58 protein-coding genes and 1 rRNA gene (2 of these 59 cut by a window edge) are annotated in these 57058 nt (G+C 42.7%); 41 read left to right on the top strand and 18 right to left on the bottom strand.

What is annotated here, in order from left to right; genetic code table 11:
• On the top strand, positions 1–886 hold the 3' portion of the coding sequence (gene envZ, locus E5N72_RS01240; protein ID WP_135922885.1) for a two-component system sensor histidine kinase EnvZ. 410 nt of this gene lie to the left of the window's left edge; only the last 886 of its 1296 coding nucleotides appear in the window; the start codon falls outside the window, past its left edge; it ends in the stop codon at positions 884–886.
• Positions 887–1029: 143 nt separating this feature from the next.
• Here envZ and E5N72_RS01235 read toward each other — a convergent pair whose 3' ends face one another.
• Complete coding sequence (locus E5N72_RS01235) at positions 1030–3072, bottom strand: glycoside hydrolase family 97 protein (RefSeq protein WP_135922884.1); 2043 nt, start codon at positions 3070–3072, stop codon at positions 1030–1032.
• A 159-nt stretch (positions 3073–3231) separates the two neighbouring features.
• Between E5N72_RS01235 and E5N72_RS01230 the strand changes: the two genes are divergently transcribed.
• The 3 genes from E5N72_RS01230 to E5N72_RS01220 all read left to right on the top strand — a co-directional run bounded on the left by E5N72_RS01230 (position 3232) and on the right by E5N72_RS01220 (position 6741).
• On the top strand, positions 3232–3849 hold the full coding sequence (locus E5N72_RS01230) for a methylamine utilization protein (RefSeq protein WP_135922883.1): 618 nt from the start codon (positions 3232–3234) through the stop codon (positions 3847–3849).
• Positions 3836–5065, top strand: coding sequence for a hypothetical protein (locus E5N72_RS01225; RefSeq protein ID WP_135922882.1), 1230 nt, complete (start codon positions 3836–3838; stop codon positions 5063–5065). The genes E5N72_RS01230 and E5N72_RS01225 overlap by 14 nt, the downstream gene beginning before the upstream one ends.
• Before the next feature lie 74 nt (positions 5066–5139).
• Entirely contained in the window at positions 5140–6741 is a 1602-nt protein-coding gene (locus E5N72_RS01220) for a methyl-accepting chemotaxis protein (protein ID WP_135922881.1), read from the top strand.
• 51 nt (positions 6742–6792) lie between these two features.
• Here E5N72_RS01220 and speE read toward each other — a convergent pair whose 3' ends face one another.
• Complete coding sequence (speE, locus tag E5N72_RS01215) at positions 6793–7656, bottom strand: polyamine aminopropyltransferase (protein ID WP_135922880.1); 864 nt, start codon at positions 7654–7656, stop codon at positions 6793–6795.
• A 198-nt stretch (positions 7657–7854) separates the two neighbouring features.
• Here speE and speA point away from each other — a divergent pair, with 198 nt between their 5' ends.
• The 4 genes from speA to E5N72_RS01195 are packed head-to-tail and all read left to right on the top strand — an operon-like array spanning position 7855 to position 12835.
• Positions 7855–9735 (top strand): biosynthetic arginine decarboxylase, encoded by a 1881-nt coding sequence (gene speA / locus E5N72_RS01210; protein WP_135922879.1) that lies wholly within the window; start codon positions 7855–7857, stop codon positions 9733–9735.
• A gap of 21 nt (positions 9736–9756) precedes the next feature.
• The gene (locus E5N72_RS01205) at positions 9757–10635 is read left to right on the top strand and encodes an acyltransferase (RefSeq protein ID WP_135922878.1); all 879 of its coding nucleotides are present in this window, start codon (positions 9757–9759) and stop codon (positions 10633–10635) included.
• Positions 10636–10664: 29 nt separating this feature from the next.
• Complete coding sequence (locus tag E5N72_RS01200; RefSeq protein ID WP_135922877.1) at positions 10665–11588, top strand: acetyltransferase; 924 nt, start codon at positions 10665–10667, stop codon at positions 11586–11588.
• On the top strand, positions 11585–12835 hold the full coding sequence (locus E5N72_RS01195) for a mechanosensitive ion channel domain-containing protein (RefSeq protein ID WP_135922876.1): 1251 nt from the start codon (positions 11585–11587) through the stop codon (positions 12833–12835). The genes E5N72_RS01200 and E5N72_RS01195 overlap by 4 nt, the downstream gene beginning before the upstream one ends.
• Here the strand turns inward: E5N72_RS01195 and chrA are convergent.
• Positions 12832–13968, bottom strand: a complete 1137-nt coding sequence (gene chrA / locus E5N72_RS01190; RefSeq protein ID WP_135922875.1) for a chromate efflux transporter — start codon at positions 13966–13968, stop codon at positions 12832–12834. The genes E5N72_RS01195 and chrA overlap by 4 nt on opposite strands.
• A 123-nt stretch (positions 13969–14091) precedes the next feature.
• Between chrA and E5N72_RS01185 the strand changes: the two genes are divergently transcribed.
• Both E5N72_RS01185 and E5N72_RS01180 read left to right on the top strand, forming a co-directional pair.
• On the top strand, positions 14092–14871 hold the full coding sequence (locus E5N72_RS01185) for a transporter substrate-binding domain-containing protein (protein ID WP_135922874.1): 780 nt from the start codon (positions 14092–14094) through the stop codon (positions 14869–14871).
• Positions 14872–14950: 79 nt separating this feature from the next.
• Complete coding sequence (locus E5N72_RS01180; RefSeq protein WP_135922873.1) at positions 14951–15583, top strand: OmpA family protein; 633 nt, start codon at positions 14951–14953, stop codon at positions 15581–15583.
• A gap of 79 nt (positions 15584–15662) precedes the next feature.
• On the opposite strand, the gene E5N72_RS01175 is transcribed toward E5N72_RS01180, so the two are convergent.
• The gene (locus E5N72_RS01175) at positions 15663–17435 is read right to left on the bottom strand and encodes an ABC transporter transmembrane domain-containing protein (RefSeq protein ID WP_135922872.1); all 1773 of its coding nucleotides are present in this window, start codon (positions 17433–17435) and stop codon (positions 15663–15665) included.
• Positions 17436–17512: 77 nt separating this feature from the next.
• Here E5N72_RS01175 and E5N72_RS01170 point away from each other — a divergent pair, with 77 nt between their 5' ends.
• The 6 genes from E5N72_RS01170 (at position 17513) to E5N72_RS01145 (ending at position 26779) form a co-directional block, all read left to right on the top strand.
• Entirely contained in the window at positions 17513–17917 is a 405-nt protein-coding gene (locus tag E5N72_RS01170; protein ID WP_135922871.1) for a DUF3224 domain-containing protein, read from the top strand.
• A 1-nt stretch (position 17918) separates the two neighbouring features.
• Entirely contained in the window at positions 17919–18098 is a 180-nt protein-coding gene (locus E5N72_RS01165; protein ID WP_135922870.1) for a DUF4177 domain-containing protein, read from the top strand.
• Positions 18098–18715 carry a LysE family translocator gene (locus E5N72_RS01160; protein ID WP_135922869.1) on the top strand — a complete coding sequence of 206 codons (618 nt, stop codon included), beginning with the start codon at positions 18098–18100 and terminating at the stop codon, positions 18713–18715. Before E5N72_RS01165 ends, E5N72_RS01160 begins: the two co-directional genes overlap by 1 nt.
• 188 nt (positions 18716–18903) lie before the next feature.
• Entirely contained in the window at positions 18904–21798 is a 2895-nt protein-coding gene (locus tag E5N72_RS01155; protein ID WP_135922868.1) for a TonB-dependent receptor, read from the top strand.
• Positions 21799–21820: 22 nt separating this feature from the next.
• Positions 21821–26137: an alpha-1,6-glucosidase domain-containing protein gene (locus E5N72_RS01150; RefSeq protein WP_135922867.1), complete on the top strand. Its 4317-nt coding sequence runs from the start codon at positions 21821–21823 to the stop codon at positions 26135–26137.
• 99 nt (positions 26138–26236) lie between these two features.
• The gene (locus tag E5N72_RS01145; RefSeq protein WP_135926199.1) at positions 26237–26779 is read left to right on the top strand and encodes a PH domain-containing protein; all 543 of its coding nucleotides are present in this window, start codon (positions 26237–26239) and stop codon (positions 26777–26779) included.
• On the opposite strand, the gene E5N72_RS01140 is transcribed toward E5N72_RS01145, so the two are convergent.
• From E5N72_RS01140 to E5N72_RS01130, 3 genes are all read right to left on the bottom strand, one after another.
• Entirely contained in the window at positions 26776–28566 is a 1791-nt protein-coding gene (locus tag E5N72_RS01140) for an alkaline phosphatase D family protein (protein ID WP_135922866.1), read from the bottom strand. The two genes, E5N72_RS01145 and E5N72_RS01140, sit on opposite strands and share 4 nt — an antisense overlap.
• A gap of 62 nt (positions 28567–28628) precedes the next feature.
• Complete coding sequence (locus tag E5N72_RS01135; RefSeq protein WP_063702368.1) at positions 28629–28973, bottom strand: rhodanese-like domain-containing protein; 345 nt, start codon at positions 28971–28973, stop codon at positions 28629–28631.
• A gap of 1 nt (position 28974) precedes the next feature.
• Entirely contained in the window at positions 28975–29163 is a 189-nt protein-coding gene (locus tag E5N72_RS01130) for a DUF2892 domain-containing protein (RefSeq protein WP_054562832.1), read from the bottom strand.
• 133 nt (positions 29164–29296) lie between these two features.
• Here E5N72_RS01130 and E5N72_RS01125 point away from each other — a divergent pair, with 133 nt between their 5' ends.
• From E5N72_RS01125 to E5N72_RS01115, 3 genes are read left to right on the top strand one after another with little or no spacing between them, the layout of a single operon-like run.
• Positions 29297–29602: a metalloregulator ArsR/SmtB family transcription factor gene (locus tag E5N72_RS01125; protein ID WP_054554407.1), complete on the top strand. Its 306-nt coding sequence runs from the start codon at positions 29297–29299 to the stop codon at positions 29600–29602.
• A gap of 3 nt (positions 29603–29605) precedes the next feature.
• Positions 29606–32893: an efflux RND transporter permease subunit gene (locus tag E5N72_RS01120; RefSeq protein ID WP_135922865.1), complete on the top strand. Its 3288-nt coding sequence runs from the start codon at positions 29606–29608 to the stop codon at positions 32891–32893.
• Positions 32883–33944: an efflux RND transporter periplasmic adaptor subunit gene (locus E5N72_RS01115; RefSeq protein WP_135922864.1), complete on the top strand. Its 1062-nt coding sequence runs from the start codon at positions 32883–32885 to the stop codon at positions 33942–33944. The genes E5N72_RS01120 and E5N72_RS01115 overlap by 11 nt, the downstream gene beginning before the upstream one ends.
• Here E5N72_RS01115 and E5N72_RS01110 read toward each other — a convergent pair.
• From E5N72_RS01110 to E5N72_RS01100, 3 genes are read right to left on the bottom strand one after another with little or no spacing between them, the layout of a single operon-like run.
• The gene (locus E5N72_RS01110) at positions 33937–34614 is read right to left on the bottom strand and encodes a nitroreductase family protein (protein ID WP_054554404.1); all 678 of its coding nucleotides are present in this window, start codon (positions 34612–34614) and stop codon (positions 33937–33939) included. The genes E5N72_RS01115 and E5N72_RS01110 overlap by 8 nt on opposite strands.
• Before the next feature lie 29 nt (positions 34615–34643).
• On the bottom strand, positions 34644–35018 hold the full coding sequence (locus tag E5N72_RS01105; protein ID WP_135922863.1) for a DUF5329 domain-containing protein: 375 nt from the start codon (positions 35016–35018) through the stop codon (positions 34644–34646).
• Entirely contained in the window at positions 35015–35869 is an 855-nt protein-coding gene (locus tag E5N72_RS01100; RefSeq protein ID WP_135922862.1) for an endonuclease/exonuclease/phosphatase family protein, read from the bottom strand. Before E5N72_RS01100 ends, E5N72_RS01105 begins: the two co-directional genes overlap by 4 nt.
• Positions 35870–36044: 175 nt before the next feature.
• On the opposite strand from E5N72_RS01100, the gene E5N72_RS01095 reads away from it, so the two are divergent.
• Together E5N72_RS01095 and E5N72_RS01090 are read left to right on the top strand one after the other, a co-directional pair.
• Positions 36045–36359, top strand: coding sequence for a Bor family protein (locus E5N72_RS01095; RefSeq protein ID WP_135922861.1), 315 nt, complete (start codon positions 36045–36047; stop codon positions 36357–36359).
• Entirely contained in the window at positions 36356–36679 is a 324-nt protein-coding gene (locus tag E5N72_RS01090; RefSeq protein WP_135922860.1) for a hypothetical protein, read from the top strand. Before E5N72_RS01095 ends, E5N72_RS01090 begins: the two co-directional genes overlap by 4 nt.
• Here the strand turns inward: E5N72_RS01090 and E5N72_RS01085 are convergent, their stop codons facing one another.
• From E5N72_RS01085 to E5N72_RS01070, 4 genes are read right to left on the bottom strand one after another with little or no spacing between them, the layout of a single operon-like run.
• On the bottom strand, positions 36680–37918 hold the full coding sequence (locus tag E5N72_RS01085; protein ID WP_063530017.1) for an ABC transporter permease: 1239 nt from the start codon (positions 37916–37918) through the stop codon (positions 36680–36682). It lies immediately after the preceding gene.
• Positions 37911–38618 carry an ABC transporter ATP-binding protein gene (locus tag E5N72_RS01080; protein WP_135922859.1) on the bottom strand — a complete coding sequence of 236 codons (708 nt, stop codon included), beginning with the start codon at positions 38616–38618 and terminating at the stop codon, positions 37911–37913. Before E5N72_RS01080 ends, E5N72_RS01085 begins: the two co-directional genes overlap by 8 nt.
• Positions 38618–39784 carry an efflux RND transporter periplasmic adaptor subunit gene (locus E5N72_RS01075; RefSeq protein ID WP_135922858.1) on the bottom strand — a complete coding sequence of 389 codons (1167 nt, stop codon included), beginning with the start codon at positions 39782–39784 and terminating at the stop codon, positions 38618–38620. Before E5N72_RS01075 ends, E5N72_RS01080 begins: the two co-directional genes overlap by 1 nt.
• Positions 39785–39832: 48 nt before the next feature.
• Positions 39833–40543, bottom strand: coding sequence for a YIP1 family protein (locus E5N72_RS01070; RefSeq protein ID WP_135922857.1), 711 nt, complete (start codon positions 40541–40543; stop codon positions 39833–39835).
• A 166-nt stretch (positions 40544–40709) separates the two neighbouring features.
• Between E5N72_RS01070 and E5N72_RS01065 the strand changes: the two genes are divergently transcribed.
• Entirely contained in the window at positions 40710–41606 is an 897-nt protein-coding gene (locus E5N72_RS01065) for an aldo/keto reductase (protein WP_135922856.1), read from the top strand.
• Between the two features lie 63 nt (positions 41607–41669).
• Here the strand turns inward: E5N72_RS01065 and E5N72_RS01060 are convergent, their stop codons facing one another.
• The 4 genes from E5N72_RS01060 to E5N72_RS01045 all read right to left on the bottom strand — a co-directional run bounded on the left by E5N72_RS01060 (position 41670) and on the right by E5N72_RS01045 (position 44585).
• Positions 41670–42347, bottom strand: a complete 678-nt coding sequence (locus E5N72_RS01060; protein ID WP_135922855.1) for a TorF family putative porin — start codon at positions 42345–42347, stop codon at positions 41670–41672.
• Between the two features lie 286 nt (positions 42348–42633).
• A complete protein-coding gene (locus E5N72_RS01055; protein WP_135922854.1) occupies positions 42634–43800 on the bottom strand; it encodes a hypothetical protein in 1167 nt (388 codons plus the stop codon).
• Between the two features lie 150 nt (positions 43801–43950).
• On the bottom strand, positions 43951–44151 hold the full coding sequence (locus E5N72_RS01050) for a helix-turn-helix transcriptional regulator (RefSeq protein ID WP_135922853.1): 201 nt from the start codon (positions 44149–44151) through the stop codon (positions 43951–43953).
• 8 nt (positions 44152–44159) lie between these two features.
• On the bottom strand, positions 44160–44585 hold the full coding sequence (locus E5N72_RS01045) for a hypothetical protein (protein WP_135922852.1): 426 nt from the start codon (positions 44583–44585) through the stop codon (positions 44160–44162).
• Positions 44586–44823: 238 nt separating this feature from the next.
• Here E5N72_RS01045 and E5N72_RS01040 point away from each other — a divergent pair, with 238 nt between their 5' ends.
• From E5N72_RS01040 to E5N72_RS00950, 19 genes are all read left to right on the top strand, one after another.
• A complete protein-coding gene (locus tag E5N72_RS01040; protein ID WP_135922851.1) occupies positions 44824–46767 on the top strand; it encodes an AsmA family protein in 1944 nt (647 codons plus the stop codon).
• 275 nt (positions 46768–47042) lie between these two features.
• Positions 47043–47411 carry a 50S ribosomal protein L14 gene (gene rplN, locus E5N72_RS01035; RefSeq protein ID WP_010378257.1) on the top strand — a complete coding sequence of 123 codons (369 nt, stop codon included), beginning with the start codon at positions 47043–47045 and terminating at the stop codon, positions 47409–47411.
• Positions 47412–47421: 10 nt separating this feature from the next.
• Positions 47422–47736 carry a 50S ribosomal protein L24 gene (rplX, locus tag E5N72_RS01030; protein ID WP_054554391.1) on the top strand — a complete coding sequence of 105 codons (315 nt, stop codon included), beginning with the start codon at positions 47422–47424 and terminating at the stop codon, positions 47734–47736.
• Positions 47737–47752: 16 nt separating this feature from the next.
• A complete protein-coding gene (rplE, locus tag E5N72_RS01025; RefSeq protein ID WP_058586187.1) occupies positions 47753–48292 on the top strand; it encodes a 50S ribosomal protein L5 in 540 nt (179 codons plus the stop codon).
• 10 nt (positions 48293–48302) lie between these two features.
• Positions 48303–48608 (top strand): 30S ribosomal protein S14, encoded by a 306-nt coding sequence (gene rpsN, locus E5N72_RS01020; protein WP_135922850.1) that lies wholly within the window; start codon positions 48303–48305, stop codon positions 48606–48608.
• 21 nt (positions 48609–48629) lie between these two features.
• On the top strand, positions 48630–49022 hold the full coding sequence (gene rpsH / locus E5N72_RS01015) for a 30S ribosomal protein S8 (RefSeq protein ID WP_063702326.1): 393 nt from the start codon (positions 48630–48632) through the stop codon (positions 49020–49022).
• A gap of 13 nt (positions 49023–49035) precedes the next feature.
• The gene (gene rplF, locus E5N72_RS01010; protein WP_054554387.1) at positions 49036–49569 is read left to right on the top strand and encodes a 50S ribosomal protein L6; all 534 of its coding nucleotides are present in this window, start codon (positions 49036–49038) and stop codon (positions 49567–49569) included.
• Positions 49570–49578: 9 nt separating this feature from the next.
• Positions 49579–49929, top strand: coding sequence for a 50S ribosomal protein L18 (rplR, locus tag E5N72_RS01005; RefSeq protein WP_036974021.1), 351 nt, complete (start codon positions 49579–49581; stop codon positions 49927–49929).
• A 9-nt stretch (positions 49930–49938) separates the two neighbouring features.
• Positions 49939–50445 (top strand): 30S ribosomal protein S5, encoded by a 507-nt coding sequence (rpsE, locus tag E5N72_RS01000; RefSeq protein ID WP_036974018.1) that lies wholly within the window; start codon positions 49939–49941, stop codon positions 50443–50445.
• Positions 50446–50448: 3 nt separating this feature from the next.
• Positions 50449–50631 (top strand): 50S ribosomal protein L30, encoded by a 183-nt coding sequence (gene rpmD / locus E5N72_RS00995; RefSeq protein WP_016710201.1) that lies wholly within the window; start codon positions 50449–50451, stop codon positions 50629–50631.
• Positions 50632–50635: 4 nt separating this feature from the next.
• Positions 50636–51070, top strand: a complete 435-nt coding sequence (gene rplO, locus E5N72_RS00990) for a 50S ribosomal protein L15 (RefSeq protein ID WP_135922849.1) — start codon at positions 50636–50638, stop codon at positions 51068–51070.
• A 10-nt stretch (positions 51071–51080) separates the two neighbouring features.
• Complete coding sequence (secY, locus tag E5N72_RS00985) at positions 51081–52409, top strand: preprotein translocase subunit SecY (protein WP_036974013.1); 1329 nt, start codon at positions 51081–51083, stop codon at positions 52407–52409.
• Between the two features lie 22 nt (positions 52410–52431).
• A complete protein-coding gene (rpmJ, locus tag E5N72_RS00980) occupies positions 52432–52545 on the top strand; it encodes a 50S ribosomal protein L36 (protein WP_002959476.1) in 114 nt (37 codons plus the stop codon).
• Positions 52546–52673: 128 nt separating this feature from the next.
• Entirely contained in the window at positions 52674–53030 is a 357-nt protein-coding gene (gene rpsM / locus E5N72_RS00975; RefSeq protein ID WP_036974011.1) for a 30S ribosomal protein S13, read from the top strand.
• A 13-nt stretch (positions 53031–53043) separates the two neighbouring features.
• Positions 53044–53430, top strand: coding sequence for a 30S ribosomal protein S11 (gene rpsK / locus E5N72_RS00970; RefSeq protein ID WP_036974009.1), 387 nt, complete (start codon positions 53044–53046; stop codon positions 53428–53430).
• A gap of 21 nt (positions 53431–53451) precedes the next feature.
• Entirely contained in the window at positions 53452–54072 is a 621-nt protein-coding gene (gene rpsD / locus E5N72_RS00965) for a 30S ribosomal protein S4 (RefSeq protein ID WP_135922848.1), read from the top strand.
• A 24-nt stretch (positions 54073–54096) separates the two neighbouring features.
• On the top strand, positions 54097–55083 hold the full coding sequence (gene rpoA, locus E5N72_RS00960; protein WP_004589198.1) for a DNA-directed RNA polymerase subunit alpha: 987 nt from the start codon (positions 54097–54099) through the stop codon (positions 55081–55083).
• Positions 55084–55122: 39 nt separating this feature from the next.
• Positions 55123–55524 (top strand): 50S ribosomal protein L17, encoded by a 402-nt coding sequence (gene rplQ / locus E5N72_RS00955; RefSeq protein WP_004589197.1) that lies wholly within the window; start codon positions 55123–55125, stop codon positions 55522–55524.
• A 790-nt stretch (positions 55525–56314) separates the two neighbouring features.
• A 16S ribosomal RNA gene (locus E5N72_RS00950) occupies positions 56315–57058 on the top strand (it continues 797 nt past the right edge of the window).

The following is a 57058-nucleotide window of genomic DNA, read 5'->3' as shown; positions in this document are numbered from 1 at the left end:
TGTGCCGCTCACCGGATTGCAAGAAAACAACCTAAAGTTCTTAACCTTTTATTTATCGAGTATTGGCTTTTTAAGTGTACTCGGTGGTTGGTTGTTTGCCCGTCATCTAAATAGACCTTTAAAAGCACTGCAACAAGCCGCCGTTAAAGTAGGGGTAGGTGACTTTTCTACCAAACTAGAAGAGCAGGGCTCTACAGAAGTGATTGAAGTAACCCGAGCGTTTAACCAAATGTCGCGAGGTATTGCTGCCCTTGAGAATGATCGCCGATTATTAATGGCAGGTGTTTCACATGACCTACGTACCCCGCTTACGCGGATTCGTTTAGCGACTGAAATGATGTCGGACGATGAAGATTATCTGCGTGAAGGGATCATTCATGATATTGAAGATATGAACGCTATTATCGATCAATTCATTGAATATTTACGCCATCACAAACGCGAAGAACTCGAACTTGAAGACTTAAATGCGATTGTTTCAGAAGTCGTTGAAGCTGAGCAAAAGCATCATCGCACTATTACCTTTAAAGAAAACCCTAGCTTAGGCGAAGTGCCAGTAAGCACTGTGGCAATAAAACGTGTTGTAACCAATATGATTGAAAATGCAATTCGCTATTCAGACGGTGATATTGAAGTTGAAACCCGCGTGAGCAGTAATAAAAAGTTTGCCATGGTGGTGGTGAATGATCACGGCCCGGGGATCCCTGAAAGCGAACTTGAAACTGTATTTGAACCGTTTAAACAAGGTGATGCCGCTCGTGGGAGCGAAGGCAGTGGCTTAGGTCTTGCGATAATTAAACGTATTGTCGATATGCATGGCGGCCGAGTACAGCTGCTTAATCGCCCTGAAGGTGGCCTCAGTGCACAGATTTATTTACCGTTTTAAAAGCCTTAAGCTATAAGTTTAAAGCAGCCCGAAATGGCTGCTTTTTTGTTAACAAAAAAAGCGCGGCATCAAATGCCGCGCTTTTAATAATGTTCAGCAACTAGCAACTAGCAACTAGCAACTAGCAACTAGCAACTAGCAACTTACATTGCTATAAATCGAATCGCTGTGCCGCCACTGGTGGCAAGCTTTAACGTTAGCTTATCATCAGCAGTTACAATGCGTTTTTCTACTTTTAAGTCGTAAGGGTTATTAACCCACTCAGCTTTGTCACCGTCGCGGTAGATTTGCGCTTCAAACTTTTTACCTTTATCTAAGAAGTCTAACTTCACTTCTAAAGTGCGGGCTTTTTCGTCAGTAACTGCGCCTAAATACCAGTCATTACCTGAGTATTGATCGCGCTTGCGTTCTTTACGTGCAAACACAACGTAATCGCCAACTTCGCCTTGTAGTGCAATACTTTGTTGCCAATCAGTTGGTACGTCTTGAATAAACTGGAACGCATCTGGTTTTGCTAAGTAATTACGTGGTAAATCTGCCGCCATTTGAATTGGGCTGTACATTACAACATATAGCGCTAATTGCTTCGCTAGAGTTGTTTGCGGGCGGTTGGTATCGGCACCTAAACCGTTAAAGCTCATATCAAAAATACCCGGCGTGAAGTCCATAGGGCCTGCAAGCATACGTGTGAAAGCAAGCATTGGAATATGCTCAGGTGGATTTGGTGGCGTACCCCATGCGTTAAACTCTTGGCCACGGGCACCTTCACGAGCAATCCAGTTCGGGTATGTACGACGTAAGCCGGTATCTTTTATTGGCTCATGCGTATTGATACTAATCTTATGCTTAGCAGCAAGTTTCACGTTGTGAAGGTATTCGTTCACCATGAACTGACCGTCGTGCCACTCTTTGCGGACAATGCCGTTCTCATCGACGCGTTTGATGTTACCACCGTCGGCTACGTAACCTGTTTTAACTTGGCTTACATTTGATTTTTCGTATAGCGCAAATGCATCTTCCATTTGGTTACGATAATTTGTTACGTTACCTGAGGTTTCGTGATGACCAATTAGTTGTACGCCTTTTTCTTTGCCGTAACGTGCCAGCTCTTCAATATCAAAATCATCATAAGGTTGAGTAAAGCTAAATACATCACCGTTATAAAACCAGTCGCCATCCCAGCCAATATTCCAGCCTTCGACTAGTACGCCATCAAAGCCATATTTAGCCGCGAAATCCATGTAATATTTGGTATTCTCAGTGGTTGCACCATGAATTTTACCGCTACCCCAGGTATTTTCATTGATGTGCATACCCCACCAAATACCTACGTATTTACCCGGTTTTACCCAAGAAACATCGCCCAGTTTATTTGGTTCGTTCAGGTTTAAGATGATATCTGAGTTGATTAAATCAACGGCTTCATCACCAATTTGAATTGTACGCCAAGGGGTATTAAATGCACCGTGCTTTTTAACCGCTACGCCGTCTGACCAAGGTGTTAAATCGGCTTGGAAAGTACCATCACGACGTTGGTTTAAAACCATGCCGGCATAATCAACAAGGGCTGCTTCGTGAATACTGATATGTACACCATTTTTATTTTTTAAAGTAAATGGTGTGTGCACAAGTGCCGCTTTATGTAATGGGGTGGTGTTATACACGTACTCATAACGGTTCCAACCGCGGGCGGGGATCCACCATGCCGTTGCATCTGATGAGTCTGTAATTGCAAACTCAGTAAGCTCTTTGGTGATTTCTACATCATCAAAACCAGCTTGCTTTGGTAATTCGTATCGAAAGCCGACACCATCATTAAAAGCGCGAAAACGTACTGTAAATGTGCCACCTTGTGGTTGTGGCTTTTTAAAAGTAACAGCAACTTCGTTATGGTTATCAACCACTGTTTGGCGTTCACCCCAAGGTTGTTCCCAGCTGCTTTTTACAGAGTCAGTGGTTTGGCTGCTAATTTTGTAACCTTCGCTCATTGCCGGTTGTTCTTTAAAAACAAGACCTAACGCTGAGTTAGCAATGACTTGTTTACCAGCAAAACTGATTTCGTAGCTAGGTGTGTGTTGTTCATCAGAAATGGTTACTTTGATCTGCCCATCAGGTGAACTGACGGTTGTGGTTTGTGCTAGGCAAGTACCTGAAAAGGCTGCTAACATTAAGGCAGTTAATCGCATTGTTGTTCCTTGGCGGCTTATGGTTATGGATTGTTGTCACGTATTCACATACATGCTTCAAGCATAAAGTGACTTGCCAGTTAATACGAGAGATCTGCATACGTATTCAACAAAGTGAGTGCTGTGATATCAGGCCCTATACTGAAAAAGGTTTAAAAAATGATAAGAATAACCCTGTTGCTACTACTATTGTTTAGCCAAGCTTTATTGGCGCAGCAAATACAAATAGTGGATAAGCAGAATCAACCGGTCAAAAATGCGGTTGTTTGGTTAAAAGGTTCTCAGCAGCTAACTTTGCCTGATACTCATTACACTATGAGTCAGCAGGAGCGTGCGTTTGTTCCTCATGTCTTGGTTGTACCAAAAGGAGCGAATGTTGAATTTCCGAACCTTGATTCAATCATGCATCATGTTTACTCGTTTTCTAAAACGAAGCAATTTGAGCTAAAGCTTTACCATGATAAACCAGAACAACCGATTAACTTTGCGCAAACGGGCGTTGTAGAACTTGGCTGTAATATTCATGACTGGATGTTGGGCTATATTGTTGTGGTTGATGGCACTGTATTTGGGCAAACAGACAAACAGGGTATTGTAAATTTACCACTACCTGAAGGGCCTCATATATTGGCGGTTTGGCATGATCGCTTTAACGATGTTAGTTCGCCAGAAACGATAGAAATTTCCACCTCTAATAGTCAATTTAGCTACAAATTAAAGCAAACTTTGTTACCAAAATTAGAATTAAACAACGATGAGTTTGATGATTATGAATAACTGGCAAGCCTTGGCATTGGTTAGTGTTTTGGGGTTACCTGCGCTGGCATTTGCTGAGCATGATGGCTTGGTAGCTGTGACGGCTGTGCGTGGCGACCAACTGTTGAGCTATCAGCGAGAAGGAATTGGTTTGTACCGTTATGACCAAGAGCATGATGGTTTAGTGATATCCCAAGCTATGCTTAGTAGTCGTTTTGAATTAAGCCGAGATTGGTCTGCGCATACAGTGCTTAACGCTCATCCTGATCCTGAACTAACCGTAGGTTTTAGTCAGGCCTATTTACAGTATCAGCCTCTCACAGCAAGTCGCTATAAATGGGCTGTTAAAGCGGGTGGCTTTTATCCAAAAATGTCACTAGAGAATCCGCAAAGTGGCTGGATATCACCCTATAACTATACTAACTCTGCGATTAATACGTGGATAGGGGAAGAGGTGCGCGCCTTTGGTCTTGAGGCCAGTATTAAACGCCCAGGTCGTCAGTTTAGAAGTAACCACAGTTTTGAAGGCTTTGCATCTGTTTTTAAAGGTAACGACCCTGCAGGAACGCTGCTGTCATGGCGAGGATTCGCTATGCATGATAGGCAAACCACGTTTAATGAACAAATCGACTTTGCTATTCCATATTCATTCGAATGGGCGCAGCTAGATAAGCAAGCTGACTATGTTGAGCCTTTCGAAGAAGTAGATGGTCGCTTTGGATATTATTTAGGTATGCATTGGGATTATCAAAAAAGGTCACAGTTTCGCGTTTATTATTATGACAATAACGGTGACCCCGGTGCTTTAAATACCCGTACAGGTCAGTATGCGTGGGATACACGTTTTTTAAGTGCGGCATGGTTGTATAAGTTCAATCAGCAAACACGCATTATTGTTCAGATGTTAGATGGCAAAACCGCAATGGGTAAATACCGTGGGATAGATAACGATTTTTACAGCCATTTTGTTTTATTAAGCCACAAGTTAGACCAGCACCGTCTTACAATTAGGTATGATTACTTTAAGGTAAGTGATCATGATGATTGGCAATTTGATCCTAACCAAAGTCGTGGAGAAGCTTTAACCGCAAGTTGGCGCTATCAACTGTCAAACAAGTGGCAAGTAGGTGCTGAATATTCAGTGCTGAGCAGTGACGCTCAAAATAGACCCGGTATGGGATTTAATGAGCATAACTCGCAGCAGCAATTGCAACTTTCAGCGGGTTGGCAATTTTAATTTCATACACTTTTATCGTTTTTCTACTACCATTCTAAAGAGTGGGTAGGTTAGATTTTGAATTAGGACAATGTATGAAGTTAAAAAGCATTCGCGTCAAAAGTTCGTTACCAATCGCGTTATTAGGTATTGCCATAATTCTCCTAATTGCGGGCTATACCTATTTAATTAATCTTCAAGAAGAAGCCATTGATGCACAGTCAGAACGTTTTTTAAAGGCTGTCTCTGTGGTTGTTAATGCTGACCGAGACTTGTATCAAGCCAAAGTGGCAGAGCTGCAACTTGTTACCCAATTGAAGGGTGATAAAGGCCAGCTTACTGACCATCAAGAGAATGCTGAACAAGTGAAAGATCGTTTTAAGCAATACTTATCTTATATGTCACCTTATGCTGAGATTGCAGGGCAATTCCGTAACTTTGATAGCGCGTTTGATGCTTGGTACAAAGCCTCAACAGCTTATATCAACAGCCCAGCTAACGCTTCGCAAAAACAAGCGGCTGAACAAACCTTCTCTGAACTACGTGATGTTTTAGATAAAGCGGGTGAAGTAGCTGAAAAAACGTCGCAAGACGAAACAGAAAGATTGATGGCTAAAATCATGGGCTTTAAAGTTATGCTTATGGTGATGATTGCAGTGGTTTTAGCTGTGGCGAGTTGGTTTAGTTATTTTGTACCACGTCAGCTTACAAAGCAGATCAACTTTGTCACTGAACGGATTAACGAAATTGCCTCAGGAGATGGTGACTTAACTGGCCGTATAAATGTTAAAACCCAAGATGAATTTGCCGAACTGGCAACTGCATTTAACCGCTTCTTAGATAATTTGCAGCAGCTTATTAAAGATATTTTAGAACAGGCAAAAGAGCTTAATACGCTTGGTAACGATCTAGGCAATTTCGCTAATCAAAACCATCAAGTAAATCAAAAGCTCAGTCAAGCATCTGAGTCTATTGTAAGTGCTGTACATGAAATGAGTGTGGCAAGCCGTGAAGTAGCCAATGTAGCGCAAAACTCATCCCATGAAGCCGATAACTCACAGCAGCTTGCTAAACAAGGTTTAACAGCCGTTGATAATTCGAGCCGTAAAATTACAGCGTTGTCAGAAAATATGGAACACGCCAGCCAGCGCTCAACGGAGTTGCAGCAAAGCTCAGACAATATTGCCAAGGTGCTTGAGGTTATTCGTGCGATTGCCGAGCAAACTAACTTACTTGCACTTAATGCGGCAATTGAGGCAGCTCGGGCAGGAGAACAAGGTCGCGGCTTCGCGGTAGTGGCCGATGAAGTGCGAACACTCGCTACGCGAACCCAAGAAAGTACCAATGACATTCAAACAATGGTTGAACAGTTTGCCGGTAGTGTTGAGCAGTCATTGCAAGCTATTAACTCGGGTAAACGTTTTGCTGACGAGGCAGTAGCATCTTTCGCGCAAACGAATGATATTTTAAATGCCATGCAAGACTCATCTGTAAAAGTTAATGATATGGCAATGCAAACGGCACAAGCCACCGAAGAGCAAACCGCTGTTGCTGATGAAATCAGTCAAAACTTATCTGACTTAAATGATCAAACTCAGCAAGGGGGCGGGCTGGCAAGTTCAACCCAAGAAGTGGCAACTAGGATGACTCAACTAACTAATGAACTCAATCATTTAGTGAATCGGTTTAAGGTTTAATACAATAAAAAAGGGCTCAATTGAGCCCTTTTTTACATCTAACTAAAACGCTTACTTTTTCTCAAAAGCACGTTTCATATAATTTGGTGTTGCTAATGCACCATGGTGAATACCTGCATTGTAGTATTCTGTGCTTTGCGCGAGTGTATTTGCATCGTCTTCACGAAAACCTGCAAACGCTTCTGATTTACGAGCAAGCGTCACTGACCATAAACCACTTGGGTAGATAGGTTGTGGGAAAGGTAGTGTTTGTAGGTCAACAAAGCCAACCTCTTTCATTGCGTCGCGCATTTCTACTAATAGTGGCATGTGCATAAGTGGTGATTCACTTTGCTGAATTAAGATGCCGCCAGGGCGAAGTGCAGTTAAACAGCTGGTATAGAAAGCATGGTTGAATAAACCTTCGCCTGGGCCAACTGGATCTGTACCATCGACAATCACCACATCGATTGATTCAGGCGCTGCTTCACGCATGTATTTAATGCCGTCGTCAAACATCACTGTAGCGCGAGGATCTTGGTTTGACTCACATAGCTCAGGGAAGTACTTAAGTGACATTTGCGTCACAACTTCGTCGATATCGATTTGTGTTACGCTTTCAACACCAGGGTGCTTTAATACTTCGCGTAAAGTACCGCAGTCACCACCACCAATAATCACAACGTTTTTAGGGTTTGGGTGTGCAAGCAATGCAGGATGACTGATCATTTCGTGATAAAAAAAGTTTTCACGGCTACTTACCATCGTACAACCATCAATAATCATCAGATTACCGAAGTCAGTTGTCTCGTACATTTCTACTTTTTGAAATGGTGATTGCTGTTCATCAAGCTTTTTAGTTATGCGTAGTGAAAAGGCGCTACCATCACGGTCACTAATTTCAGTAAACCAGTTGTTTTGATCTAAATTGGCCATCTTGCTTATACACTTTTGGTTAATGGTAAAAAAGGGGTGCAATTCTGCCAGTGCTTGGCCAATTGCTCAATCAAATTTTAATCAGTATAGCGAATATTTTTTATCACTTTGGCATAGAGTGCATTTTTTGTTAGCGTGGGCAGCTCGGGCGTATTAAAATGTGCGTTTATATTTATTGAAATTACAGAAGACATTGCCATGACTTGGGGTTTAGACAAAGCACGCGAAACATATAATGTTGCTCATTGGAGTGACGGCTATTTTGATATTAACGCACAAGGTGAGCTGGTTGCTTATCCTGATGGCGATCAAACAAAGTCAGCGATATCTTTGTCTGAGCTTACTGAACAATTTAAAAAGCAAGGTCTTACTTTGCCTGTATTAGTGCGCTTTACTGATATCTTGCAAAATCGTGTTGGCACCTTAACAAGTGCATTTACCAAGGCACGTCAAGCGCGGGACTATCAGGGCGAGTATACTTGTGTTTACCCTATAAAAGTAAACCAGCAACGCTCTGTTGTTAGCAAGTTACTTGCTCACCCAAGTGGTTTAGTTGGCCTTGAAGCTGGCTCAAAACCTGAGCTTATGGCGATTTTAGGCGTAGCCAAAGAACCAATTACTATTGTTTGTAATGGCTACAAAGACAGTGAGTTTTTACGCTTAGCCTGTATAGGTCAAGGTATGGGTCACAAGGTTCACATTGTTGTTGAGAAGCTCTCTGAACTAACTACTTTACTAGCGGAAATTGATGACTTAGGCATTGAGCCATCGATTGGTATTCGTATTCGCTTAAACTCGGTTGGTAAAGGTAAATGGCAAAATACCGGTGGTGAAAAAGGTAAGTTTGGTTTAACTGCAGGGCAAGTGCTGTCTGCTGTTGAGCTACTTAAGTCGCGTAATAAACTACATTTAATGCAATTAGTGCATTTTCATATTGGCTCTCAAATAGCCAATATCCGTGATATTCATCGTGCATTGCGTGAATGTGCTCGTCACTTTGCTGAGTTAACGCAGTTAGGTGTACCACTTAATACAGTGGATGTAGGTGGCGGTTTAGGTGTTGACTACGAAGGTTCTGGTTCTCGTAGTTCGTGTTCAATGAATTACAGTGTCGATGAATATGCGCGTAATGTCGTTAATGCGTTTGCTGAAGTGTGCCAACAACATGACCTTAAACACCCAGCCATTATTACTGAATCAGGCCGCGCGTTAACTGCGCATCACGCGGTATTAATTACTGATGTTATCGATGTTGAACGTGCACCTAACCATGCAAACCCAGCTGCGCCTGAGGCTGGCAGTGTATTAGTGCTCGATGAAATGTGGCAGTGTTTACAGCGGTTAACTCCGCGCATGGCACTAGAAATTTATCATGATGCAATGCACTTATTTAGTGAAGCACATGATCAATACGTTCACGGTTTGCTGACTATGATTGAGTGGGCGAAGTTAGAGCAGTTGTACTTCACTATCTTACACCGTGTTCGTGCTTCTCTCAGTGAAAATGCCCGTGCCCACCGTGAAGTGTTAGATGATTTAAACGAAAAACTGGCTGACAAGCTATTTGTTAATTTCTCATTATTCCAGTCACTGCCTGATGTTTGGGGTATTCAACAGTTATTTCCTGTAATGCCAGTTGAAAACTTACATAAGCCGTTAACGCAACGCGCTATTATTCAAGACATTACCTGTGATTCTGATGGTCAAATTCGTAACTATGTTGAAGGTACAGGTATTGAGAGCAGTTTACCTATTCCTGAGTACAAGCAAGGCCAGCAATACCACATCGCGATGTTCTTAGTGGGTGCTTATCAAGAAATTTTAGGTGATCTACATAACCTGTTCGGCGATACAGACTCTGTGCATGTAGAGTTAACAGATGCAGGCTATCAGCTAACCAACGCAATTAAAGGTGACAGCGTTAAGGACGTATTAAAGTTTGTTGATTATGATAGCGACATCCTTGCTGAAAACTTTGCAAAACGGGTTAACTCACTGGCAATTGATGAGCAATCTAAGGCACAATATTTATCAGAACTAAATGCAGGCCTTGCTGGCTACACGTATTTTGAAGATTAAGCGTTAAAGGAATAAGTAGTAATGTCCATGATCCGTTGTGTGTTCAGTTTTTTATTTTACACCCTTAATACACTTTTTTGGTTTGTGCCTATCTTTATTTGTGGTGTGATTAAACTCATACCAATCAAACCGTTACAAAAGCTCATGAGCTGGATAGCGAAGCAATGCGCCACTATGTGGGTGAGTTGTAACAGTATTAATCAAAATCTATTTGCTTCATATAAGCTGAACGTAACGGGTCTTGAGCAACTAAAAGCGAAAGACTGGTATTTAGTTATCGCTAATCATCAAAGCTGGGTAGATATTGTTGTGATGCAGCGTGTATTTAATCGTCGCATCCCATTTTTGAACTTTTTTTTGAAGAAAGAGCTAATATACGTACCTTTCTTAGGTCTTGCATGGTGGGCACTGGATTTTCCATTCATGACCCGCACTAGCAAATCACAATTAAAGAAAAACCCTAAATTGCGCGGTAAAGATTTAGAAACCACACGTAAAGCATGTGAAAAATTTAAAGAAATGCCGGTAAGTATCGTTAACTTTGTTGAAGGTACGCGTTTCACTGCTGATAAGCACGCGCGTCAGAATAGTCCATTTACGCATTTATTAAAGCCAAAAGCGGGCGGGGTTGCGTTTGTGATGCAAGCAATGGGTGAGCAAATTTCTAAAGTGGTGAATGTAACTATTCATTACCCAGACGGCATACCTAGCTTTGTGGACTTTGCTAGTGGGCGTGTAAAGCAGGTTGATGTGAAGATTGAAGTCATGGAAGTGAGCCCTAATTTAATTGGTGATTATACAGGCGACGCTGATTTTAGAGTAAACTTTCAAGCTGAGCTTAATCGTCTCTGGGATGAAAAAAATCAGCAACTAGCAGAGTTTAAAACACACGCGAAGTAGTTGCAGTTGACGTACTCGAGAGCACACATATGTTAAAGAAGTTTCTACCAAATTGGTTAACAGGCGTTCTAGTAAGCATTGTTTTGTTTGCCAACGTAATTATTTGGGGCACGCTTGTGTTGCTTTTTGGTGTGCTTAAATTACTACTGCCATTTAAAGTAGTTAGCGATATTCTGCACGGTGCTTATCGAGGTTGGTGTAAAGGTAACCGCTTAGCACTGTGGTTAGGTTGTGAGAATATCGATATTAATATTCAAGGCAGCGTTAGTAGGGATGGTTGGTACTTACTTATCTCTAATCATATGAGCTGGCTAGATATTGTCGTACTTAGTGCGATAGATGTTTTACCCGCACCAAAGTTTTTCTTAAAAGATGAATTAAAATATGTGCCCTTCATTGGCACTGGTGCATGGGCCATGGGCATGCCTTTTATGAAGCGGGTTAGTAAAGCGCAATTGGCAAAAAATCCAAAGTTAAAGGGCCTTGATGTTGAGCGTACCAAGCGCAGTTGCCGCGACTTTCGTAATCATCCAACAACTATTATCAACTTTGTTGAAGGCACACGCTTTACGTGCCAAAAACACAAAAAGCAAAATAGCCCATTTAGTTACCTTTTAAAGCCTAAAGCGGGCGGTATTGCCTTTGCTCTTGAGGTGTTAGGTGAGCAGTTTGATGCATTATTAAATACCTCGATTATTTATCAAGGCGAGGGTGATCACATTTGTCGTAACCTGATGCGTGGCCGCTTAAACGTGATTAAAGTGGATGTGCATTTACAAGCAATTAGCGCAGATATGATTGGCGATTATCAGCACGATCGTGCATTTAGAACGACTTTTCAACAGTATGTCAATAATTTATGGTTGCAAAAAGATGCGCAGCTACTAAGTTATCATCAGGCTAAAGAAGCGGATTACATTGCTAATATCAATAAAGAGGTTGAAGCGCCATGAAGCAAACTCACCTGCAAGAATTAGTGATGCCTTGGTTTGAATCAATGCCAGACGCGACACTTGTAAGTGCATTAACGGCGACAGCTATCGGCGTTGGCTCATTACTATTAATTTATATGTTTACCCGTCGTTTATTGTTGCCAGGCATTCAAAAGGTCGTTACTCGTCTGTCACCTGAGCGTATTGGTGCGCTTGCACCAATGCTCAATAAACTAAATCGCCGCTTTGCTGGTGCTTTGTGCTGTGTCCTTTATTTAGCAACTTTCGATTATGTTTATCCTGTTCATGATGTTGCTGCACTCGTTTTAAAAACAGTAGGTCAAGTTGCGCTCATTATTTATGGTGGCTTCATTTTAAGTAGTGTAGTGAGCATTGCCGGCGGTATTTATAATCAACTTGAATTTGCTCGAGACATTCCGATTCAAGGGTTAATCCAAGTTGTTAAACTGATCACTTTTATGGTTTGCGCCATTCTCATTGTGAGTATTTTGCTGGAGAAGTCGCCAACTTATATTCTCTCAGGCTTTGGTGCAATAGCGGCAGTGACCTTACTCGTATTTAAAGATACTATTTTGGGTTTTGTCGCCAGTATTCAAATTGCAGCTAACCGTTTAGTGACCTATGGTGATTGGATCCAAGTAGATAGCTATGGTGCTGACGGTGAGGTTATCGACCTTGGCTTAAACACGGTTAAAGTGCGTAACTGGGATAACACCATTACAACCATTCCAACCTACATGCTGGTTGCTGGGTCATTTAAAAACTGGCGTGGTATGCAAGAGTCTGGCGGTCGTCGTATCAAACGCTCTTTAAACATTGATATGAATAGTATTCGCTTAGTAGACGATGCGTTTCGTGAGCAAATAGACACAGCTATTCCACTGCATGACTATATTCGTGTTTCTAGCTTGCCAGATCCGGTAACCAACCTTGGCTTATTTCGTCGCTATGCAGAAGGTTACCTTAAGCAGCATGAAAAAATAAATCGTGATTTAACCCTGATGGTGCGTGAGCTACAGCCAATGAACCATGGTTTACCAATCGAATTCTATTGTTTTAGTGAAGACAAACGCTGGATTTCTTATGAGCACTTGCAAGCAGAGATAATGGATCATCTACTTGCGGTGTTGCCAATTTTCGCGCTTAGACCTTATCAGAGTGTTACAGGCCAGATAAGTGCAAGTGAGCCACAAACAGGGCTAAAGCCAAGTATTAAGGTTGCTAATCCTCCGCGCGAAAAAGCTTAAAACTGACCAATCAGTACGCTAAAAGCAATAAAGCCTAACAATAGCCACCAAATTGGTGGCTTTGCTATTCTTAGCCAAGTAAATGCGGCAACCACTAAGCCTACTTGCCACAGATTTTGCACTGCTGACTGCCAAATTGGTGAATAAAGGGCAGCGGCTAAAAAACCTACCACGGCGGCATTTAATGCTGCGATACTACCCGCAAAGCGAGGCTTATCAGCTAATTGTAACCAGCTTTTCATAAACGTTAACATTAATAAAAAGCCAGGTAAGAAGATTAGTAAAGTAGCAACAATCGCACCTATGAGTGGCGTATTTGGAGAAACCTGTGCGCCTAAGTATGTGGCTATGGTAAACATTGGCCCTGGTATGGCTTGCGCACTGGCATAAGCAGATAAAAACTGCTCGGTTTCAAGACTCGGCACACCCGCTTGTAAAATGGGTAACACAACGTGACCGCCGCCAAAGACCATGGCGCCAGTTTGATAGAATGGGGCAAACACAGAAAACCACTCACCTAAAGGTAAAAAGCTAACCAGTAACAAAACAGTAAATAAACCAAGCGGTAACCAAGCAATTTTGACTGATTTGTGTTGTTGATTCTCTGGTAGTTTAAGTTGAGGATAAAACCAACCTAAGGCTGCTGCTGCAATAAGTACTATAATTTGGCTCGATAACTGTGAAAACACAATCAGCGCAACCGTGCTCAGTACCGCGATAAGTTTGTGTAAGTGGTTTTTGCAAAAGCTCATTGCCATACTGTAAGTTGCATCGGCAACAATCACCACCGCAAAGAGTTTAAGCCCGGCTATCACCGCAAAGTAAATATCACCAAATTGGTGAGCACTAAGAGCCAAAAAGAACATAATTAAAAATGAGGGCAAGGTAAAGCCAATAAAAGCACATAGGCCACCTAATAAGCCTCCTTTTTCAACCCCCATTGCAAAGCTAACTTGGCTTGAACCGGGGCCTGGTAATGCTTGGCTTAGGCTAATAAGTTGCGCATAGCGCTCAGCGGTGAGCCATTTTAAGTTATCAACAAAATGACGTTTAAAGTAACCAAGATGTGCAGCTGGGCCGCCAAAGCTCATGCAGCCCAATAAAAAGAATTGTTTAAAGATAACAAATAACATTACTTTTGCCGTTACAGGATAGTTGTTTCTATTATGACAAAATTGTATGACATTTTTGTGGTTTTTATGACACTAGGCCGTCTACAATATAGAAAACGAGTGAACGTAGTTATGAGTATCACTATGAAGCAGTATTTTACAAGTTTGTTGTTACTACTGGCTAGCTCCTTTGCATTTGCAACTACTTTTGAAAAAGTTGTGGTGGCTGTTGATCATGCGCCGCCTTACGGCATGGTATCAGAGTCAGGCCAAGTTAGTGGGGCGATAGTCGATATCATGCGCGAAATGCAAATCAGCCTTCCAATGAAACTTGAATTTGTCGCTTGCCCGTTTTCGCGCTGCTTAAAAATGCTCGAGCAAAATGAGCTAGATGTGATGGGCGGGCTTATCCGCACAGAGGCTCGTGAGCAAAAAATGCATTTTTTAACCCCACCCTACATGATGTTGTCATCTTCTTTTGTTTTTTATGCAAAAGCTGATAGCGAGTTTGCAGTAAATAACTATCAAGATTTAGTTGGTAAACGCATTGCGGTAATGCGAGGAGCGGCCCATTTTTCTCGTTTCGATAAAGATAAAACACTCACCAAAGTTGAAGCCTTAAGTGAACACAATGCCTTTGAAATGTTACTGAAAAATAGAGTTGATTTGGTCATTGCTGTTGAGGAAACCGCGGATCATTCAGCAGCCATTTTGCAAAGGCCATCACAAAGTGTAAAAAAGATGTCGTATCGTTTTGATGATGTGATTTTTGGGCACTTAGCATTAAGTAAGCAATTTGCTGAGTCTGAGTTTGCTCAAAAGATTCAAACTCAACTGAACAACCTAGTTCTCGATGGTCGCCTAACAAAAATAGTGGCGGAATATAACTTACCGGCTGTTTCAGCTGCGGCTATTGATAATTAACTCTTTCTTCATAGTTTGTTCATTGTTGTTTAATTATAATGGATAATAATTCGAAATTAATATTGCCATGGAGAGACACATGACTATTAGTAAATCAGTTTTAACAGTGGGCGTTTTGGCCGTTTTATTAACGGGTTGTGAAACAACTAACACAGGTAAAGGTGCAGCAATCGGTGCAGCAACTGGCGCTGTATTAGGTAAAGCAACAGGCGACCATGACGATAAACGTATCTTCATAGGTGCTGCAATTGGTGCATTAGCAGGTGCAGCAGTTGGCGATTACATGGATAAACAAGAAGAAGCATTTCGCGATGAGCTAGCAGGCTCTGGTGTTGAAGTGGTTCGTGAAGGCGACAATATTCGGTTAGTAATGCCATCAAACATTACTTTTGCGACTGATCAATCTTATATCTCGTCGGGTTTTCACAGTACTCTTGATGCAATTGCGCAAGTGATGAACAAGTATGAAAAAACCTACTTAAGTGTTGAAGGTCATACCGACAGCACGGGTAAAGATAGCTACAACATGACGTTATCTCAGCAACGTGCGCAAAGTGTAAAAGATTATCTAGTTAATCATCAGATCATATCTGCACGCATCAGCACGCGAGGCTATGGTGAAACGCGCCCTGTAGCGAGCAACGATACAGCTAATGGTCGTGCTTTAAATCGCCGCGTAGAAATTCAGATCGTACCGAATACACAAGGTTAGATATTACATCTAGATTTGTGGTCAGGTTTGATATGCCCTTTCAAACCTGACATTTTCCTTCTTATATCGACTCGCTTAATTAATCTCGATTAAACTGTAATTCGCACAATTGTTTATACAGTGGGTTAGTCTCAAACAACTGTTGATGCGTACCCGTTGCAATAATTTCTCCTTTATCCATTACAACAATCACATCAGCATGTTTAACCGTTGCCAAACGATGAGCAATAATCAGGGTTGTTCTGTCTTTCATTAGATGCTCAAGGGCAGCTTGTACATGAAATTCACTTTGTGCGTCGAGTGCACTAGTTGCTTCATCAAGCAATAAAATTGCTGGGTCTTTTAAAATTGCTCGCGCCAGTACTATACGTTGTTTTTGCCCACCAGAGAGCCTGACACCTTGCTCCCCCAAAAAGCTGTGATAGCCATCAGGAAGTTGCTTAATAAACTCATCGGCATGAGCATATTTAGCCGCCGCATATACTTGCTCGTCAGTGGCGTTTGGGTTGCCATAACGTATGTTGTGCATTACGTCTGAGCTAAATAAAATTGGGTTTTGTGCCACCATCCCCATTTGCTGGCGTAAGCAATCAAGAGAGAGTGCTTTTATGTCTATGCCCGCCAGCGAAATACTCCCTGAACTTGGGTCGTAAAAACGTTGCAGTAATTCAAATAGTGTTGTTTTACCAGCGCCCGATGGGCCAACGATGGCAACAGTTTGCCCTTGTTTTACTTGTAAATTTAGCGCATTTAAAGCGGCTTTATCTGGCCTTGAAGGGTAATGAAAAGATACATCATTAAACTCGATAGCAGAGTGATTAAGCTTGTTTGTTTCAAGTTGTGCATCATGATTTTTATCTGGGCTTTTGATCATGCTTTCAACGGCAAGTAGCTCTAATAATCGCGCTGCTGCACCTGCGGCTCTTTGTAGCTCACCGTACACTTCGGCAACCGTTGCTACAGACATCGCCACCATAATCGCATAAAACACGAAAGCACCTAGCTCACCACCTGTCATGGTGCCAGCTAATACGTCGCTGCCGCCAACCCAAAGCATCACGCTAATAGCACTAAAGGTCAGGAAAATCACCGCGGCAATCAAAAACGAGCGCTGTTTGATGCGGCTTTTTGCTACTTGAAACGCCTTGTTAGTCTCTTCGTTAAATGCTGCTTTTTCACGCTCTTCATGACTATAACTTTGCACGACTTTTATATTTTGAATGATCTCGCCTGCGTAGGTGCTGATATCGGCAATGGCATCTTGGCTTGAGCTTGCGAGTTTTCGTACCTTTCGGCCAAAAATCATCATCGGCAGTAATACCACAGGCACACAAGCAACAACCACAAGGGTTAGCTTTAAGTTAGTGATAAGTAGCATAACCAAGCCACCGATGAGCATTAAGCTACTGCGTAATGCCATCGAAAAAGAGGAACCTATAATAGATTGCAACAAGGTGGTATCAGTGGTCAGACGCGACATCAGCTCGCCGCTGCGGTTTTCTTCAAAGTAGCTTGGGTGTAATGTAACGATGCGATCAAACACGGCTTTACGAATATCGTTACTGACTCGCTCGCCAATCCATGACATTAAATAAAAGCGACAAAAAGTACCTACCGCTAATAAGCTAATTAAACCAATCAGTACCATCACTGCTTGCTGTAGCTGAGCTTGTGAGCCTGCAATAAAACCATGATCAATAACAAATTTAACACCTTGTCCAAGAGATAAGTTGACTCCGGCGGTAAGCAACAAGGCGCCAAGCGCTGCAAACACTACCCATTTGTAGGGTTTTATAAAAGCTAAAATCGGTAATAAGCTGCTAAATGCGGCCTTTTCTTTATTGTTAGACATGCTAGATTCTTGTTGGTGAATAGGGTATAGATATGGTTATCAATGCTCTAAAAATCAACAGTTATTAAGGGATTAGTATGGAATCTACAACTATCAGCGGGCAATTCACTGTAAAATTAAACCCTATTGGCGGCTATGCAACAGGTAAGGATGGCGTTAATTTAGGACGCATGTCGATTGATAAACAGTTCTCAGGACCATTAGAGGCAACAAGCCAAGGCGAAATGCTCAGTGCCATGACTGCAACTCAAGGTAGCGCAGGTTATGTAGCGATTGAACAAGTTGTTGGTAGCTTAGAAGGTAAGCAAGGTAGTTTTGTACTACAACATTTTGGCACCATGGATAAGGGGACTGACCGATTGATTTTAGAAGTGGTGCCAGACTCCGGCGCAGGAGAGCTTGAAGGTCTTTCTGGTAAAATGGTAATTCGAATTGAATCGGGTATTCATCATTATGACTTTGAATACCAACTGATGGACTAACATGCAAAAAGTAGTTGAGTTTAAAAAGAAGCGCTTTTTCGGCGGCATCGATATTGAGGCATTAAATCAACGGGTGTTCGAGTTAGGCCAAGCTGGTTGGCAAGTGAAAACAATTACCACTGCCACTGGGTTTTATGGTCAGATAACATCCGTTTTATTACTAATTGAGAACAACGAATAATGACACTAACTGAGTGGTTGAGTTTAGTTTTAATTTGCGTGATGGGTGCGATGTCGCCAGGGCCGAGTTTAGCTGTAGTATTAAAACATAGCCTACATGGCGGCATGAAAAACGGCATGTTAGCGGCGTTAAGCCATGGTATTGGGGTTGGTTTTTATGCGTGTGCCTCGTTACTTGGCCTAGGCGCGCTGATGACTCAGTTACCAACGCTTTATCAAGTGCTGGTATATGGCGGTGCAGCATACCTGGCATATTTAGGTATTCGTATTTTGTTAGCTAAACCTAGCCCGCAAACACTGAATGTTGAGCAGGCTAAGCCAAGTCCTCGCAGCGCGTTGCAAGATGGCTTTGCCATTGCCTTTTTAAATCCAAAACTAGCAGTGTTCTTTTTGGCACTGTTTTCGCAATTTATTGATCCAGAGAGCCTGACTTTGCAGGTTGGCTTAATCATGTGTTTAACGGTATTTGTGCTTGATACAGGCTGGTATCTACTTGTTGCACTGTTAACTGAAATATCAAAAAAGCGTTTTGGTTTTACCAAAGCGAATCCGTGGTTTGAAAAATTGCTAGGGATAATCTTTATTGCCTTAGCTGTTCGCGTCGTTATTACCCTATAAAACCCTCTATATTGCGATTACATCACGAATAAAAAAAGGGTTGTGATCGCTGCTTTCCCCAGCAAGCTCCTATTGCATACGTATTCATCACACAATATTTACCTTTTGGTTACACTTTATTGGTTGTTTTTTGACAACAACAATAACCACAAATACAACACTTCCAACGACAACAGGGTGGGAATCCAATGGGGAAATTCAAGCTAAGTGCACTTATGCTGGCTTTAGTGGCAGCAAATAGTGCAATGGCGGCGACGGAAGAAGAACGCACATCAGCGAAGGAAATCGATCCTGAGCTAGAAGTAATCGAAGTGCGCGGCTTTAGTCGCAGCTTAATTCAATCATTAAATCAAAAACGTTTTAGTGACACTGTCTCTGAGCAGCTATCAGCCGATGATTTAGGCGCATTGCCTGATGTGTCTATGGCTGATGCATTAACACGTCTGCCGGGGATCTCAGCGGTACGCACTGGTGGCCAAGCTGCCGAAATCAACATTCGCGGTTTATCAGGTGGATTTGTTTTTTCGACATTAAACGGTCGTGAGCAAGTATCTACCAGTGGTAGCCGTAGTATTGAGTTTGACCAATATCCGTCTGAGTTAATCAGTTCGGCGGCGGTGTATAAGTCGCCAAAAGCCTCACTCATTGAAGGTGGCGTAGCGGGGACGGTAGAGCTACAAACAGCCAGCCCATTGGATAACGACCAGCAACACAAATTTACTGCGAATGTACGTGGCATGTATAACGACCGTGCTTCAGAGGTATTTGATGCCACCGAATACGGCGACCGTATTAGCTTTTCTTATCAAGGCAAATTTCTTGACGATACGTTAGGTGTGGCATTGGGTTACGCGCGACTATTCCAGCCAAGTGTGGCGACTCAGTTTATCGGTTTTGCTTATAACGGCAATAAAGATGTTGATGGACTGGCCAATGATACTGATGGTCCAGTAGATAACCCTGCTAATGAATACATTAGCGAGGGTTTTGAGCTTCAGCACTTAGGTGGTGAAGAAACCCGTAATGGTTATTTAACCTCAATTGAATGGGCACCAGCCGATAACTTTAAACTAAAAGGGGATGCGTTTTTATCGCGTTTTGATAGTGAGTCATTTGCCCGTGGTTTTCGGGTTAAGTTTGGTGGTCCGTCTGCGGTTTATGCTAACCCAGTACTTGACGGTAATGCGGTGATTGGTGGCGCGATTAACCGCACATCAAATAGCTTTACCCGTGTTGAAATCGTTAATGATGATAACCAAGACTTTGATGAAGTAGACAGCTACGGCATTAATGCCGATTGGCAAATTACTGAGCGTTTGAACGTCAATGCTGATGTGTCGCTATCACGTGCGAAGAGTAATTTCCGTAATGGTTTACTGTGGGCATTGGTAGCAGAAGATGCCACCGTATCGAACCCTGTGTTTGATACCAATGTATCGCTTAACTATCAATTAAACGGCTTAAACTTGCCTGATGTAGGTTTTAACCAAGCCGACGCATTTAGCGATATTGACCGCGTTATGGTCAGTAAATACGGTATTTATCCGTATGAAAATGAAGATGAAGTTAAAGCGTTCCGACTCGATTTTAAGTATGAGTTAGAGAATAACTGGTTCAGCTCAATTGAGTTTGGCGCGCGTTATTCAGACCGTGAGTACAGTAATAATCGCTCTGTATTTGAGTACGGTAACGACGGCGCATTCTCTTCGACTCAACCACCGCTTCGCCTTACTGATGACATGGCTACAGTGGTAGATTGGCAAGGTGAGTTTAGCTATTTCCCATCATACCTAGCGATAGATTTAGATAAAGCGCTCAACGCGTGGTTCCCAAGTGGTATTCCGCAGCCAGTACAAACCTGGGGTAATGCCGATGGTGTTGTTGATTTAGATGGTGATGGTGAGCCAGATGCACAAGGTTATACCACTAACTATTCATGGACCATGTTACAAAGTGGTTCAGTGTATGAAGAGGTGGTGTCAGCCTATCTGATGCTTAACATTGATACTGAAATTGGCACTTTACCAGTCACAGGTAATATTGGTATTCGCCGTGTAGATACTGATCAATCAGCGACGGTACTCGAAAACGTCGGTGGCGATCCGCAACTCGGTGCGCAGTATATTGTTGATGACAATGGCATTGTTAACGACCTATATGCACCAAGCGTGTTAGGCATTAAATACACAGACTACCTGCCTTCATTAAACCTGAACTTTAAAGTGAGTGACGCGACACAAATTCGTTTTGCTGCGGCAAAAGTGATGGCGCGTGCTCCGATTAACCGTTTAGCGGGCGATGCCAGTGCATCGGTTAACAATGACGGCGAAATTAACGGTTCAAGTACCAATAACCCATTCTTAAAACCTTTCTATGCTGATCAATACGATATCTCGTACGAGCAATACTTTGAAGACACCGATGGTGCACTGGTTGTTGCTGCGTTTTATAAGAATATCGACTCATTCATAGATACGGTGGCCATAGAGAACTTTGACTTTAAAGGTAATGGTTTTAACGTACCAGAATACATAGTCGACCCAGTCAGCGGTGAGCAAATCGAAACCACTAATGGTGTGTACACCACTGCGGTTAACAATGCTAAGGGTGGTTATATTCGTGGTATTGAGCTTGCCTATACGCAAGTTTTCTCTTTTTTACCCTCACCGTTTGAAGGTTTAGGTATTAACGCTAGTTACTCATATACAGAGAGCGAAGTGCAGTCTATCACCGATTTAGGTGGTGATTCTGTATCGCAAGACTTACCTGGCCTTTCAAACAATGTTTTTAACGGCACACTTTTTTACAGCTATGAAAACTTTGAAACACGTTTGAATGTGCGTTATCGCGATGATTTCGTATCAGAGCAAGTTGCTGTCAATGAGCAAGTGGTGAATTTTGATGCGGAAACGGTTGTCGATTTCCAAACATCGTATCAGTTCACAGATTCATTCGGCATGTTATTACAAGTGAATAACTTAACCGATGAACCAACACAAAGCTACTTTGGAACAACCAGTAAAACAGGCACCACACAATTCTTTGGTCGTCAGTTTTATCTAGGTTTTACCTATAACCATTGATCAGTAAGTTGGAGATAAAAATATGAAAATAATAGCTAATTTTAGCCGCTTACTGATTGCATGTAGCATGGTATTGCTAGCTGCATGTGGTGGTGGCGCAAGTAACGATATAGATTCAGGACAAGTATTATTGACCTGTAGTGTCCCACAAGTTCCCAATGAAGCGGGGACTGAGTGTGTTGATCCTCCGCCGATTAGTTGTCCGGCACCAACGGTACCCGATGAGAATAATGAGAGCTGCGTAGTAGGCGCTGATCCCACTTTGCCTGATCCTGTGGTTTTCCCTGCTGATGACGAAGCCATTTTATTCTATAACCGCACCAGTGACGATGCCTACGAAGGCTATCGATTACACTCATGGAATAACGATGACTGTGATTCTTACGCAGCACCGTTTGATGCCACTGATTGGGCAAATGGTCATGAATACGATGGTATTGACCCTAACTATGGCGCGTACTGGATTGTAAAACTAAAAGAGGGTTACAACGAGTGTGCTAACTTCATCGTGCATATTGGTACAGAAGGGTCTGGCAAAGCGTTTGGTGATGTTGATTTAAAAATGCCATTGATGCAGGACGATGAAAAGTTCCAACGCATGAACTTTACCATTCATGGTGAACCATCAGTATTTGAATATCCAATTGTTAGCTTAGGTGAACGTCCGGTGAGTATTTCTGGTGCATCAGCGCATTGGATAGATTTATCTACTGTGATTTATCAGCCAAGTAATGAGCTGACAAGTATCATTAAATTACACTCATCAAGCAGTGCTGATTTAAAAGTTGATGAAGATACTGGTGAGTTAAATGGTCAAGTAGTTGAGCTTACATCGACATCTTTGAGCGATGAACAAATCGCTAAAGTGCCACACCTTGCTGGATGGAATGCGTACCAAGGTAGCTGGGATGCAGCCGCTGCAAAAGAGCTTATTAAACAGCAGTTAGTTGTGGCAGGCTACGATGCTGATGGTAAGCTAATTGAAGCAACCTATGTGCAAACCGCTAAAGCCCTCGATGACTTATATACCAGTGGCGAAAGTGACGCTAATGAAGCACAACTTGGTGTGCATTACGCCAATAATGGCATTGATGTGTCGGTTTGGGCGCCTACAGCCAGCAATATGAAACTAGCGCTGTATGATGCTAATAAAACTGAGCTTGAACAACTTGCTATGACCTTTGATAGCGAAACGGGTATTTGGTCTAGCAATGTCGATATCAGTCACGATCGCCATTACTACCGCTTTATGTTTGATGTTTATCATCCGACGACTAAGCAAATTGAAAGCTTATGGAGCACAGATCCTTATTCACTCAATGTTTCAACCAATGGTTTATATAGCCAATTGATTAACCTTGATGATGAAGATACTAAACCGACTGGCTGGGATGAGCGTATGGTGCCAACAATTGATTACCCGGAGCAAGCGGTAATTTATGAAGGCCATGTGCGTGATTTTAGTGTGCGTGATGAAACAGTCAGTGAAGCAAACCGTGGTAAGTATTTAGCGTTTACTGAGCTTGATAGCGCACCAATGCAACATCTTAAAAAGTTAGCAGATAATGGCTTAACACATTTCCATTTACTGCCACTGACTGATATTGGCACTATTGATGAAGATGCTAGTCAGCGTGTTGATATTACTGCAACCTTAGGTGATTTATGTAGCCGCATTAATGATGATGCCGATGCATGTAAAACTGAAGATAAAAGCGCATTGATTGTTGATTTAATGGCGTCTTACCTACCTGGCTCTGATGATGCTCAAGCACTTGCTAATGCAATGCGTGGTGTTGATAGCTTTAACTGGGGTTATGATCCGCATCATTTTATTGCGCCTGAAGGCTCTTACGCTTCATCGCCTGAAGGTATTGCACGAGTTAAAGAAACGCGTGCGATGGTCCAGTCTTTACAAGAAATTGGTTTACGTGTCGTGCTTGATGTTGTTTACAACCACACGACCTCATCAGGTGTTTGGGATAAATCAGTCTTCGATAAACTAGTACCAGGTTACTACCACAGATATAACGAAACATCCGGCGATATCGAGCGTTCAACCTGTTGTGAAAATACAGCAACAGAACATGTCATGATGGATAAGTTTGTTGCTGATTCTATGGTGATTCTAGCTCGTGACTTTGGTTACGATAGCTTCCGCTTTGATGTGATGGGGCATATGCCAAAAGCATCAATAATGACCGCGCTTAGTGCAGTACAAGCGGTTGACCCTGATACCTACTTCTATGGTGAAGGTTGGAACTTTGGTGAAGTCGCTGATAACCGTTTATTTGTGCAAGCTAAACAAATGGATATGGCAGGCACTGAAGTAGGCACCTTTAATGACCGTATCCGTGAAGCAATTCGTGGTGGTGCGTTCTTTAGTAATAATGCCACAGATGGCAATTTATCTGAGCAAGATACGTTGCGTTTATCACTGGCAGGTAACTTACAAAACTACATTCTGAAAGACTTTAAAGGTAATTCAGCAAAAGGTATCAGCTTTAGTTGGAGTGGTCAGCCTGCGGCTTATGCACTTGACCCTGCTGACAGCATTAACTATGTCTCTAAGCATGATAACGAAACACTATGGGATCAGCTGCAATATAAACATGGCACTAACTTGAGTATTGAAGAGCGTGTGCGTGTTCACAATATGGCTTTAGCTATGCCGCTGATGAGCCAAGGTATTCCATTTATGCAAATGGGTGCTGATATGCTGCGTTCTAAATCAATGGATCGTAACAGCTATGATTCTGGTGATTGGTTCAATTTTGTTGATTTCAGTAAAGAAACCAACAACTGGAATGTAGGTTTACCGCCTGCGCAAGATAATCAAGCAAAGTGGGGCGAAATAGCACCTATTTCAGCAAACCCTAATGCACAAGCAATGGCAAGCGACATTGAGTACGCAAGTAATGTATTTACTGAATTCTTAGCAATTCGTAGTGCCAGCCCATTATTTAGTTTAACCACAGAGCAAGACATCTTAGACCGCGTTGGCTTCCATAATATTGGTAAGCGTCAACAACAAGGTTTAGTGGTGATGAGTATTGATGATGGCGTTGGTTTAACTGACCTAGATAGCCAATACGATGCCATTGTCGTGGTGATGAACGGCACTGAGCAAAGCTTATCGCATACGGTATCAACAGCCGCGGGTTTTGAGCTTCATCCTGTTTTAAAAGCGAGTGTTGACTCTAGTATGTCAGCGGCAAGCTTTATAGCTGGTGAGGGCGAAGGTACCTTTAATGTTCCGCCATATACTGTTGCTGTGTTTGTGAAACCACAAGCTGATGCACAAGGCGAAGGCCTAAGTGCCGATGCGACTGTGGGGGCACCTGATATCGTACCATTTGGTAGCACGACGGTTTATGTTCGTGGCTCGTTAAACGACTGGGGTACGGCAAATAGCTTTGAATATGTGGGTAATGGCGAGTACAAAATTGCCATTCCTCTAACAGCAGGCAGCTATGAGTTTAAAGTCGCTTCTGAAGATTGGTCTACCGTTGATTTTGGTGCGCTTTCTGCCGATGTTGCTGAAGTGACCGAAGGTGAAGATGAGCCGCTAACACGCAGTGGTGCCAATATGATCTTTACGGCGGCAATGGATGCTGTTTATGTGTTCTCATTCGATGCCACAGACACCGATAACCCAGTACTTAAGGTTTATAACGAAGAGCCATTTGTTGGCACTGCAATTTATGTACGCGGTAGCTTAAATGATTGGGGTACCAGTGACGAGCTGGTGTATCAAGGTAAAGGTATTTATACCTTCACTAAACAGTTAACCGCGGGTAGCTATGAATTCAAAGTAGCCTCTGAAGACTGGAGTACGGTGGATTATGGCTCAGGTGAAAGCAGCGCGGCAGTCACTGTGGGTACAGAAAAACTGCTCGCAGTAAAAGGTGCAAACATGACAATGGATATTGCAAGCGATGGTCAATATCAGTTTGTGTTTGATGCCAGCAACCTTGAAGAGCCACTCATGAGTGTATTTAATGCAGAAATGTTTGGCGCAACTCAGGTGTACTTACGCGGTAGCGTTAATGGCTGGGGCACAGATAACCCACTGATTTATGCTGGTGATGCGATGTACAGTACCACCATGACATTAGAAGCAGGTGACTATGAGTTCAAAGTCGCTTCTGAAGATTGGAGTACCGTAGATTATGGCGGCAGTGGTGATGCCCCTGTTGCTGTACTTGGCGAAGCCGCTTTACTAGAAGCGGTTGGCGCCAATATCGCCCTGAGTATTGCAGCTGCTGGCGATTATCGTTTTACAGTGCAAGGACCTGATCTGAGTAAACTAACAGTGACGGTTGAAGCAGTGGAGTAGCTTTCCCTGCAGTACCCTTAAGCCGGGCTTTTGCTCGGCTTTTTTTGTATTTAATGAAAAGTTTGTATATTGTCATAACTACTTATCAAGGAGCCTATGATGACAGAAACCAGTTTATTGAGTGCCAGCTTTGATCCAAAAGTAAAACAGTATTGGTTATTACTGGGTATTTTTACCTGTGTGATTAGTATGGTAGGTATCCCTTTCATTCCCATTGTTGCGTTAATAATCTGGCTGGTGGCAGGGCGTATTTTAGCGGCGATGTCAGCCACGTTGCTAACGCGTAAGTTAGTGGTAAAACGCGGTGTATTCTTTAAAGAAGAAAAATCGATCCCACTTGAAAAAATAACCGATGTGGCACTTAGCCAAGGTCCTTTAATGCGTCAATTTGGCCTTTATCGACTGAGTTTTGAAACGGCAGGTCAATCAGGACAAGGTGCATTGGTATCATTGCTCGGAGTGGTTGATGCTGAGACGTTTCGCGAAGCAATCTTGAAACAAAAAGATGAAATGACTCAAAGCAGCAGTGCTAAAGCTGAGCATCAACCTGAAGATACTCAGTTAGAACTGCTGCGCTCACTTACTTATAGCGTAAAAAACATTGAGCAAATGTTAGTTACGCTATTAGATGAAAAGCGTTAAGCCATTTGTAAAGTAGGGCTACCAGCTTGTACGCTGAGCGCTTTTTGACGCTCGTTAAGCAGTGTGTAATCGGCTGTTTTAACGCTACTTACATAATGCCACTGGGCAAGCGCTTGCTGTTGAGTAAAGGTGACCGTTAAGTAACCGCGTTCAACTAAGTTGTTGTAGGCTAAGTCGTTAACCAGTAATGCAATAACTTGCTCAATTTGTGCGACAGCCTCACTCGATTGCGTATTTAACGCTAAGTAGTTCTCAAGACCTGGAGAAGAAACCGAAGATGTTGCAAACTCAACACCAGCTGCAGCTTTAGCAGAAACAGGATTACTTGCATCAGTGACTAATTGTCCTGCCCAGCTGTTATGCGTATCACCAGCTAAAACCACCAAGTTCTTTTGTGCAGCAATTGCAGTCCCAAGTATTACCTCTCGTTCATAAGCATAGCCATCCCATGCATCAAGATTATAAGGCGCTGTTGTTTCTACGCGTGCTCGCTGCTCACTAGTCACTGTTGGATCGCCAGCTAATATACGGCCTTTAATTTGCGCAAGCTCACTAAATAACGTGTTTGCTTGAGCAAGTAACTCAGATGGGTCAGCACCGCTTGCTTGAGTCACTTGAATATTCATAAGTAACTGCAAAATCTCAAATGGCAAATGCATTTTGGTCATCAGCACTTGTTGCCCAAGTACTTGCCATTGTGTTGTTGCTGTTGTTAAACCATCAGTTAGCCATGTAAGTTGCTCGTTACCTAATAGGGCACGAGTCGGTGAGCTAATTGCTGCAACAAAGTCAGTTTGTCCTTGGCTGCTGGTTAAATCGAAATCTGCATAATTAACTTGCTCGTCGCGAGCTAAAACACGGGTATCGAGCATGTGTAACGACACTAAGTTACCAAACTCGAAGCGTCGATAAATACGTTCTTTATCGGCTACATTACGGATAGGCATCCATTCAAAGTACGCTTGTAGCGCATGCATTTTACGCTCGCTAAATTCACCTTCGCCGTCGTTGTGATTTTCAGCGCCACTGCGCCATGTATCATTAGTTATTTCATGGTCGTCCCAAACAGTAATAAATGCACAATGACTATGGGCAGCTTGCAGGTTTTCGTCTTCACGATAATGGGCGTAACGTTTGCGATAATCCGCTAAAGAAATGATTTCGTCGCTATTGTCATCAGGTAATAAACGGCCAAGTTCGGCGGCATCTTCAGTCGCATAACCTGTATTACCATATTCATAAATGTAGTCACCAAGGTGCAGTACTGCATCTAAATCGGTTTGTTTTGCGATTTCACCATACACATGGAAGTAGCCTGCAGGATAGTTCGCGCAAGAGACAACGGCAAATTTTACTTGTTCTATGTTGTCGGTTGGAAGCGTTTTACCTGCTCCAGTAGGTGAGGTTTTACCATTACTTATGAAGCGGTAGTAATAGGTAGTGTTAGCATCGAGACCTTGCAGATCAACTTTTAAGGTGAAGTCGGTTGCATCGCTTACCTGTGTTTCGCCATCATGGCTAATGGTTGTGAAGTTAGCATCTGTTGAGGCCTGCCAAACAACGTTAACACTCGTGACGTTTTCAAGAGGTGTTATGCGAGTCCAAATAATGAGACTATCAGCGAGAGGGTCGCCACTGGCAACACCGTGATCAAAGCTGACAGGGATTTGCTTTGTGGTTTCGTCATCATCGTCATTAAGACTACAGCCCGTTAAACCGAAAGATAAAACGGCGGCTCCAAAACCAGCCGCCGATGCTTTTAAAAAGCGTCTGCGTGTAAAAGTCATTGCTCTGTACCTATAAGTAGAAAAGTACGAGCTTATCCGACCAGTGTTACTGTTCTATGAAGTTAAAACACCTGACAAATTTGTTCTGCATTACAGGTGATTACAGTGACATTTTCGTAGCCAACACGAGTCAGAGCTTCGGCACTCAGTGTGGCACGAGCACTACTTGCACAGTGTAAGTAAATGGGTCTTGCAGGATCTTTTTCAATTTCCATTAATTTCATTTCAAGTACACCGCGTGGGATATTAATTGCACCTGTTGCTGCTTTAGTTGCGTGTTCAGCAGGCTCACGTACGTCTATTAATAAACCGTGGTTTTCGCTTAATTCTTGTTTTGCTTGGTCAGCACTAATGCGGCGCTGGTTTGGGGCAACAATTTTCATTAAGTCAGGAATTGGTGTCAGCATACTAATCCTCCATGCCAAGTTTGCGTAAAATGGTGATCATTGGGCACCATTTCGTGAATGCCGATTGAATTAAGTTTAGAGCAATAAATACCGTAAACCAAATCCATAGCGGACTGTGAAACTGTTGTAGCAACAATGAAATACAGATCATTACACCAGCAATTAGGCGAAGCGCGTCATTTAGTTTCATAAAAAGACCTCGATAACAGAGTGATGTATTTAATATATTAGATAATACTACATTAGTAAATTCTAATATTAGACTTTTCTAATATATCAATCTATACTTTAGCGGTATTTTAAGAATATAGAGTAGTGTGATTATGAACATCGATTTTGCGGCTATGGCCGACAATGTGGAACAAGCAGAGCAAATGCTAAAGATATTGGCGAATAAAAATCGCTTGATGATCTTATGTTCGCTGCAAGATGGTGAAATGAGCGTGAGCGAATTAAACGAAGCTGTGCCGTTGGCGCAGTCAGCATTATCGCAACACTTAGCGGCACTAAGAAAAGCTCAGATAGTCGCGACTCGACGCGAAAGCCAAACCATCTATTATCGCGTGGTGGATGAAAACGTAGTATCGATCTTAGCAACCCTATATGGTTTATTTTGCAAAGGTAATTAAGCAATGAATGCTATCGATAATGCAGTAAAAAACAGCTTGAGCGGCCGCCTCCCTGTCATTATTTTTATTATGTCTGTGCTGCTTGGTCTAATGGCATTAAAGCAAACACCCCGTGAAGAAGAACCGCAAATTGTGGTTCCAATGCTTGATATTTATGTGGCAGCACCAAACGTTGAAGCGCCAGAAGTAGCTAGGCTGGTAACTGAACCATTGGAGAAGTTATTAGCGCAATTGACGGGCGTTGAGCATATTTACTCGAGTACACAAAGTAATGCTGCTGTTGTCACTCTTCGCTTTGAAGTTGGTCACGACCGTGAGCAAGCCATCCTCGACACTTACGCTAAACTCTATAGTTATCAACACACGATGGCGTCAGTGATCAGCTCATGGCAAATTCGTCCGGTTGAAGTGAACGATGTACCCATTGTGATGTTGGGCTTATTTAGTAAAGATCCAAAACTTTACGATGATTATCAACTAACCCGCTTTGCTAACGAAATCGCTAACAGTTTACAGCGCATTGAAAATACCAGCGAAGTGAAAGTGATTGCAGGTAGAACTCGTCAATTAACGATTAACCTTGATGCAAGTGCCCTTGCTGCACATCAAACAACATTAACCGATGTGTATTATGCGCTTAGCGTATCTAACCAATTAGTGAATGTGGGCAGTGTTGTTGAGGGTAAGCAGCAAATTGCCTTACAAGTGGGTGATGTTTTACGCTCTCAATCTGCCATTGAACGGCTTGTTGTCAACGTGGTTAATGGTAAGAGTGTTTACCTAAGTGATGTGGCCCAGGTGAGTGATGGGCCAAGCGAAGCACAAAGTTATCAATGGTTGGCTAAATCAGATAATCAGCAACAACTTCCTTTAGTCACTATTAGTGTCGCTAAACAAGCAGGTACCAATGCGGTAGCTGTAGCCAATGAAGTGCACAGCATGATGGATAGCTTATCGGCTAATCTACTACCAGATGAAGTGGGCTACACCGTACTGCGTGACTATGGCCAAACAGCGAACGAAAAAGTAAATAACCTTACCTCGAGCTTAGTGTTTGCGGTATTTACCGTGGTTATTTTTGTTGGCGTATTTTTAGGTTGGCGACCAGCAATTGTGGTTGGTTTAGCAGTACCTATTTGCTACGGCATTACCCTGACACTTGATTTTGCCTTTGGCTATACAATTAACCGAGTCACACTGTTTGCACTAATACTTTCTTTAGGTTTATTGGTTGATGATCCGATCACAGGGATAGACAACATAAGTCGCTTTTTAACGAAAAAAGGCGATAAAAAACAAAGCATAGTTGATGCCATGAGCGAAATTCGTGTGGCGCTGTTTATGTCAACATTGACCATTATGGTGGCGTTTATTCCACTTGCGTTTATCACCGGCATGATGGGGCCGTACATGGCTCCGATGGCATTCAATGTACCGGTCAGTGTGATGGTTTCAACCATAGTGGCATTTTTTGTCACACCATGGTTGGCCATGAAATTACTGAAAGCGCCAGTTGATGACAGCATGCAACTAGAAGCCAATCCGCATAGCTTATACGAGCGCATATTATCACCATTACTTGAGTCTAAAGGCCGTGCCAAACTCGTTCTATGGACCACATTAGCTTTGTTTGTCGCAAGTGCCATGTTACCCGTAATGCGTGCAGTACCTTTAAAGCTATTACCGTTTGATAATAAAAACGAGTTGCAGGTTTTAATCGATATGCCAGAAGGCACGAACCTTGAACAAACCGCCGCTTTTACTCGAAAAGTACAAACCATCACTTGGCAATTAAATGAAGTAAGCGAGGCGGCAGCCTACGTTGGTCAGCCATCAAGCATGGACTTTAATGGTATGGTGCGTGGTTATTATCGACGTGAAGCAGCGAACCTTGCTGAACTCAGAGTATTACTGCTCGATAAAACTGAGCGTGATCATCAATCTCATGGCGTGGTCATGCGCTTGCGTGCCGCATTAGCGCCACTGGCAACCGATGGCATTGTAATTAAAGTGGTTGAAGTGCCACCGGGTCCGCCTGTTTTAAGTACCTTAGTGGCTGAGGTTTACAGTGAGCCATTTGTTGATACAGAGACGCACTATCAAGCAGCCCTTGCTGTTGCTGCTAGGTTAAAACAAGAGCCGCATGTGGTTGAAGTTGATACCAGTATTGCTGTCAATGCGCCCTTACAGCGTTTTGTTACCGATAAAAGTAAAGCGTCATTGTCGGCAGTGTCTACGCAAGATATTGCCCAGACCTTAGCCATTGCCTCGCATGGGCAAAATGTTGGGGTGTTATATGTTAGCGGCGAAACAGACCCTGTCGATATAAAGTTACAACTGCCATATCAAGATCGTAACCAATTTGCTCAATTGCTGGCATTACAAGTTCGTGGTGATAGGGAGCTTGCAAAAACCAGTGATGAATTTGGGCTACAAAGTGCACCACGTCCGCTGGTGGCGTTATCTGAGTTAGGTGAATTTCAGCATCAAGATGTTGCCAAGCCAATTATGCGTAAAGATCAGCGTAATGTTGTATATGTTATGGCTGAACTAAATGGTCGTACCCCTGCTGAAATTATTGCTGACGTCAATGCCGACTTAGCCATCAGTGCTGACGAATTTAGCCAAACTGATTGGCAAAGTAGGCACTTTTTCAATAATGGTGGTAGCCAAGCTTGGCAATTACCTGCTGGCACTGATGTGACCTTTAGTGGTGAAGGTGAATGGCGAATTACCATTGATGTATTTAGAGATATGGGGATTGCCTTTGCGTTTGCGCTCACTGCAATTTTCATCATCTTACGCATTCAAACAAACTCAGCGAGTTTATCACTGATCATCATGTCGGCTATTCCATTAACCGTAATAGGGATCATGCCGGGCTTTTGGCTATTAAATCAATTTGGAGAGCGCAGCATTGCTGGTGCTCCTGAGCCGGTGCTATTCACCGCAACAGCCATGATAGGCATGATTGCACTTGCCGGTATTGTGGTTCGTAACTCACTTATTTTAGTTGAGTTTATTAATCAAGCTCGCGGTCAAGGTATGGCAATTAAGCAAGCTTTGATTGCCGCAGGTACGGTGCGTATGCGCCCTGTGTTACTGACAGCGGGAACCACCTTATTAGGTAACTTGGTGATCACCTTAGACCCGGTATTTAGCGGTCTAGCGATCGCAATTATTTTTGGTATTGTGGCATCAACATTGTTCTCATTATTTGTTGTGCCGCTGGTTTATTATTTAGTGTTTGCAAAGGATGCAGCCAAAGAGGAACAAGCTCATGCAGGGTAAATCAAAACTTATTGGTTCAATTATCGCGTTATCAGTGATTATTGTGGCGGTACTTTACATGGCGGGCAGTTTCTCTGATAAGCAAGCTGCAGGCATGAAAAACCCATCAGCAAATGATTACACTGGTCAGTTAGTCACTGTAACACTGGCAGATATTGCGCGTGATGAAGTTGTACCGGGTACTGTGATTGCCAAACAAAATACGCAAATCTCATCACGGGTTATGGCACAAGTTGAGCGTTTAAATGTACGCGCTGGCGATACAGTAACACAAGGTGATGTGCTAATTACCTTGCAGCAAGATGACTTTAAAGCTGGGCTTGCTCAAAGCGAAGCACAAATAAATGCAATTAATGCATCGCTAACTCAAGCAGAGAAACAACTAAAGCGTATTAACGATTTATACAAGCAAGGTTTGGTATCTGTTAGCGAATACGACGATGCAAAAGCAAGGTTCGATAATTTAACTGCGAACCTAGCGATTGCTAAACAGCAGCAAACACAAGCGCAAGTTGCACTGAGTTTTACGCAAATTAAAGCGCCGATTTCAGGTGTTGTGGTTGAGCGTTTTGCAGAGCCCGGCGATACCGCAACGCCTGGCACGCCATTACTCGCACTGTATAACCCACAACAATTGCAATTAGCATTTAATGTCAGAGAACAACAAGCAATTAAGCTGAATGTTGGCCAAACTCTAACAGTCAAATTACCCGCTTTATCAATATCAATGCCTGCCACGGTGACAGAAATCGTGCCGGTTGCTGATAGTGCTGCGCGTAGTATGGAAATCCGTTTAGAAACAGATGCGCAAACTGGGTTAATGCCTGGGCTTTATGCACAATTACAATTACCGCTCGCCACTGAAAAAGGGGTGTTGATTGACTCAAGCTGGGTGCATCAATTCGGCCAATTGAGCATGGTCTATTTACTTGAAAATAATCAGATAGTGCGCCGCTACGTACGCCTTGGCGAAATGGTCGATGGACAGCAGCACATCGTTTCAGGTTTAAACCCGGGGGATGTGCTGGCTGTTGATTTTAAAACTAAATAAAGGTCGCTATTTCGTCCAGCGACTTTTTCACTAAGGCATGCTCAGGGATGGTTGCATCTGTGCCTGGGTAGCCTGCAATAAGCAGCATGTAAGGGCGCTCATTATCTTTATCGCGGCCACAAATTTCGGTTAAAAAGCTCATTGGCTTTGGTGTATGCGTGAGGGTAGCAAGGCCAGCTCTGTGTAGTGCTTGAATTAAAAAGCCGGTTGCTAGGCCAACAGATTCATGAACATAGTAATTGGTATTTTTGTCATCGGCAGAAATACCGCCTTTCTTTTGACTAAACACGGCAATGAGCCAAGGTGCATGCTCAAGGTAGGGCTTACTGGCATCTGTGCCAAGTGGTTTTAATGCATCTAACCATTCTTCACCTGCGCGACCTTCATAAAATGAACGCTCTAGTTTTTCGGCTGCTTCTCTAATTTGTTTTTTCACATCGCTACTATGTATTGCTACAAAGTGCCAAGGTTGATGATTGGCACCACTTGGTGCAGTGCCTGCCGCTTTAATACAGGTTTCGATTATTTCTTTTGGCACTGGGCGGTCGCTAAAACTGCGAATACTGTGGCGACGCTGACTCACGGCTAAAAACTCTTCGGCGCGTTTTAGCATCTCGTCATGAGGGTACTCAATAAAGTCATTGAGTGGCTGATTTTTGTGTTCTTGCATGGCTTTTCGCTTCTTGTGTGTTGATGATTTTAATTATGAATATGTTGGTTTCGGCGGTACTCTTTTAATTCATTGCTCAACCAATCTTTTGCATTGAGTAACGACCCATTGCTGAGTCTTACTTTATAGGGCTTACCGCTCCATGAGCTTTTACTCGCTAGGTTTTCGATAAACTTTTCGGCGGTTTTTGCATAGCGGGTTGCTTTTCGATATTTCATTGCAAGGTGTTCGGCAGCATCTTCACTTGAGTGCTCTGTGCCGTTGCGAATAAATATGGCGTCACTTTTAGCAACAAAATCAATAAGGTGGTTTATCTCTTGTTCTGGGGTCGCTGCATAACTGAATTGGCTAATGCTCAATAACATTAACGCGATTAACCAATATTCTTTTATACATAATCTCATAGCGTTTGATGCTCTATCGTCAGGGTTGCAATAATTGGGTTATGATCAGAGCTTGCAAGCTCAGGCACAACGGTTGTTTCTATTTTGACACCGCGAACCCATACTTGGTCAAGCGCTAATCCAAATGCTTTGGTACGTTTATCATCTAAATAGATAGCTTCGTGTAAACCTAGTTGGGTTAATGTTTGCTGTAATAATGCTTGGCGTTCATCACTCCAGGTATTGAGATCACCGGCAAATACGATAGGTCCCTTGTGCATGCGCATGATACTAGCTGCATCGTCGAGCTGTTGTTTAAAGTCACTAACGCCAAAAGTAAAGTTGATGCCATGCAGGTTAATGCTCAGCAATAACTGTTGATCTGGCAGCGCATATTCAACGATATTAGTGGCTTTTGGACTACGTAGCCAAGGCTCAACATGGGTGAGGGTGCAATGCACCGCGGCAGGCCAGCGGCTGAGTGTCATAACCCCTGATTGTACGCCGCCACTCTTATAGCCTTTAGCAAAGCGCCAGTAAGGTTTGAGCTTTGTAAGCGCAGGCTCTTCGATAGCTTCTTGCAGTAACACTATATCTGCATTGTCATTTAGCTTTTGCAAATCTGTGAGTAAGCCATCTATTTGTGCTTTGTAAATATTCCAACTCAATAATTTGAACTGATAAGGCAGGATATAATGTTCAGCGTAAGTTTGCATGCGACTTTGTGCTAACTGCTGTTGGCAATTAGCAAGGTCCACAGCGGTTTTGGTTATACCTTGCTGCTCATCTGAGCTAGGACCGCTTGAAAAACTATACCAAGACAGTGCACCCAAGCACGCAAGTAATAAAAATATACGCAGATATGACGTCATAATGACCTTTATTTACTTTTCTTAAGAATTAGTCTTAGTTAGCCCCAGTTTAGTTCAAAGACTAAATGTTAGAAACTGTAGTATTTTCTACAATTTCTATACGCTTTCTTACCCAAAACAAGTACTCATGTTCTTATACTTACTGAGCTTAACAACTCAGACAAAGGAACTACTCATGAAACAAATGGCCTGTATGCTGCTTGCCTTATCGGTGACAGCGTGTTCATCAGTCACCATAGTGCCAGAAAAAACAACTAATAAATTAGCCACTAAAGCTGATTACCAAGATAGTCGCCCATTCTTTTTGTGGGGCCTCGTTGGTGAAGAGCGTGTTGATGTTAAGGCTATTTGCCAAGATAAAAAAGTTGCCCAAATGCAATCACAACAAACAGTTGTAGATGGTGCACTAGGGTTAGTCACTCTCGGAATTTATGCTCCTCACACAGTAAAAGTATGGTGTGAGCAACAAGCACAGGAGCAACAACTATGAAAAGCCTACTAGTAACAGCTGTGTTAGTGGCAACCTTAAGTGGTTGCACAAATATCTACTTTGATAATGGCAGTGCTGCTCAAGCTAATAAAGCACCTGCGACAGAGCAATGGCATCATAACTTTGCCGCGGCGCTTTACGAAGGTTCAAAGCCTGTCGACCTATCTGAAGAGTGCCCAGACTCTGAGTGGCAAACCGTTCACACTTATAAGTCGTTCACCAATGGTCTAGCTGAAGTTGCAGTAAACCAAGTTGGGCCTATTTGGTACCCGAAAACAGTCGAAATAAGCTGTGCTCAAGTACCTTATAAGCCAGACTAGTTATTCATAACGTAGTGCATCAATTGGGTTTAAGCGTGCCGCTTTAATAGCGGGCGCTAAGCCAAACACAATACCAATCAATGAAGTAAAGCCAAATGACAGCATAATCGCCCAACCCGGTATGTAGGCATCTGGCATGCTCGGCACTAACACTGATATTAGTGCCGCAGCACCATACCCTATCGCTAAACCAATTAAACCACCAAAAAGTGATAGCACCACCGCTTCAACTAAAAATTGCAGCATAATAAAGCCAGGTGTTGCCCCTAATGCTTTTAAAGTGCCGATAACACGTGTGCGTTCTGTTACCGAAACCAGCATGATATTCATCACACCGATACCACCAACTACCAGGCTAATACCTACGATCCCCGCGGTAATAGCGGTTGCACTTCCGGTAAACTTATCAATATTAGCACGAGCTTTTTCGGCGGTTTCAAACTCAAAGTCGTCATCTTCGCCGTCTTTTAGTTTATGTAATTGACGTAAGATGCGGCGAATTTTAGCCAGTACTTGCGCTTCGTTAGCATCGTCTTTTAAACGAAACATCATTTGCACATTGGTATCAACACTGCCTCCTTCTAGCGCACTCATGGTACTTATCGGTATATTAATGTAATCGTCTTGGTCAAAACCTAATAAGCTACCTTGTTTTTCAGCAACGCCAATAATGCGAAACCACTCACCACCGAGTTTGATATATTCACCTACAGGGTTTTCAGGCAGGTTGAGCTTTTCGATAATTGAAGGGCCAATAAACGCCACTCGACGGCGTTTTTCATCATCTTCTGCGCGAATAAATCGGCCGAGTTCTGGGTAGGTGCGATAAGCTTTTTGGTAGTCTTGCTCGGTGCCCATTACCCGTGAAGCATGACTTTTATTGCCATACTCTGCTGCACCCGAAAAGCGCCAAGTAAACATTAGCGCAGTAAAGGTTTCGGCTTCTTTAACGCGTGCTTTTAGGGTTAAAAAGTCGCTGTAGGTTAACTTTGCTTGTTGACCTACCATTTCTTTTTCTACGCTAGTGTAAGGTTTGATATTGGTGACATCGGGAGACATATCAGCAAGCTGATCATTAATTTGTTTGGTAAACCCTTGCATTACTGCCACCACGGTCACAACCGCAGCAACTCCAATAATAATGCCCAAGCAGGTAAGTGCACTGCGCATTGCATTGGCTTTTATTGCCATCAATGCCGCTTTTGTGCCTTCCATTACAGCGATAGCAGATTTAAACATGTTGCCTTGCTCCTTCGCCTTTGCGGGTATCACTAACAACCTTGCCATCAACCAAACGAATAACCCGTTGGCAGTGATCAGCAATATCTTGTTCGTGAGTAACCAAAATAATGGTGTGCCCTTCGTTATGAAGCTCATCAAACAGCGCCATGATCTCAGTGGTGGTTTTACTATCCAGGTTACCGGTAGGCTCATCACCAAGTAGAATATGGGGTTTAGTAACTAGTGCGCGAGCAATAGCGACACGTTGACGTTGGCCACCAGAAAGCTGGCTCGAAAGGTGATTGACCTTATCGCCAAGGCCGACCCGTTGTAATGATTCGAGCGCTTGTTGTTTTCGCTCTTTGGCAGCAATAAATCGATACACCAAAGGCTGCATGACATTTTCAAGGGCGGATGCTCGTGGTAACAAGTTAAAACTTTGAAAAATAAAGCCAACACTTTCATTACGCTGATGAGCAAGCTCCGTTTCGGTCATGCGCTTTACTAACTTATCTTTTAAATAGTAATCACCACTGGTGGGAGTATCTAAACAGCCAAGCAAGTTCATCAGGGTTGATTTACCAGAGCCCGAAGGACCAATGATGGCAACATACTCATTTTGAGCAATTTCAATATTAATATCATCAAGGGCTTTGAAAACTTGTTCGCCCATTTTGTATTGTTTATTGATATTACAGAGTTTGATCACCGCAGACATTAGCTAGCACCTTTTTCAGGGCTGTTTTTAACGGCTACCGTATCACCCTCTTTTAGTGAGCTAAGTGGTCTAGCGGGGCCGATAACAATACGGTCACCCTTTGCAACTCCACTGGTTAGTGCTTGTTCGATATCTGACGAAATACCTACCGTTACCGCTGTTTTAGTTACTGTGTTATCTGCGTTAAGCTTCCAAACAAAGTAGCTATCATCCTCTTTTTGAATAGCTTCAATAGGCAGCTTTAAGCCATTTTCGGCAATGCTGGTAGCGATCTCTGCGCGGCAGCTCATTCCGGCATAAAGTTGGCGGTCAGTGGCATCAAGCAGTACTTTTACTTTAAATGATAAGCCTTGTGAACCAGCTTGATTTTTTGCCGATGTTCCAATGTTTATCACTTTGCCAGTGAAAGGTTGATTAGGGTAAGCGGCGGCATAGATGTCTGCATGTTGGTCTAGTTTGATACCGGCGATATCGGTTTCATCCACTCGAAGTTCGGCTAATATTGCGCTTGGATCGGCTACTAGCATCAAGTCTGAGCCAATAATGTTGGTTGTTCCCGCAATAACGGTTTCACCTTCTTTAATATTTACCGAAGCAAGTAGGCCACTCATTGGAGCGCGAAACACGCTTTTATTTAAACGGTCTTCAGCAATCAATAATGATGCTTGGGCTTGGTTGTAAGCTTCACGTTTTGCTTCAATATCTATTTTTGCTAAATCGCGGGCATTTTGTAGGTTTTCATACACTTCTTGGCCAGCAAGGCCAACTTCATAAAGCTCTTTTTGGCGGCTTAATTGACGCTCGATATTTTTTAATCGGGTTTCGCTATGCTTAATGTCGATTTCGGTCGCGCGAAGCACGGCTTTGTTGCGGGCAACTTCAGATTCAAACGCGGTCGTATCTAGGCGCATTAAAATATCGCCCTCAGTGACACTTTCACCTTCTTCTACAAACACTTTCGCAACACGGCCGGTCACTTCTGAGCGCAGTTGCACTTGGGTGTTAAAGACTAGGTTACCAGAGGCTAAAATTGAATCGGCAATATTACCTTGCTCAACTTCTGCAATATGCATTTCTGGTGCATCTTTATTGCCTGTGACTTGCTTTGATACTAGTAAAGCGACAAATGCCGTAACAGCTAGGCCAATAATAATGGCTTTTTTCATGTTACTTCCTTGGTGGTTAAGAGCGGCATATTGCCGCTCAAAGCAGAATTAAACGAGAGCGATTACAGTCCAAATACCATAAATAACAATACTTGGTAGAGCTGCAAACAGTAGCGCTTTATTGAAAGTGAAATTAGTCCAGCACTTTAAACCGATAGCTGCGATGAAAATGCCCCAAATAGAAAAGATATTGAGACTTTCCAATAAGGTGTACAGTGGGTGGCCAATTTCTAAACCAATTAAAAGTTGGTTAATTGAAGCATAATTAAATAATGATTGTGATATTTGGTCAGTGCTTGCAGTTAACACTAAGATGAGTAAACCAAGGCTTGAAATAATCATTGGCATCATGGTCCAAATGCCAAAGCCATACCACGCGCCATAGCCGTAGTTAGCTTCTGGGTCTTGCTTTGATACAAATAGGTAGTAACCTGCCATCAGAGCATTGATAACAGCTAAACCAATAATGCCACCAAACATTGCAAACCAAACTTGCATATCTATGGTTTGCTCCATGCTTTGGCGAATCATTTTTTGTTCTGCAATAGTGGCATCAACACTGGCTACAGCGACTTGTTGATCGATTAAATATTGCGGGTCAGCTTTATTGTAAAAAGCAAACATGCTGGCTGCGAGAATGCCGGCAAGTAAAATAAAGGCAACAAAAGACCAGCCTTTTGCTTCTTTTAAACCATTAAAGGCTTTACTCGGGCTGATAAAAATATCAACCAAAGCGGTCATAACATTTGATGATTTCATTTTTTATTCCTTGTTTTATAATATTTGTTTTTAGGTACTAAAATATCCTGTTTAGTAACAAATTAGCAATTTGTTTTGTAACTGTATGTTAACAGATGTGATAAGTAAATCTGTGATAAGGTTAAGCGGTTAATTTGAGTCGAGTTTATTAGGAAAGTAGGTCGTTATGGCGAATTGTAATGTACGTTGTATTGATGAGTTGGTATTGGGGTTTTGGCGTTTGTTAGATTGGCAGATAACGTCACAGCAATGCTTAAGCTTTTTAGAAAATGCAATCGATATGGGGGTTTCACATACCGATCATGCTGACATTTACGGTGAATACGGTTGTGAAGCTGAATTTGGCAAAGCACTTAAACTAAAACCAAGTATTCGTGATCAAATCAAAATAATCACTAAATGCGGTATTAAGCCTGCGTTTGCAAGCCTAGGATTACAAGGCAAAGCAAACCATTATGATTCAAGTGCCGCGCATATAATTGCCTCAGCACAGCAGTCACTTAAAAACTTCAACACTGATCGTTTAGATGTATTACTTATCCATCGCCCTGATTACTTGATGAGCGCCGATGAAATGGCAGAAGCATTTAATACCCTAAAAGCAAATGGTGATGTGATTGATTTTGGTGTGTCTAACTTTACCCCATCGCAACTTAGCTTGTTGCAGTCGCGTTTAGACTTTGAGCTTGTAACTAATCAAATTGAGTTTTCACCTTACGAAATGAAAGCCCTTGATGATGGCAGCTTAGACCAATGCCAATTGCTCGATATCAAACCTATGCTTTGGTCACCATTAGCTGGGGGTCGTATATTCTCAAGTGATGATGAAAAAGCGGTGCGTTTACGTGCAGTGTTGGAGCAGGTTGGTGCTGAAATTGGCGCCACAGCCATTGATCAAGTTGTTTATGCTTGGCTGTTAATGCACCCAAGTGCACCGTCTGTGGTACTTGGTACGGGTAAAATTGAGCGTGTTAAATCAGCTGTTGAAGCTAAGCAGCTTACTATGAACCGTGAACAATGGTATCGCATTTGGCAAGGCTCAACCGGTCATAGTGTGCCTTAATATATAGCCCAAAACGAGAAAAGGGCCTTACGGCCCTTCGTGTTGCAGCAAGTAACACATTCTTTATAAAGTGAAGTCAACCGCGTAAGCGACGTACACTTTTACATCTGAACCATCAATATCGTTGTCGGCAAGACCAAATGTAAAGCCATCTTTAGATACTGAAACACCGTAGTCGATGATGTCATCATCACCGATGAAATCACCAGAGTAATGGCCAACATGAAGAGCCATTTCTGCGCCAGTACTTCCTACTGGGAAGCTGTAGTCAGCATTTAAATAAAGTGAATCACCAAAATCTGTACCGTCACCGCTTGCTGCTGATGTTGCTAATATTGCTGCACCAAAGGTGAAGCTGCCCATGCTGATGCTACCGTAGATTTCTGAAAAATCAGCATCAGCAGATGATGCTGCATCTGGATACGCATAATATATATAACCAACGTCATAGCTAACGGTTTCATTAATGTCACCGCCAAAACCAGCATAAAGATCTAACTCGTAAGTCATGTCTTCAGCCCAACTTGCATTCGATACCCAAGTACCTGCATAAAAGCCTGATTCATTAGCGTAATCGATGCCGCCTTGGATAGCTGCATCGCCGCCTGTTTGTTCTTGGCCACGCCACAAGTAGTTAGAAGTCGCTGCTGCATTAGCTGTTACTTCAGCATAAGTATATGTAGAGCTTAACGTTAATAGCGCAATTGCGCTTGCTGCGAACGTTTTTTTTAGTTTTAGCATGTTTCTGTATCCTGTTGTTATGTTGATTTTGCCCTAGTTCAGGTTGCAGCCTGATTATTGTTTGCGGACATAATTATGTGTTGTCTGGATACGATGTAGCACTGGTTGTGCCAAGTTACTTTTGGAAGGGATATTTTATGCTTAACTACTTTAAAAACAGCCTATTAAGCTTACTATTTTTTAAAAATTAGTTTTCTTTGAATTATTCATGCGCACTTGCGTGGTGCAAAAAATAACCTGGTTGCACAATTGCGAAGCAACCAGGTTTTTCTTGTTTGAGAGTGACTTAGCCAAAAATTGCGCGCATTAAGCTAATTGTCTCTTCAACGCTACGACCTTTTTCAACTTCGCTGATGATAGAGTCACGTTTAGCCTTGATATGTTCAGGGATATCGTCACTTGCTAATGCACGGTCTACCAGTATCTCAGCTGATTCTTTGCCACGGCGTACCGTCTTTTTACCTGCTGAGCTCGTTGTACTCTTAGGTTTGTTTAACAACTTAATATAATTAGAGTTATCTGCGGTGCTCTTATCTGCGTAATAGAAGAAGCTCGGTAATAGGGCTTTGATTTCAACTAAAGATTGCTCAAGCTCGTTTGCTGCGCTGGCCATTTTGAACCAAGGCATACTATGAATTGCTTCGACTATATCTTGCCAGTAGCGCTCAAAATCGCGGTTATTTAGCTTAGTAATGCCTAATGCCGCACAAAGGGCATCAAGTTTACTATTTACGATTGGTGTAAACACGTCAGGTCGGCGCATCGCAAGTAAGCGAGTAGCAGGAGCAAGCGTTGGTTTTTCATCGCTGCCATTAAATGCCATGAAGTAGGCAATCATGAAGTGTTGATAATGTTCTTGAGTTACCTCGCCCTCAAGTGGAATGTGCACAAGAGCCTCATCGAACGCACCAGGTAAATCACTCAACATTTGGTGGAAACCTTTTGCGTTCTTAGTAGAAGCAAACCATTCAACGTCGAAGTTATAGCTGCTTGGATCAAGCGAGGCACTGTGTTTACCTGAAAACGCTAAACGGTCTTCTGGGATCATTTCTTTCAGTGATTGCGATTTAATTGCAGCAATGTAATTAGCTAAGCGTAGTTGCTCATCAAGGGCAATTAGCTCTTGATGCTGCTCGATGAAGCCTGCGATAACCGGCCATGGCGCAACCCTTAAGGTTTTTAACTGCAAAAAGCTGATTGCAGAAATTAATAAGTCATGAAGTTTTTTTAGCGTAGGAAGTTGCTTATCTTCTAATAGATCGTAATTAATGCGATCGCGGCTTGCACTTAATAGCTCATAGCACCAACCTAAAAAGTCTTCAGGATGATTTTCTACTTTAACTGCCATTAGGTTTAAGCTGATATCAGAGGCTTGCTTGAGGATGTTTTGATAAATTTGACTTTCTTGCTCGCCAAGCGCCATTTTTGACGGTGAAATAAGCAGTTTCTTCATGCTTAATCGATACTCCAGTTTTGACCAAGTTGGGTTGTTTAATTTTAGTACACAGGGTGCAAAAACAACAGGGTCGTGCATCATACCGAAGTAATGAAATGATGCAATCTTACTGATAATTTATAAGCAAGATTGCCACTGATTTTTAGATTAATCGTTGTCATCGAGTGTAAATAATTGCTCAACGGCCACTTCAAAGTGAGCAGCAATTTTTAACGCAATAATCACCGAGGGTATAAAGCGGCCTGTTTCAACTGTGCTAATAGTTTTACGTGATACTGCAATGGCATCAGCAAGTTCTTGCTGCGATAACCCCTTATCTTTACGGAATTTAGCGATATTATTTTGCACATTATTTCCTAATCACGGTTTTGCCATAGTAGTGATGCGCCATATATACAGAGCATGATACCTAGGTAGAATAATGCCATAGCTGCATGCGAAACTTCGCTGGGTATTGCATTGTTTATATAAGAAACACCAAGAAGACAAAGTACAATTGCAAAACTAGTATGTTTATGTGCACTAGTGTCTATGGTGTTTAGAAATTCATCTTTATAAGCGTATTGAAAATACATTTTTAACGGAAACCCACCCTTAATGAGGTAAATAATCACTAAAACCACATAAAATAAAACACTCATTACAACAAATAGACTCTCCTCTACATCATGCTTAGATAGTGAGTTAATACTTAGAAGTAAAAAAAACATGCCTGTGCTTAAACTAAGCCATATATTCTGACTCATAAATTTTTCTTCAGTTTTAATATCTAGTTGTTTCATAAAGTCCATCCTCTGGAAGTGTTTAGTTTATATTCTTGTAACCTCTAGGTATCAATGTAACCCTAGGGTATCATTTAGTCAAGAGCTTTTTATAACCTATAGGTATCAAAATGTTTCAGCGCTGATTCATATTCTTGTACCTAAGCTTGTTTACAAAGCTTTTTATGTGTTGGGCAATGCATTTGCGCCTAACTCCCGCTATGATATGAACATTGTTTGCCCATTTTTAAGGATGATTATGAAAACCTTATTGAAAATCGTTGGTGTCATTTTCGTATTACTAATTGTATTGGTAGTCGCAGCACCATTCCTCATACCTACAGACGCGATATTTAATAAAGTATCGGAGCAAGTAGAACAAACCACAGGTCGTAGTCTGACAATTAATGGCGATAAAAAGCTGTCGGTATTTCCATCATTAAAGCTCGAACTGAATGATGTACACTTTGCCAATATGCAAACTGGCTCGCAAAAAGATATGGCAAGCATGCAGCAACTTGCTATCCGTATCCCGTGGATGTCGCTATTTGGCGGTGAGTTTAAGCTAGATAAGTTTGTTATTAACGAACCAACGATTTTATTAGAAACCGATAAAAATGGTAAAGCAAACTGGCAGTTATTTGATGCCGTTGCTGAGCAACCACAGACAGAGCAGCAAAAAAGTTCTGGCGCTGTTAACTTACCAGATAACTTTGATATCGAACTTGGTGAAGTAGCAATCTATGGCGGCACTTTCACTTACCTAGATGGTAAAACCGGGGCCAAACAACAGATAAGTGATTTAGAATTAGCCATCTTATTACCTTCTCTTCGTAAGACTCTCGAGTTAAAAGGCGGTATTACCTATATGGGTGAGCGCTTTAACTTAGATGTCACGCTAGATACACCAGTAAAAGCGATTGAAGGCGAAACCTTTAATGTCAGCACAGAGCTTGATTCACGCTTAGTCGATTTGAACTTTAAAGGTGCAATTGCAGAAATGGGCAATGACGTGCAAGGGCTTCTTTCTGTTAGCGGTGATTCAGTTAAAAACATTGCAAGCTGGCAAGGTGTTGAGCTTAATGCAAAAGAAAATGCGTTTAATGCCTTTAATATAAAAGGTTCAATGCACCTAAAAGGGCAGCAGTTTAAACTCACTGAGCTACTTGCCACGTTAGATGAGCTGCAAATTAAAGGTAAAAGCGATATTAAGCTTGGTGACCGCTTAGCTGTGAATGCCGATATTGATTTAGGCATGCTTGATTTAAACCCTTACCTACCAGAGGGCGTAGCTAAAGAAGAACAAGCAGAGCCTGCAGCAGATGCGCCAGCACAACCAATTGTTTGGGATGATACTGCAATTGATATGAGTGGCTTAAATGCATTGGATGCAAATGTAGTCGTGCGCTCAAGTGGTTTAAAAGCAAATGATATTACTCTTGGTGAAAACCAGTTAACGGTAAACCTGAAAGATGCACTAGCTAAAATCAGCCTAGATAAGTTTGTTGCTTACGAGGGTAATGGTAAAGGTGTGATCACGGTCAATGCCAAGCAAACACCGTATAAAATTAGCACCAACTTCGCTTTAGATAAAATCGATGCACAGCCATTACTGACTGATGCGGCCGGTTTCGATAAGTTGATGGGTAAAGGCTCTCTAAACTGGGATCTAACGACCACAGGCCAAAGTCAAAAGAGCTTTATAAATGCTTTAAATGGTAAGTTAGGCTTTGAGTTTGCTGATGGTGCAGTAAAAGGGGCCAACATTGCAGAGATGGTTCGTAAAGCAAAAGAGCTCATTAAAGGTAACTTAAGCGCAGTATCAGAAGGTTTAGATACTGGTTTTGATAACTCACAGCAAACAGACTTCTCAGCATTGCAGGGCAGTTTTGTATTCACTAACGGTGTTGGTGAAAATAAAGACCTGTCACTACTTAGCCCACTTATTCGTATCACTGGCTCAGGTAAAGTTGATTTACCTATGACGAATGTAGACTATCGCTTAGTAACGGGGATTGTTGATTCAATCGAAGGGCAAGGCACGACCGATGACAGTACAGGGTTTAAAATTCCACTGCGTATCAAAGGCCCATTCCATGATGTTGGCTATAAGCTCGATGTAAGTGATGCGGCTAAAGAAGAAGTGAAAGAAAAAGCCAAAGATAAAATTAAAGACAAATTAAAAGGTCTATTTGGTAATTAATAAAAATTTAATTAAAGTCAAAAACAGGGCGCATTTGCGCCCTGTTTGTTTTATAATCAATAACAAACCAGCAAGCTGCTGTAATTCCTCAATGCAGGCATTGCGATTAATTCCAAATTAATTAAAAAATAACCTACCACTTCCTTGCCATTGCTGCTACAATTGCCCGCCCTTAAGAGACAACTTGCTTGTTTTTTGAGTGGAATTTAACCGAAATGTCTTGATTTTAAACAAAATTAAGGCGTGTTGTAATTTCTACACCGGAGGTCATTAACATGATCCAAATGCAAACTCAGCTGGACGTTGCTGATAACAGCGGCGCTCGCAAAGTGCAGTGTATTAAAGTCCTTGGCGGTTCGCACCGTCGCTATGCAGCGGTTGGCGATATCATCAAAGTTTCTGTAAAAGAAGCAATTCCTCGCGGTAAAGTGAAGAAAGGTGATGTTAAAAACGCGGTAGTTGTGCGTACTAAAAAAGGCGTTCGTCGTCCGGACGGTTCTTTGATCCGTTTCGATAGCAATGCGGCTGTTATCTTAAACGATAACTTACAGCCAATTGGTACTCGTATCTTCGGCCCTGTGACTCGTGAACTTCGTACTGAAAAGTTCATGAAAATCGTTTCACTAGCACCAGAAGTACTATAAGGAGTCTATCATGGCAGCAAAAATCCGTCGTGATGACGAAGTAATCGTACTAGCAGGCAAAGACAAAGGTAAGCGCGGTAAAGTGCTTTCAGTTGTTGCTGAATCTGGTCGAGTATTTGTCGAAGGCATCAACTTAATCAAGAAGCACCAAAAGCCTGTTCCTCAGTTGAACCAAGCTGGCGGTATTGTTGAGAAAGAAGCGTCTATCGACGTATCAAACGTTGCGATCTACAACTCGGAAACGGGTAAAGCAGATCGTGTAGGTTTCAAGATTGAAGATGGTAAGAAATTACGTATCTTTAAATCTACTGGTAAAACTATCTAATAGTTGGAGTAGAATGATGGCGAAACTGCATGAAGTATATAAAGACAAAGTAGTTGCTGAGCTTCAAGAGAAGTTTGGTTTCAGCTCTGTCATGCAAGTCCCTCAGATCGAAAAGATCACATTAAATATGGGTGTGGGCGAAGCTCTAGCTGACAAGAAGATCCTAGATAACGCTGTTGCGGATCTAGAAGCAATCTCTGGTCAGAAACCTCTAATCACTAAAGCACGCAAATCAGTTGCAGGCTTCAAAGTGCGTGAAGGTTACCCAATTGGTTGTAAAGTAACCCTACGTGGCGAGCGTATGTGGGACTTTTTTGAGCGTTTGGTTTCAATCGCTATCCCACGTATTCGTGACTTCCGTGGTGTAAGTGCTAAGTCTTTTGATGGACGTGGTAACTACAGCATGGGCGTACGTGAGCAAATCATCTTCCCAGAAATCGATTATGATAAAGTAGACCGTGTACGTGGTCTTGATATCACTATCACTACTTCTGCGAAAACAGATGATGAAGGCCGTGCGTTGTTAGAAGCGTTTAACTTCCCATTCAAGAAATAAGGGTAGGGTTATGGCAAAGAATTCTATGAAAGCGCGCGAAGCAAAGCGCACTAAATTAGTTGCTCAGTATGCTGAAAAGCGTGCGGCACTAAAAGCTATCATCAGTGATGTTAATACATCTGACGATGATCGTTGGGACGCGGTATTAAAGCTACAAGCTTTACCACGTGATTCTAGCCCTTCACGTCAACGTAATCGTTGTAACGTTACGGGCCGCCCACATGGTTACCTTCGCAAATTCGGCATGAGCCGTATTAAAGTTCGCGAAGCAGCTATGCGCGGTGAAATTCCTGGCCTTAAAAAGGCTAGCTGGTAATAGTATCACGGGAGTAAGACTATGAGCTTGCAAGATCCTATTGCGGATTTGTTTACACGTATCCGTAACGGTCAGTCAGCGAAGAAAGTATCAGTAACGATGCCAACTTCAAAACTGAAAGTAGCAGTAGCTAAAGTATTAAAAGATGAAGGTTATATCGCAGATTACGCTGTAAGCGGTGAAGCGAAGCCTGAGCTTTCTATCGAATTAAAATATTTCGAAGGCAAAGCTGTTATTGAAAATATCCAGCGTGTTAGCCGCCCTGGTCTACGTATCTATAAGAAACGTGACGAATTACCAAAGGTAATGGGTGGTCTTGGTATCGCTATCGTATCAACTTCTAAAGGCCTAATGACAGACCGCGCAGCACGTAGTGCCGGCGTTGGTGGTGAGATCATTGGCTTTGTAGCTTAATCGGAGGGGAACTATGTCTCGCATAGCAAAGGCACCAATCAATGTTCCTGCCGGTGTAGAAGTTACATTAAAAGGCCAGGACATCACAGTTAAAGGCAAAAACGGTGAATTAACTCGCACTATCAACGACGCTGTTGAAGTTCAAGTTAACGACAACGTTATTACAACTTTACCTCGTGAAGGCGTAGCTAATGCATGGGCACAAGCAGGTACTGCTCGCGCTCTAATCAACAACATGGTTGTTGGTACGCATGAAGGTTACGAGAAGAAACTTCAGTTAGTAGGTGTTGGTTACCGTGCAGCAGCTAAGGGCAAAGTATTAGACTTAACTCTTGGTTTCTCACACCCAGTTAATTTCGAAGTACCAGAAGGTATTACGATTGAAACACCAAGCCAAACAGAAGTTCTAGTTAAGGGCGTAGACAAGCAGTTAGTTGGTCAAACAGCTGCTAACATCCGTGCATACCGTAAACCTGAGCCTTATAAAGGTAAAGGTGTTCGTTACGCGGACGAGAATGTACGCCGTAAAGAGGCTAAGAAGAAGTAAGGTAAGACGATGGATAAAAAAACAGCTCGTCTACGTCGTGCTAAACGCACTCGTAGAAATTATATTGAACAAGGCACAACGCGTCTTGTTATCCACCGCACGCCACGTCACATTTACGCTCAAGTAGTTACTGCTGAGGGTACTGTACTGGCTGCTGCTTCTACTGTTGAAAAAGCAATTAGCGAAACAGTTAAAGGCACAGGTAACGTTGCGGCTGCTCAAGCAGTTGGTAAAGCGGTTGCTGAACGTGCAGCTGACAAAGGCATCGAAAAGATTGCTTTTGATCGCAGTGGCTTTAAATATCACGGCCGTGTGAAGGCGCTTGCTGATGCAGCGCGTGAAGCCGGTCTGCAATTCTAGGAGTAGACAATGGCTAACGTAGAAGCAAAGCAACAACAGCCTGATTTGGCTGAAAAGCTAATCGCGGTAAACCGTGTGTCTAAAGTGGTTAAAGGTGGTCGTATCTTTAGCTTCACTGCACTAACTGTAGTTGGTGACGGCGCAGGTAAAGTAGGTTTTGGTTATGGTAAAGCACGTGAAGTTCCAGCTGCAATTCAAAAAGCAATGGAAAAAGCACGTCGCAACATGATCAGTGTAGACCTTAACGGTAACACGCTACAGCACCCAATCAAGGGTCGCCACGCGGGTTCTAAAGTATACATGCAGCCTGCTTCTGAAGGTACAGGTATCATCGCCGGTGGTGCGATGCGTGCAGTACTAGAAGTAACTGGTGTACAGAACGTATTGTCAAAAGCATACGGTTCAACTAACCCGATCAACATCGTTCGTGCAACGATTGCTGCTCTAGAGAACATGAACTCTCCAGAGTCAATCGCTGCTAAACGTGGTCTTAGCGTTGACGAAATCACGGGGTAAACCATGGCTAATAAAACTGTAAAAGTAACACAAGTAAAGAGCTCTATCGGTCGTTTACCGAAGCATAAAGCTACATTACGTGGTCTTGGTCTACGTCGTATCAATCACACTGTTGAGTTAGAAGACACAGCATGTGTGCGTGGTATGATTAACCAAGTTTCTTACATGGTAAAGGTTGAGGGTTAATTCGATGCGTTTGAATACACTTTCACCTGCTGCTGGTGCAAAAACAGAAAAGAAACGTCTAGGTCGTGGTATTGGTTCTGGTCTTGGTAAGACTGGTGGCCGTGGTCATAAAGGCCAAAAATCACGTTCTGGCGGTAAAGTTCGCGTTGGTTTCGAAGGCGGTCAAATGCCTATGCAACGTCGTCTACCTAAATTTGGTTTCACTTCACGTAAATCATTAGTATCTACTGAAGTTAACCTTTTTGAAATCGCTAAAGTTGATGGCGATGTAGTAGACGTAAACGCGTTACAAGCAGCTGGTCTAGTTAAAAAGAACATCCAGTTCGTTAAAGTAGTAAAATCTGGCGAAGTTTCACGCGCAGTAACCGTTAAAGGTCTTAAAGTGACTAAAGGTGCTCGCGAAGCTATCGAAGCTGCCGGAGGCAAGGTAGAAGACTAAGGAAGTACTAATGGCTAAACCAGGTCAAGATATGAAAAGTGCACAAAGTGGGCTTTCGGAATTGAAGCGTCGATTACTATTCGTACTAGGTGCTATCATTATTTACCGTCTAGGTTCATTCGTGCCGATCCCTGGGATTGACGCCGCTGTACTTGCCGATTTCTTCGAGCAACAAAAGGGCACCATTGTTGAAATGTTTAACATGTTCAGCGGTGGTGCGCTTGAGCGAGCCTCAGTGTTGGCACTGGGTATTATGCCGTATATCTCGGCTTCGATTATTACGCAACTATTAACGCATATGTATCCGCCGTTTATAGAGCTTAAGAAAGAAGGTGAGCAAGGGCGTAAGAAAATCAGCCAGTATACACGCTACGGCACGCTTGTGCTTGCTACTATCCAATCTATCGGTATTGCTACAAGCTTACCGGGCATGATGGACGGGTTAGTTGTTAACCCAGGTATCGGTTTCTACTTCACTGCTGTAGTGAGTTTAGTAACAGGTACTATGTTCCTTATGTGGTTGGGCGAACAAATTACAGAGCGTGGTATCGGTAACGGTATTTCGGTTCTGATTTTTGTTGGTATCGTAGCTAACCTGCCGTCTGCTATTGGTTCGACAGCCGAAATGGCGCGCCAAGGTGATCTGAATGTACTTGTACTGTTATTGATTGCTGTAATCGTATTCGCTGTTACTTACCTAGTTGTATTCTTTGAACGTGGACAACGTCGTATCGTTGTAAACTATGCGAAGCGTCAACAAGGTCGTCAGGTATTTGCTGCTCAAAGCACGCACTTACCGTTGAAAGTAAATATGGCGGGTGTTATTCCACCAATCTTTGCTAGCAGTATAATTCTGTTCCCTGGTACAATTGCAAGCTGGTTCGGCCAGGGTGAAGGTCCGGTCGCTGATGTGCTACAAGCAATCGCAACAACGTTGACTCCAGGTCAACCTTTATATGCGATGGTTTTAGCTGCGGCTATTATCTTCTTCTGCTTTTTCTACACCGCGTTGGTATTTAACCCGCGTGAAACAGCAGATAACCTGAAAAAATCTGGCGCATTTATCCCAGGTATTCGTCCAGGTGAGCAGACATCTAAATACATTGATAAAGTGATGACACGCCTGACATTGGCAGGTGCTTTGTATATAACCTTTATCTGTCTGGTGCCCGAATTCATGACTATGGCATGGCAAACGCCATTCTATTTCGGCGGTACATCAATTTTGATTATCGTTGTTGTAATCATGGACTTTATGGCACAAGTACAGACGCATCTGATGTCACATCAGTATGATTCTGTGCTGAAAAAAGCAAACCTTAAAGGCTACGGCCGATAAGGTCATTTTACGGAGTTGAGCAATGAAAGTACGTGCTTCCGTTAAGAAAATATGCCGTAACTGTAAAGTTATTAAACGTGCTGGTGTAGTACGCGTAATTTGCAGTGAGCCTAAGCACAAGCAAAGGCAAGGCTAATTAAACAGTCGTGCAGGCTGAGTTATTTACTCGGCCTGTGTTTTTAGTTGTGATTTGGTCTTCGTTTGAGTATCCTTACGGGCTTTTCAAACAGATGATAACCAAATTCAAATATAGGAGATGTGTTAGTGGCCCGTATCGCTGGCATTAACGTCCCTGATCATAAACATGCAGTTATCGGTTTAACTGCTATTTATGGCATAGGTAAGACTCGCTCTAAGGCTATCTTAGCAGCGACTGGTATCGCCGAGACCACAAAAATCGGTGAACTTTCAGACGAAACACTTGACGTATTGCGTGAAGCAGTTGGCAAGTACACTGTAGAAGGTGACCTTCGTCGTGAAGTTACATTAAATATCAAGCGCCTTATGGACCTTGGTTGTTTCCGTGGCCTACGTCACCGTCGTTCGTTACCACTTCGTGGTCAACGTACTAAGACTAACGCGCGTACTCGTAAGGGTCCTCGCAAGCCTATCAAGAAATAAGGTGGGGTAGATTATGGCTAAAGCACCAATTCGTCGTAAGAAGGTTAAAAAGCAAGTTGCTGATGGTATGGCTCATGTTCATGCTTCTTTCAACAACACTATTGTAACAATTACCGACCGTCAAGGTAATGCACTATCATGGGCTACAGCAGGTGGTTCAGGTTTCCGTGGTTCACGCAAATCTACTCCATTCGCTGCTCAGGTTGCTGCAGAGCGCGCAGGTACTGCTGCTCAAGAATACGGTTTAAAAAATCTAGAAGTTTTCATTAAAGGTCCAGGTCCAGGTCGTGAATCTGCTGTACGTGCTTTGAATGCTGCTGGTTACCGTATCACCAACATCACTGACGTGACGCCAATCCCTCATAATGGTTGTCGTCCACCGAAGAAACGTCGCGTTTAACAATAGGTTAGGAGAAATAACATGGCAAGATATTTGGGCCCTAAGCTCAAGCTGAGTCGTCGTGAAGGTACTGACCTGTTCCTTAAGAGCGGCGTAAGAGCTATCGACTCTAAGTGTAAACTTGAGACTGCACCTGGTCAGCACGGCGCTCGTAAAGGTCGCTTATCTGATTACGGTTTACAGTTACGTGAAAAGCAAAAAGTACGTCGTATCTACGGTGTATTAGAAAAGCAATTCCGTAACTACTACAAAGAAGCTGCTCGCCTTAAAGGTAATACAGGTGAAAACTTGTTACAGCTTTTAGAGCAACGTTTAGACAATGTTGTATATCGCATGGGTTTTGCTAGCACACGTGCTGAAGCACGTCAGTTAGTTAGCCACAAAGCGATCTTAGTTAATGGTCGTGTTGTGAACATTCCTTCATACGTAATCTCACCAGAAGATACTGTTGTGATTCGTGAGAAGTCTAAAACACAAGCACGTATCATCGCTGCTCTAGAGTTGGCTGAGCAACGTGAAAAGCCGACTTGGGTTGAAGTTGACGGTAAGAAAATGGAAGGTAGCTTCAAGCGCCTACCTGAGCGTTCAGATCTGTCTGCGGACATTAACGAACAACTAATCGTCGAACTTTACTCTAAGTAAAGTTAAGAGTTAAGAGAGGATAAAATGCAGGGTTCTGTTACCGAATTCCTAAAACCAAGGTTAGTCGATATCGACGCTATCAACCCAACGCGTTCTAAAGTAGTTTTAGAACCATTAGAGCGTGGCTTCGGTCACACTTTGGGTAATGCCTTACGCCGTATACTGTTATCATCTATGCCTGGATGTGCAGTAACTGAAGTTGAAATCGACGGTGTATTGCATGAGTACAGCGCGAAAGAGGGCGTACAAGAAGACATCATTGAAATTCTGTTAAACCTTAAAGGTCTAGCAGTAACTTTAGAAGGCAAAGATGAAGTTTTTCTGACCCTGACTAAATCTGGTGTAGGCCCTGTGACTGCGGCTGATATTCAGCACGATGGTGATGTAACTATCGCCAACCCAGATCACGTTATCTGTCACCTTACGACAGATAGCAGCGAGATCAGCATGCGTATTCGTGTTGAGCGCGGTCGCGGTTATGTGCCGGCATCTAGTCGTTTATCCTCTGATGACGATGAGCGTCCAATTGGTCGTCTGCTGCTTGATGCATCATTCAGCCCAGTTGAACGTATTGCGTACTCGGTTGAATCAGCCCGTGTTGAGCAACGTACAGACTTAGACAAGTTAATCATTGATATGGAAACAAACGGCACTTTAGATCCTGAAGAAGCGATCCGCCGTGCGTCTACTATCTTAGCTGAGCAATTAGATGCATTCGTAGATTTACGTGATGTAACTGAGCCAGAAGAGAAAGAAGAGAAGCCAGAATTCGATCCTATTCTACTTCGTCCAGTTGATGATCTTGAGCTAACAGTACGTTCAGCAAACTGTTTGAAAGCCGAGCAAATTCAATATATCGGTGATTTAGTTCAGCGCACTGAAGTTGAGCTTCTTAAAACGCCTAACTTAGGTAAGAAGTCTCTAACTGAAATTAAAGACGTGCTAGCTTCACGTGGTCTATCTCTAGGTATGCGCCTAGAAAACTGGCCACCTGCAAGCCTAGCTGAATAATCTAAATCACTATATTAGTTTAGTTAGAAGGATAGGGTCATGCGCCATCGTAAGAGTGGTCGTCAATTAAACCGTAACAGCAGCCATCGCAAAGCGATGTTCAGCAACATGGCTGGTTCTTTGGTGAAACATGAAATCATCAAAACAACTTTGCCTAAAGCTAAAGAGTTGCGCCGTGTAATTGAACCTTTAATCACACTGGCTAAGACTGACAGTGTAGCAAACCGCCGTTTAGCGTTTGCTCGCACGCGTGATAATGAAGTAGTTGGTAAATTATTCAGCGAAATCGGTCCACGTAATACAGACCGTCCTGGTGGTTACACTCGTATTCTTAAGTGTGGCTTCCGTGCTGGTGATAATGCACCAATGGCTTATATTGAACTAGTTGGTCGCCCAGCGACAAACGAAGAAGTTCAAGAAGACGCGCAGTCTGCAGAGTAAGTCGTAAAGACACCAAAAAGCCGAGCCTATGCTCGGCTTTTTACTTTCTGAAATTCATTATTACTAAAATACCTCTACCAACCTTATATCTTTACTATACAGTCTTGAAGCAACTAGCAACTAGCAACTAGCAACTAGCAACTAGCAACTAGCAACTAGCAACTAGTAACTAGTAACTAAGATCACATATAAAGATCAATATAGTGCTCGTTAGTAGTTACATCTTCTCTTATACAAGTTAAAAACAAGCGTGTTTATAAACTTCATTGGCCAAATAGCTATAATACGACCCTATTTAGTGTGCTTTTTGCCCGTTTCGTTCGTATTTTGCTCGAACAGTCATTTTTTTTCATAAAAACTTCAAAAAACAGTTGATCTCAATTCGGATCTCCCTATAATGCGCATCCATCGACACGGCGGACTGCTTACAAACAAGCGAAAAGACGAGTTGGTTGAGTCAAGTAAGACTGAGTTTTGAAAAATTAAACTTTTCTCAAAATTAAGTGTTGACAAAAATAACGGCTTGCGTAGAATGCACAGCCCTTGAGACGCAAAAGTATCTCAAAACGTTCTTTAACAATATAAAGCAATCATCTGTGTGGGCACTCGTACAGGTTGAGTTCTAACAGCAGATTCTAGTTCGCTAGATGACGCAAACAAATTTAGAGTCTCAATTGAACTGAGTGACCAACGGAAACAAGTTTACTTGTTTCAGCACAGTCAATTCGATATCGAAAGATATCAAAATTCAGAATTCATTGAGCATGTCCTTCGGGACAGAAAAAACTTTTAATTGAAGAGTTTGATCATGGCTCAGATTGAACGCTGGCGGCAGGCCTAACACATGCAAGTCGAGCGGTAACAGAGAGTAGCTTGCTACTTTGCTGACGAGCGGCGGACGGGTGAGTAATGCTTGGGAATATGCCTTATGGTGGGGGACAACAGTTGGAAACGACTGCTAATACCGCATGATGTCTTTGGACCAAAGTGGGGGACCTTCGGGCCTCACGCCATAAGATTAGCCCAAGTGGGATTAGCTAGTTGGTGAGGTAATGGCTCACCAAGGCGACGATCCCTAGCTGGTTTGAGAGGATGATCAGCCACACTGGGACTGAGACACGGCCCAGACTCCTACGGGAGGCAGCAGTGGGGAATATTGCACAATGGGCGCAAGCCTGATGCAGCCATGCCGCGTGTGTGAAGAAGGCCTTCGGGTTGTAAAGCACTTTCAGTAAGGAGGAAAGGTTAAGTGTTAATAGCACTTAGCTGTGACGTTACTTACAGAAGAAGCACCGGCTAACTCCGTGCCAGCAGCCGCGGTAATACGGAGGGTGCGAGCGTTAATCGGAATTACTGGGCGTAAAGCGTACGCAGGCGGTTTGTTAAGCGAGATGTGAAAGCCCCGGGCTCAACCTGGGAACTGCATTTCGAACTGGCAAACTAGAGTGTGATAGAGGGTGGTAGAATTTCAGGTGTAGCGGTGAAATGCGTAGAGATCTGAAGGAATACCGATGGCGAAGGCAGCCACCTGGGT

Origin of the sequence: Pseudoalteromonas sp. MEBiC 03607, from assembly GCF_004792295.1 — a bacterium.
GTDB lineage: Bacteria > Pseudomonadota > Gammaproteobacteria > Enterobacterales > Alteromonadaceae > Pseudoalteromonas > Pseudoalteromonas lipolytica_C.
This window is presented reverse-complemented; position numbering and strand designations above follow the sequence as displayed.

Excerpts from the sequence above, each read along its gene's own strand:
- E5N72_RS01105 (WP_135922863.1), bottom strand. The coding sequence starts at position 35,018 with ATGAGATTATGTATAAAAGAATATTGGTTAATCGCGTTAATGTTATTG.
- rpmD (WP_016710201.1), top strand. The coding sequence starts at position 50,449 with ATGGCTAATAAAACTGTAAAAGTAACACAAGTAAAGAGCTCTATCGGT.
- rplX (WP_054554391.1), top strand. The coding sequence starts at position 47,422 with ATGGCAGCAAAAATCCGTCGTGATGACGAAGTAATCGTACTAGCAGGC.
- E5N72_RS01230 (WP_135922883.1), top strand. The coding sequence starts at position 3,232 with ATGATAAGAATAACCCTGTTGCTACTACTATTGTTTAGCCAAGCTTTA.
- speE (WP_135922880.1), bottom strand. The coding sequence starts at position 7,656 with ATGGCCAATTTAGATCAAAACAACTGGTTTACTGAAATTAGTGACCGT.
- E5N72_RS01175 (WP_135922872.1), bottom strand. The coding sequence starts at position 17,435 with ATGTCTAACAATAAAGAAAAGGCCGCATTTAGCAGCTTATTACCGATT.
- rpmJ (WP_002959476.1), top strand. The coding sequence starts at position 52,432 with ATGAAAGTACGTGCTTCCGTTAAGAAAATATGCCGTAACTGTAAAGTT.
- E5N72_RS01150 (WP_135922867.1), top strand. The coding sequence starts at position 21,821 with ATGAAAATAATAGCTAATTTTAGCCGCTTACTGATTGCATGTAGCATG.
- E5N72_RS01200 (WP_135922877.1), top strand. The coding sequence starts at position 10,665 with ATGTTAAAGAAGTTTCTACCAAATTGGTTAACAGGCGTTCTAGTAAGC.
- E5N72_RS01065 (WP_135922856.1), top strand. The coding sequence starts at position 40,710 with ATGGCGAATTGTAATGTACGTTGTATTGATGAGTTGGTATTGGGGTTT.
- E5N72_RS01095 (WP_135922861.1), top strand. The coding sequence starts at position 36,045 with ATGAAACAAATGGCCTGTATGCTGCTTGCCTTATCGGTGACAGCGTGT.
- chrA (WP_135922875.1), bottom strand. The coding sequence starts at position 13,968 with ATGTTATTTGTTATCTTTAAACAATTCTTTTTATTGGGCTGCATGAGC.
- E5N72_RS01115 (WP_135922864.1), top strand. The coding sequence starts at position 32,883 with ATGCAGGGTAAATCAAAACTTATTGGTTCAATTATCGCGTTATCAGTG.
- rpsK (WP_036974009.1), top strand. The coding sequence starts at position 53,044 with ATGGCTAAAGCACCAATTCGTCGTAAGAAGGTTAAAAAGCAAGTTGCT.
- E5N72_RS01145 (WP_135926199.1), top strand. The coding sequence starts at position 26,237 with ATGACAGAAACCAGTTTATTGAGTGCCAGCTTTGATCCAAAAGTAAAA.
- E5N72_RS01140 (WP_135922866.1), bottom strand. The coding sequence starts at position 28,566 with ATGACTTTTACACGCAGACGCTTTTTAAAAGCATCGGCGGCTGGTTTT.
- E5N72_RS01090 (WP_135922860.1), top strand. The coding sequence starts at position 36,356 with ATGAAAAGCCTACTAGTAACAGCTGTGTTAGTGGCAACCTTAAGTGGT.
- E5N72_RS01170 (WP_135922871.1), top strand. The coding sequence starts at position 17,513 with ATGGAATCTACAACTATCAGCGGGCAATTCACTGTAAAATTAAACCCT.
- E5N72_RS01135 (WP_063702368.1), bottom strand. The coding sequence starts at position 28,973 with ATGCTGACACCAATTCCTGACTTAATGAAAATTGTTGCCCCAAACCAG.
- E5N72_RS01055 (WP_135922854.1), bottom strand. The coding sequence starts at position 43,800 with ATGAAGAAACTGCTTATTTCACCGTCAAAAATGGCGCTTGGCGAGCAA.
- E5N72_RS01045 (WP_135922852.1), bottom strand. The coding sequence starts at position 44,585 with ATGAAACAACTAGATATTAAAACTGAAGAAAAATTTATGAGTCAGAAT.
- E5N72_RS01040 (WP_135922851.1), top strand. The coding sequence starts at position 44,824 with ATGAAAACCTTATTGAAAATCGTTGGTGTCATTTTCGTATTACTAATT.
- E5N72_RS01125 (WP_054554407.1), top strand. The coding sequence starts at position 29,297 with ATGAACATCGATTTTGCGGCTATGGCCGACAATGTGGAACAAGCAGAG.
- E5N72_RS01180 (WP_135922873.1), top strand. The coding sequence starts at position 14,951 with ATGACTATTAGTAAATCAGTTTTAACAGTGGGCGTTTTGGCCGTTTTA.
- E5N72_RS01100 (WP_135922862.1), bottom strand. The coding sequence starts at position 35,869 with ATGACGTCATATCTGCGTATATTTTTATTACTTGCGTGCTTGGGTGCA.
- E5N72_RS01130 (WP_054562832.1), bottom strand. The coding sequence starts at position 29,163 with ATGAAACTAAATGACGCGCTTCGCCTAATTGCTGGTGTAATGATCTGT.
- E5N72_RS01235 (WP_135922884.1), bottom strand. The coding sequence starts at position 3,072 with ATGCGATTAACTGCCTTAATGTTAGCAGCCTTTTCAGGTACTTGCCTA.
- speA (WP_135922879.1), top strand. The coding sequence starts at position 7,855 with ATGACTTGGGGTTTAGACAAAGCACGCGAAACATATAATGTTGCTCAT.
- rplF (WP_054554387.1), top strand. The coding sequence starts at position 49,036 with ATGTCTCGCATAGCAAAGGCACCAATCAATGTTCCTGCCGGTGTAGAA.
- E5N72_RS01195 (WP_135922876.1), top strand. The coding sequence starts at position 11,585 with ATGAAGCAAACTCACCTGCAAGAATTAGTGATGCCTTGGTTTGAATCA.
- E5N72_RS01155 (WP_135922868.1), top strand. The coding sequence starts at position 18,904 with ATGGGGAAATTCAAGCTAAGTGCACTTATGCTGGCTTTAGTGGCAGCA.
- E5N72_RS01185 (WP_135922874.1), top strand. The coding sequence starts at position 14,092 with ATGAAGCAGTATTTTACAAGTTTGTTGTTACTACTGGCTAGCTCCTTT.
- E5N72_RS01070 (WP_135922857.1), bottom strand. The coding sequence starts at position 40,543 with ATGAAATCATCAAATGTTATGACCGCTTTGGTTGATATTTTTATCAGC.
- E5N72_RS01085 (WP_063530017.1), bottom strand. The coding sequence starts at position 37,918 with ATGTTTAAATCTGCTATCGCTGTAATGGAAGGCACAAAAGCGGCATTG.
- E5N72_RS01110 (WP_054554404.1), bottom strand. The coding sequence starts at position 34,614 with ATGCAAGAACACAAAAATCAGCCACTCAATGACTTTATTGAGTACCCT.
- E5N72_RS01165 (WP_135922870.1), top strand. The coding sequence starts at position 17,919 with ATGCAAAAAGTAGTTGAGTTTAAAAAGAAGCGCTTTTTCGGCGGCATC.
- E5N72_RS01160 (WP_135922869.1), top strand. The coding sequence starts at position 18,098 with ATGACACTAACTGAGTGGTTGAGTTTAGTTTTAATTTGCGTGATGGGT.
- rplE (WP_058586187.1), top strand. The coding sequence starts at position 47,753 with ATGGCGAAACTGCATGAAGTATATAAAGACAAAGTAGTTGCTGAGCTT.
- E5N72_RS01080 (WP_135922859.1), bottom strand. The coding sequence starts at position 38,618 with ATGTCTGCGGTGATCAAACTCTGTAATATCAATAAACAATACAAAATG.
- E5N72_RS01205 (WP_135922878.1), top strand. The coding sequence starts at position 9,757 with ATGTCCATGATCCGTTGTGTGTTCAGTTTTTTATTTTACACCCTTAAT.
- rplQ (WP_004589197.1), top strand. The coding sequence starts at position 55,123 with ATGCGCCATCGTAAGAGTGGTCGTCAATTAAACCGTAACAGCAGCCAT.
- rpsD (WP_135922848.1), top strand. The coding sequence starts at position 53,452 with ATGGCAAGATATTTGGGCCCTAAGCTCAAGCTGAGTCGTCGTGAAGGT.
- E5N72_RS01120 (WP_135922865.1), top strand. The coding sequence starts at position 29,606 with ATGAATGCTATCGATAATGCAGTAAAAAACAGCTTGAGCGGCCGCCTC.
- rpsE (WP_036974018.1), top strand. The coding sequence starts at position 49,939 with ATGGCTAACGTAGAAGCAAAGCAACAACAGCCTGATTTGGCTGAAAAG.
- rplR (WP_036974021.1), top strand. The coding sequence starts at position 49,579 with ATGGATAAAAAAACAGCTCGTCTACGTCGTGCTAAACGCACTCGTAGA.
- rplN (WP_010378257.1), top strand. The coding sequence starts at position 47,043 with ATGATCCAAATGCAAACTCAGCTGGACGTTGCTGATAACAGCGGCGCT.
- secY (WP_036974013.1), top strand. The coding sequence starts at position 51,081 with ATGGCTAAACCAGGTCAAGATATGAAAAGTGCACAAAGTGGGCTTTCG.
- E5N72_RS01225 (WP_135922882.1), top strand. The coding sequence starts at position 3,836 with ATGATTATGAATAACTGGCAAGCCTTGGCATTGGTTAGTGTTTTGGGG.
- E5N72_RS01075 (WP_135922858.1), bottom strand. The coding sequence starts at position 39,784 with ATGAAAAAAGCCATTATTATTGGCCTAGCTGTTACGGCATTTGTCGCT.
- rpsN (WP_135922850.1), top strand. The coding sequence starts at position 48,303 with ATGGCAAAGAATTCTATGAAAGCGCGCGAAGCAAAGCGCACTAAATTA.
- E5N72_RS01060 (WP_135922855.1), bottom strand. The coding sequence starts at position 42,347 with ATGCTAAAACTAAAAAAAACGTTCGCAGCAAGCGCAATTGCGCTATTA.
- rplO (WP_135922849.1), top strand. The coding sequence starts at position 50,636 with ATGCGTTTGAATACACTTTCACCTGCTGCTGGTGCAAAAACAGAAAAG.
- rpoA (WP_004589198.1), top strand. The coding sequence starts at position 54,097 with ATGCAGGGTTCTGTTACCGAATTCCTAAAACCAAGGTTAGTCGATATC.
- rpsH (WP_063702326.1), top strand. The coding sequence starts at position 48,630 with ATGAGCTTGCAAGATCCTATTGCGGATTTGTTTACACGTATCCGTAAC.
- E5N72_RS01220 (WP_135922881.1), top strand. The coding sequence starts at position 5,140 with ATGAAGTTAAAAAGCATTCGCGTCAAAAGTTCGTTACCAATCGCGTTA.